Below are 57,671 nucleotides of genomic sequence, written 5' to 3'. Positions count from 1 at the left end.
CGGTCAGCTCTTCCCGGTCGAGGAGGAACAGCGGCGAGGCGCCACGGACCGCCTCCGCGACCGGGTGGGACGCGTCCAGGCCGATCCCCGACCACGCCTGGGCAAGGAGCGCAGGGTAACCGAGCAGCGACCGGAAACGCAGGCAGTTGTCGACCTCGTCGACCAGGGCGATCCCCCGCCCGTTCGCCCCCAGTACCTGCCGGCCGGCGTCGAGCACCACGACGGCGACCTCGTCAACGCTTACAGCGCGTGACAATGCCGCCGTGACCAGGCGAACCTGCTCGTCCTGTTCATCCTGCTCGTCCTGTCCGGTCCGTCCATCCCGTCCGGTCCGTCCATCCCGTCCGGTCCGTCCGTCCCGTCCGTCCGCGCCGGACGTTGTGCCAGCTGTGCCGGAGCTGTCGGCCGCCGGCGTGCCGTGCCGCCGCGGCGGCCCGGACCTCGGTCACGTCATGGCTGACGCCGATCCACTCCAGCGGATAATTACCCTCAGTAATAGGAACGATCCGCATGACGAGCACCCGCTCCGTCCCGTCCGCGGTGTCGAGCCGGAACTCGGCGTCGAAGACGGCGCGCTGCTCGACAGCCCTGCGCCAGGCGTCGGCGACCCGGTCCCGGTCCTCGGCGTGCACACCGTCGAGCCAGCCCGCCCCGGCGATCTCCGGGAAGCTCTGGCCGGTGGCGGCCCGCCAGCGCGGCATGTCCACGTCCAGGGCGCCGCGGGCGCCGGCGTGGAACACGTCCGTGTCCCCGGCCCGCGCGAGCGCCCGGTACCGGGCCTCGCCGCGGGCCAGCTGGTGCCGGGTGTCGCCGATCCTGGTGACGTCGGTGGCGACGAGCGCCGCGCCCAGCGGCACGCCATGGGCGTCCGTGGCCGGGAACCAGCTCATCGTCCAGATCCGCGGCGGCTGGGCGGCGGTGGCGGCGCTGACCTCGAAGGTGGCCACCGGCTCGCCGGTGGTGAGCACCCGCCGCAGCAGGCGGTCCATCTCGTGGCCGATGTCGCCGAGCAGCTCCGGCATGGTGCGGCCGATGTGCTCGCCGGGCGCCCGCCCGTTCAGCCTGGCCAGGACGTCGTTGACCCGCAGGTAGCGGCCCTGGGTGTCGTAGAAGGCGAAGCCGGCCGGCGCCTGGGTGAACAGCGCCTCGAGCAGGGTGATGACCGGTTCCACCGCGGCGGGCGGCCGCGGCGGGCTCCCGCCCGGGCCGGCCTCGGCGGGCTCCCGCCCGGCGGTGCCCCTGCCGTCGTCGTCCCCGGCCACCTCGGCGTCCTCGGCTCTCTGCGCGTCCGGGTGGCCGGCGCCGTTCGTCCGGTGGGCCCTGTGAGCCTCGCTCCAGCCGGCCTGGTCACCCGCCGGCCCGCTCCGCGGCTGTCCGGAAAGCTCCCCGAGGAACGGCGTCGTCATGGGAGACGATTGTGGCCGGTGTGGCACCGTTGTGCCCAAAACCTTCGACGGCCCGGGACACACCCTGAGCCTGGAAGACACCTCATGCGCCCGATCGTGCCGGGCCGGGCAGGCCGTGCGCTGTCCATCGACCGACAGGGGTGGCGCGCATCGCATGTGCGACGTCGCATGCCCGGCGGCGTCCCGCCCGTCCTCTCCCGGCCGCTGCCGGCCCTGGGCCGCCCGGCCGGGCAGCACCCGCCCATGCCCCTGACAGTAGCCGGCCCGGCCCGGCCATATCGGGCCCAACGGATTCCCCGGGAACATGGGCCGCATTATCGACATCCTTTGTCGTTCCATTGTGATGAATGCCCGGGGCCAAACGCCCAGGATCATGCCGGGCCCTGTCGCCGGGGATTCGTTAGGGTCTGGGTCCGTGGCTGCTGGACACGGCAACGAACACGGACCCGCACCGGAGACCGGAGCGGACACCGGCATCGAGGGACAACTGTTGTGGACGCCGTCCGCGCGGCGGGTCCGCGCCGCCGGGGTCACCGCCTACCTCGAGTGGCTGGCCGCCGAACGGGGCCGACGGCTGACCGACGCCACCGCCCTGTGGCAGTGGTCGGTGGACGATCTCGACGGCTTCTGGGACTCGGTCTGGGACTTCTGCGCGGTCGAGGGCGAACGCGGGGACGGGCCCGCGCTCGCCGACGCGCGGATGCCGGGTGCCCGATGGTTCCCGACCGCCCGGGTGAACTACGCCGAGAACGCCCTGACCCGCCACGGGCCGGCGCCGGCGGTGATCGCCGTACGCGAGGACGCCACCACGGCCGTGGTGTCCTGGGACGAGCTGCGCCGCGAGGTCGCGGCGGCCGCCGCGGGCCTGCGCCGGCTGGGGGTCGGGCCGGGCGACCGGGTCTGCGCCGTGCTACCGAACTGCATACACGCGGTGGTCGCCATGCTCGCCACCACCGCGATCGGGGCGGTCTGGTCGTCCTGCTCCCCCGACTTCGGGCCCACCGGCCTCGCGGACCGTTTCGCCCAGGTGCGCCCGACCGTGCTCATCGGCGTCGACGGCTACACCCACGGCGGCAGGTCGTTCGACACGCTCGGCGTGCTGGCCAAGGCGGCCGAGCGGCTGCCCGGCCTGCGCGCCACCGTCGTCGTCGCCTACCTGGCCACGGACGCCCTCGACCGGGCCCGCGCCACCGGCCTGCCGGGCCTGCTGGCCTGGGAGGACCTGCTCGCCGGGTGCGACGACGCCGTCCCGGCCTTCCACCGTCTCCCGTTCGACGCGCCGCTGTGGATCCTGTACTCCTCCGGCTCGACCGGAAAACCCAAACCGATCGTGCACGGTCACGGCGGCATCCTGCTCGAACATCTCAAGACGCTGGTGCTCCACCTCGACATCGGGCCGGACGACCGCTTCCTGTGGGTGACGAGCACCGGCTGGATGATGTGGAACCTGCTCGTCTCCGGCCTGCTCGCCGGCGCGGCCGTGGTGCTCTTCGACGGGAGTCCGAAATTCCCCGGCCCCGGCACCCTCTGGCGGCTGGCCGAGGCCACCGGAGTCACCTGTTTCGGGACGAGCCCCGGTTTCCTGACCGACTGCGCGCGCTCCGGCACGGTCCCCCGTGAGATCGCCGACCTCTCGGCGCTGCGCACCGTGGGATCCACCGGCGCGCCGCTGCCCGCGCGGACGTACGCCTGGGTGTACGAGTCCGTCGGCGACGACCTGATGCTGTCCTCCATCAGCGGTGGGACGGAGGTGTGCACCGCGTTCGTGCTCGGCCTGCCGACGCTGCCGGTGCGCGCCGGGGAGATCCCCATGCGTGGGCTCGGCTGCGCGGTGACCACCTTCGACGAGCAGGGCAAGGAGGTCGTCGACGAGGTCGGCGAGCTGGTGGTCACCGCCCCCATGCCGTCCATGCCGGTCGCCCTGTGGGGGGACGAGGACGGCTCGCTGCTGCGGGCAACCTACTTCTCGGCCTACGAGGACGTGTGGCGGCACGGGGACTGGGCGAGCATCACCGCCAGCGGGGCGGTGTCCATCCACGGCCGGTCCGACGCCACGCTGAACCGCGCGGGCGTCCGGATCGGTACCGCCGAGCTGTACCAGGTGGTGGAGAGCATCCCCGGCGTGACCGAAAGTATCGTCATCGACACCTCGACCGCCGGCCGGCGTGGGGAGCTCGTCCTCTACGTCTGCCTGGCCGGCGGCGTGGTGTTCGACGACGCGTTCACCGGGACGCTGCGCGCCACGATCCGCCGTGAGCTCAGCCCCCGTCACGTGCCCGACCGCGTCGAGGAGATCGCCGAGGTCCCGCGCACCCAGAACGGCAAGAAACTGGAGGTGCCGGTCAGACGGCTGCTGCTGGGCGAGCCGCTGGAGCGCGCGGTCAGCCTCGGCGCCGTCGCCAACCCTCAGGCGCTGCTGCCGTTCATGCCGCCGACGACCCGCTGACCGGTCCGCTGACCGGTCCTACGACGTGACGATCCCCTGCCCGGTCAACTACCCGGGCAGGGGATCGTCACGTCGTACGCGTTCTACGCGGAAACCAGCCGTACGCGGGGCAACTAGTCGAGGAACTCCCGCAGCCTGCTCGCGACCGCCGGCTTGCGCAGTTCGCGCAGGGTGTCCCGCTCGATCTGGCGGATCCGTTCCCGGGTCAGCCCCAGCCGGTTGCCCACCTCGGCGAGGGTGTGCTGCTTGCCGTCGGCGAGGCCGAACCGCAGCCGCATCACCTCACGCTCACGCGGGGTGAGCCCGCTCAACACGCCTTCGATCTCATCCTGCATGGCGCCGTAGGATGCGGCGTCCGCGGGCGAGGTGGCGTCGGCATCCTCGATGAAGTCACCGAGGACGGAGTCGCCGTCGTCGCCGACCGCGGTCTCCAGGCTGACCGTGTCCTGCGCGTACCGCCGCAGTTCGACGACCTGCTCGATCGGCATGTCGAGCTCGAGCGCCAGCTCCTCGTCGGTCGGTTCCCGGCCGAGCGTGGAGACGAGCTGCCGCTGCAGCCGAGTGATCTTGTTGATCTGCTCGACCACGTGTACCGGGATCCGGATGGTCCTGGCCTGGTCGGCCAGGGCTCGGCCGATGGCCTGCCGGATCCACCAGGTGGCGTAGGTGGAGAACTTGTAGCCCTTGGCGTAGTCGAACTTCTCGACCGCGCGGATCAGGCCGAGGTTGCCCTCCTGGACCAGGTCGAGCAGGGTCATGCCCCGGCCGCTGTACTTCTTGGCGACCGAGACGACCAGGCGCAGGTTCGCCGAGACCAGCTGCTGCTTGGCGGCGTGCCCGTCGCGGACCAGGGTCTGCAGGTCCCGGCGCAGCTCCGGAGCCAGGTCGGGGTCGGTGTCGAGCTTGTGCTCGGCGAACAGCCCGGCCTCGACCCGCTTCGACAGCTCGACCTCCTGCGCGGCGTTGAGCAGCGGCACCTTGCCGATCTCACGCAGGTACATACGGACGAGGTCGGCGGTCCCGGCGTGCTCGGACGTCGCGCGCGTGGCCGCAGCCCCGCCCGGCGCCTCCTCTTCTTCCTCGTCGAGAACCTCGACCCCGAGTGTGGTCAGCCGGGCGACCAGGACAGGCAGCAGTTCAAGACCGAGATCGGCGGTCTCCAGTGCCTCACGGAGCTCGGCACGGCTGAGTTCGCCGGACTCACGTCCACGCGCGACGAGCTCGGCGACCTGAGTGACGTCGAGTTCGTCGGTATCATCGGGCACGGCAGCCAAGCTGCGGCTGGGCGTCGTGCGGGCAGGAGTGGATGACCGACGAGTCCGTCGCGTGCTCACGGCACGCGTACGCGGCTCATCGGAGCGCTCATGAAGTTCGAGGGCAGGCAGCGTCATCAGTAGCAGATCCGAAGGTCGGTGCGGGTGACGGGTCTTGGTGCTTGCACGTATGGGCAACGCCTGGGGACGTCTCTCCCATTCCGCGTTCAGACACAACCGGACGTAAGCGATCGCCGGGTCTACGAAGCAGTGTAGACCCTCACCCTCGGGACGCCGCACCCGCTGTCGCGAAGACTACTCCGCGGATCGGCCAGTGTGTCACGAATAACTAATTATCTCTTCAGTTCTCCACGTCCGCGCTGTCGAGAACGAGACTAGCCCCAATTTTCCACCAACATGACCACAACAATGTGGACAGACCGTAACAATCGTCACTGAGAGTACGTGAGATCACGAAGGTGCCACGAGGTTCCGGCGCTACCGGCCACCGGCCCCGGTACCCTCACACGATGTCATCGCCGGCCCTGTCGTCCGAGGTGCTCGCCGAACTCCGAACGTCCGCGATCGAGGTACTGCGGGACAACGATCTGGGCGAGGCGACCCGGCCCTCCCCGACGCTCTACCCCCACCAGTGGCTGTGGGACAGCTGCTTCATCGCCATCGGGCTACGGCACGTCGACCCCGGACGGGCCAGCCGGGAAATCCTCGCGCTGCTGCAGGGCCAGTGGCTCAACGGGATGATCCCGCACGTCATCTTCTCCGGCTCCGGCAGCTACCACGCCGGGCCCGACCGGTGGCGCTCCGACCTCGTCGACGCCGGCCCGCGGCACGTGCAGACCACCGGCGTCACCCAGCCGCCGATGATCGCCGAAGCTGTCGTCCGCGTCGGCGAGGTGTTCGACCCGGCCCGGCGCCGCGAGTTCTACCGGGCGGTCTATCCGGGCCTGCTGCGCTACCACTGCTGGCTGTACCGCGAACGCGACCCCGACGACACCGGGCTGGTCACTCTGGTCCACTCGTGGGAGTCGGGGATGGACAACACCCCCGCCTGGATGGAGCTCACCCGCAGGGCGGCTCCCATCCCCCTGAAGCTCATCCGCCGGCTCAACGGGGATGGCGCGCTCGACGCCCTGCGCCGGGACAACAAGGAGGTTCCGTCCGACCAGCGGCTGTCCGCCACCGACCTGTTCACCCTTTACCACCTGGTCGGGGAGCTACGCGACGCCCGTTACGACTTCAGCCGGATTCGTGCGTCCCGCGTCCCGCTGGTACAGGATGTCGCCTTCAACGCGATTCTCGCCCGCGCGAACGACCACCTGCGCGACATCGCCGCCGACATCGGCGAACAGCTGCCCGCGCAGCTGCTGCGCTCGGCCCGCCGGACCAGGGCGGCGCTGCCCGCCCTGTTCGCCGACGGCATGTACTGGAGCCGGGACGCGCGTTCCGGCCGGCTGATCCGAAGGCCCACGATCGCCGGCTTCCTCGCCCTGTACGCCGGTGTCGTGCCCCCCGCCGGCGTCGAGGATCTTGTCAGCCGGATGACCGCACCGCGGTTCTGGCCGGCCCACGGCATCGCCAGCACCCCCACCGACGATCCCGACTTCCAGCCCCGCTGCTACTGGCAGGGCCCGGTCTGGGTGAACATGAACTGGCTGCTCGCCGACGGGCTCGACCGCGCCGGCCGCGGCGAGCTCGCCGACCGGCTGCGCGCCGACACGATCTCGATGATCGCCGGTTCCGAGGGCCTGTACGAGTACTACTCACCGTTCGACGGCACCGGAGTGGGCAGCAACCACTTCTCGTGGACGGCAGCCCTGCTCCTGGACCTGCTCGACGGCCGGAAACCGGCCCACCGCCTGCCGTCCGCCCGCACGGGCGCGGACGGGGAGCACCTGACCCGGCACGGCGGCTGACCAGCCGCCGCGCCGGGTCCACCGGCTCCCGCGATACTGGCGGAAGGCACATATTCGTGATCTGCGGTATTCCCGCGGCAGTCAAGATCGATTCGGTGCGAGGCGGCGCTGTGGCGTGGGCTACGACGACGAGGCCGCAGGCTGTTCGCCGGGTGAGGGCGGGACCGTGAGGCGGGCGATGGTGACGGTGTGGCCGGCCGGGCTGGTCTGGGTCGTCAGCGGGCCGTCGGCGGCGGACTCCGGCCGCGGGCGCTGGTCGAATATGACGATGTAGCCCGAGGCCAGGCTGAGGTGGTTGAGGTAGCCGTCGAGCTGGGTCATCGCTTCCTTGACCGGGTCGGCGTAGCCGGGGCGGTGGGTCTTCACCTCGAAAGCCTCGTGCTGTTCGGCACTGGTGCCATCGGGGGCGGTGTAGCGCCAGGTCATATGGATGTCGGCCCAGCCGCCGCCGGCGGCGAACTCCCGGAAGACGTCACCGTCGCCGTTCACAGCCCGGTCGAGCCAGCTCAGGAAGATGGCGTGCGGGATGGCCTCCCGGTAGGGCCTCTTCACCCTGAGCATTGGCTCGTTGTTCCGCCAATAGCGGGCGAGCGTGGTCAGCATGTCCGGCACGTCGAAACGGCCGTCGGGGCGGACGAAGTCCCGCGGTGCTGGAAGCGCCCCCGGTCACGCACGACGATCTCGGCCAGCGCGCGGGCGATGACCTCATCGTAGATCGGGTTGGCGATCCGCAGGCCGCCGTCGGGCGTCTCGGCGACCAGGCCGAGGTCGCGTGCATAGGACCGGTCGTCCGAGCAGGTCAGGTCGGCCGGCTCGTCGGTGCTAGCGAGAACGGGCTCGAGAACCCGGCGTACCGCCGGCTCCTGGAGCCGGCGGACGAGTGAGTCGAGGTGACTTGGCCGGGCCTGGATGATCCGTTCCCGGGCAGCGTTGACGTGTTCCACCGAGACCGGCTCTGTGACCGGGACCTTCATCCGGTCGACGATCTCGGCCGCCAGCGCGTTGACCAGCCAGGGCTGGCCCGTGGTCAGCCGGTGCACCTGCTCCACGGCCTCATCGGTGAACACCCGATCGGTCTCTGCCGTGTGCTGACTGTAAAGATCGTGGATCTCGTCCAGCGTGAAGTCACCGAGTCGCAGCGACTCGACGATGACGTTGAACGGGCTCGGCCCCCCGGACAGTTCTGGGCTGCCGCCGGCGGCGACCTTGTAGTGGCGAACGTCCCGCAGCCCGCACAGCGCGACCGAGGCCGGGAACGCACTCGGACGGTATTCAAAGCCGGTGCGCAGCTGGGAGAGCACCCTGACCAGGGTCGCCCCCTCCAGCGAGTCGATCTCGTCCACGCACCGGCCTCCGCTGCCTACCGACCACAACCCGATCAACGCAACTCTACGGACAGCGCTCGGCGTGGTCCTGCGACGGCTCGACAGCCGAAGGCTATCTAGATCAGGCGAAATACCGCATCCCGCCGCGATACCGCCCGGTCTCAGCTGCAGCCGCTGGTGGAGCCGCACTGCTCGCACACGTAGCAGCTGCCTGCGGGACGCATGGTGACCCCGCAGGTGAAGCACAGCGGCGCGTCCACCACGTTCTGCGCCGACAGCGCCTCGCCCGGTGGGACGCTGCGCGGCAGTTCGCCCCGCACCTCCCGGGCCGACAGGCCCACCGGGTGGGTGTGACCGGTCTCGGCGGGCACCGTCGGCACCGCCGCGGCACCGGCCGCCGCCGCCTCGTTCGCCGCGGGCCCGGCCGTCGCGGAGCCGGTCGCCTCGGCCGGCCCGGCGTCGGCTGTCTCCACCGTGTCCGTTTCCACCGCGTCCGGCTGGCCGGCCCCGCCGTGCTGGCCGGTGAGCTGGCGGGCCCGCTCCCGCGCGCTGAGGACGCCGAGCTCCGCGCGGGTCTGCTCGGGGAGGTAGTCCAGGGCCAGGCGACGGAAGAGGTAGTCCATCACCGACTGGGCGATCCGCACGTCCGGGTCGTCGGTCATGCCGGCCGGCTCGAAGCGCATGTTGATGAACTTGCGGACGTAGGTCTCCAACGGGACGCCGTGCTGGAGCGCGATCGAGACCGCGATGGCGAACGCGTCCATCACGCCGGAGAGGGTCGAGCCCTGCTTCGACATCTTGATGAAGACCTCGCCGAGCCCGTCGTCGGGATACGACCCGGCGGTCAGATACCCCTCGGCACCGCCCACGGTGAAGGAGACGGTCTGCGACTGGCGGATCTTCGGCAGCCGGCGCCGGACCGGACGGTGCTCCCCGGGCTGTGCGGCGGCGGGCTGTGCGGCCGGCTGCTCGCCCGCGCCCCCGGTCACGGACCGCTTCGCGCCGCGCAGGTCCGACAGCGGCTGGCCGACCTTGCAGTTGTCCCGGTAGATCGCCAGCGCCTTCAGACCGAGCCGCCACCCCTCCAGGTAGATCTGCTCGACGTCCTCGACCGTGGCCGACGTGGGCATGTTGACGGTCTTGGAGATGGCGCCGGACAGGAACGGCTGGACCGCCGCCATCATCCGGATGTGGCCCATCGGGCTGATGGCCCGCTCCCCGATCGCGCAGTCGAAGACCTCGTAGTGCTCGCGGCGCAGGCCGGGGGCGTCGATGACGTGACCGTGCTCGGCGATGTACTCGACGATCGCCTCGACGGTCTCCTCGGCGTAGCCGAGAGCGCGCAGCGCGGCGGGAACCGTCTGGTTGACGATCCGCATGCTGGAGCCGCCGACCATCTTCTTCATCTTCACCAGCGCGAGGTCGGGCTCGATGCCGGTGGTGTCGCAGTCCATCGCCAAGCCGATCGTGCCGGTCGGGGCGAGCAGGCTGACCTGCGCGTTGCGCCAGCCGTGCTTCTCCCCGACGCCCTGGGCGCGCTCCCACTCGCGGGCGGCGACGGCGAGCACCCGGGCGTCGTCGACCCCGACCGTGCGGACGGCGTCCGTGGCGGCGGCGTGCTTGCGGATCACCCGGCGGTGGGCGTCGGTGTTGCGGGCGAAGCCGTCGTAGGCCCCGAGCGCCGCCGCGAGCTCCGCCGAGCGGCGGTAGGCCGTCGCGGTCATCAGCGACGTGACGGCCGCGCCCATGGCCCGGCCGCCCTCGGAGTCGTACGCGCGGCCGGTGGCCATCAGCAGCGCGCCGAGGTTGGCGTAGCCGATGCCGAGCTGGCGGAACATCCGGGTCACCCGCGTGATCTCCGGAGTCGGGAAGTCCGCGAAGCAGATCGAGATGTCCATCGCCGTGATGATCAGCTCGACGGCCGCCACGAACGCGTCGGCGTCGAAGCTGAGGTCCTTGCGCAGGAACTTCATCAGGTTCAGCGACGCCAGGTTGCAGCTGGAGTTGTCCAGGTGCACGTATTCGCTGCACGGGTTGCTGGCGCTGATCCGGCCGGACTCCGGGCAGGTGTGCCAGTCGTTGATCGTGTCGTCGTACTGGATCCCGGGATCCGCGCAGTCCCAGGCCGCCTGGGCGATGGAGCGGAACAGCGACCGGGCCCGGAGGGTCTCGATCGTGCGCCCGTCGAGCCTGGCCCGCAGGTCGAAGCCGGCGTCGTCGACGACGGCCCGCATGAACTCGTCCGTCACCCGCACGGAGTTGTTGGCGTTCTGGTACTGCACCGAGACGATGTCACGGCCGCCGAGATCCATGTCGAAGCCGGCGTCCCGCAACGCACGGATCTTGCTCTCCTCGCGGGACTTGGTCTCGACGAAGTCGACGATGTCCGGATGGTCGACGTCGAGCACGACCATCTTCGCGGCCCGCCTGGTCGCGCCGCCCGACTTGATCGTGCCGGCCGAGGCGTCGGCCCCGCGCATGAAGCTCACCGGGCCCGAAGCGGTGCCGCCGGAGGACAGCAGCTCCTTCGACGATCGGATACGCGACAGGTTCAGCCCGGCGCCCGACCCGCCCTTGAAGATCAGCCCCTCCTCCCGGTACCAGTTGAGGATCGACTCCATCGTGTCGTCGACCGAGAGGATGAAGCAGGCCGAGACCTGCTGCGGCGCGGGGGTGCCGACGTTGAACCACACCGGGCTGTTGAAGCTGAACACCTGGTGCAGCAGCATCCAGGTCAGTTCGTGCTCGAAGATCTCGGCGTCCGCCGGCGAGGCGAAGTACCCGTGCTCGGTGCCGGCCGCGCCGTAGGCGCGCACGACCCGGTCGATGAGCTGGCGCAGGGACCACTCGCGGGCGGAGCTGCCGAGCGCGCCGCGGAAGTACTTGCTCGTGACGATGTTCGTGGCGTTCACCGACCAGAAGTCGGGGAACTCCACCCCGCGCTGCTCGAAGTTGACCGAGCCGTCGCGCCAGTTGGTCATGACGACGTCCCGCAGCTCCCAGGTGACCTCGTCATAGGGGTGGACGCCCGGCGAGGTGTTGACGCGTCGCACCTGCAGGCCAGCGGCCCTGGGGGCGGCCTTGGTGCCGGCCCTGGGGGCGGCCTTGGTCGCTTTCGTGCCACGGTTGTCGGTCATGGCGCTCCTCGTCTGGCGTCGGTCGGATGGTGTTTCTCACCAGCTGTCTGTCGCGTCGGGGTGCGTGGCTACGACGGCGCCCGGTCGGCCCGCCCGCGCAGGTCGGTGATCGCCGTCTCGAAGTCCGCCAGCGAGTCGAAGGAGAGGTACACCGAGGCGAACCGCAGGTAGGCGACCTCGTCGAGCTCCCGCAGCGGCCCGAGGATCGCCCGGCCGATCTCGTCCGAGGCGACCTCGGCGGCCCCCGAGGCACGCAGCGTGTCCTCGACCAGCTGGGCGAGCCGGGCCAGCGCGTCCGCCTGGACCGGCCGCCCCTGGCATGCCCGCCGCACGCCGGCGATCACCTTCCCGCGGCTGAACGGCTCGGTGACACCGCTGCGCTTGATGACTCGCAGTGACGCCTCTTCGATCGTCGTGAAACGACGGCCGCAGGACGGGCACGACCGACGGCGACGGATCGCGGCGCCCTCCTCGGCCTCCCGGCTGTCGACAACCTTGCTGTCAGGGTGCCGACAGAACGGACACCGCACGCACAACCTCCAAGATCTTGTCGACTTACAGCCACGTAACTACAAGATGTTGTGGTCAACACTAGGACCGGACACCACGAGCTGGCAAGCTGGCCCACCCGCGGAACCTCATGACACATGCATCACAGAAGACCCTTCATGCGGACCTGTCATGACAGGCCCGTCATGGCAGGCCCGTCACGGCAGACGGAGCATCTGACCGGGGACGAGATCGGTCGTCTCCAGCCGGTTGAGGCCGGCCAGCCGGGCCACGACCACCCGGGTGTCACCGTCGGGAGCCAGCGCGCGCGCGATGCCCCACAGCGTCTCCCCGGAACGCACCACGTGGACGCGCACCGGCCGGTCGTCCCCGGTCGGCGCGGCCGACGACGTCACCCGGGCCACGGACAGCACCAGGCAGGACACCAGCATGACCAGGACAATCAGGACAACCCGGCCCCGCCCGGTCAGCCGCAGCGGAGGCTCAGCCGACGCCCGCATCGTCCACCTCCCCAACTTCCACCAGCACATACCACTTCCAACAACATGATCAAAGAACATCCGTTCGATCGAACGTCTGATCGAGTTTGTACCGCACGGTCCCGACGGAATCGTCGTGACACGCTCGAACAGACGTTTGAGATATCCGGCCGCGGCGGTTACGGTCGTAGCGATCAGATTCAGGTCAGATCCAGGTCGTGGCCGCCAGCTCCGGTTCACGGCAGAACGTCGGATATGCCGGGAGCGCAAGTCTGCCATGACCGACAACGAAGGAGTACGGCAGGGATGACCACCGACGACAACCGCACCCGCCGCGGCCGGCCACCCCGCGGCTCCGTGCGCGACCTGCCGGACGGGCCGGCGGACGCCACGGGCCTGACCCCCCGCCAGCGCAGGGTGCTTGAGGTGATCCGCGACGCCGTCGAGCGCCGAGGCTACCCGCCGAGCGTGCGGGAAATCGGCGATGCGGTGGGGCTCACGAGCACGTCCAGCGTCGCGCACCAGCTCAAGACGCTGGAGGAGAAGGGCTTCCTGCGCCGCGACCCGCACCGCCCGCGGGCCATGGAGGTCCTCTCCGCGCAGGCACCGGTACGCCCCGTGCCACGCCAGGCGCCCGCCGTTGGTACGCTCGCGGCAGGCTCGTCGGCGGCTGGCCCCGCACAGGCGGCCTATGTGCCGGTCCTCGGCCGCATCGCCGCGGGTGGGCCGATCCTCGCCGAGCAGGCGGTCGAGGAGGTCTTCCCGCTCCCCCGCGAGATCGTGGGGGAGGGCACCCTGTTCACCCTGCGGGTCGTCGGGGACTCCATGGTCAACGCCGCGATCTGCGACGGCGACTGGGTGGTCGTCCGCCAGCAGCCGGTCGCGGACAGCGGCGAGATCGTCGCCGCGATGATCGACGGCGAGGCGACGGTCAAGACGCTGCGCCGTCGTGACGGCCACGTCTGGCTCGAGCCGCAGAATCCGGCCTATGCTGACATTCCGGGTGACAGTGCGACGATCCTCGGCCGGATCGTCGCGGTTCTTCGCCGGGTCTGATCCTCCCGGGAGTGAGCATGGGCACAGGTGTCGACCGGCACCGCGCCGGCCGGGTCGTGGCTGTCGTCGGGCCGACAGCGGCCGGCAAGAGCGACCTGGCGATCGCGCTGGCCACCGAGCTGGGCGGTGAGATCGTCAACGCCGACTCCATGCAGCTCTACTGCGGGATGGACATCGGCACCGCCAAGGTGCCGCCGGCGGAACGCGGTGGTGTCCCCCATCACCTGCTCGATGTCTGGGAGGTCACCCGCGCCGCCGACGTAGCGTCCTACCAGGCGCTGGCCCGGCAGGCCGTCGACGGCCTGCTGGCCGCCGGCCGCACGCCGGTGCTCGTGGGCGGCTCCGGGCTCTACGTCCGGGCCGTCCTCGACGACCTCGCCTTCCCCGGCACCGACCCGGCCGTACGGGGACGGCTGGAGCGGGAGCTGTCCGAGCGGGGCCCGGCCGCGCTGCACGCCGATCTCGCCGCGCGGGCGCCGGCGGCGGCGGCGGCCATCCTGCCTGGCAACGGCCGGCGTATCGTGCGCGCGCTGGAGGTGGTGGAGCTCACCGGCGGCTTCACCGCCTCCCTGCCGGAGCACCGCTCGGTCTACGACGTGGTCCAGTTCGGCATCGACCACCCGCAGCTCGACGAGAGGATCGCCGGCCGGGTGGCCGGTATGTGGGCCGCCGGCATGATCGAGGAGGTCCGCGCCCTCGTCGACATGGGCCTGCGGGACGGCCCCACCGCGTCCCGGGCGCTGGGCTACGCCCAGGTTCTCGCCTGGCTCGACGGCGCGCTCGATTCGGCCGAGTCGGCCCGGCTCGCGACAATCGCCGCGACGCGCCGACTTGCACGCAGACAAAGGTCGTGGTTTCGGCGCGATCCTCGCATAATTTGGCTGGACCGTCCCGACGTCGAACAGGTGGCGGGCATGGTCGACTCGGCCTGAACGTGCGACGACTCCGTGGCTCGTTCTTCCCGCCGGCTGGAGACACCCGTCGTCTGGAGACATGTGTGACCGCGATCGAGTTGAACCTCGTCCCGGCCCTGTGTGCCGCGTTCGACGACGGGTCGTTACAACTGCACTACCAGCCCGAGGTCGACCTGCGCACCGGGTCGGTCCCCGGGATGGAGGCGTTCCTGCGCTGGCACCATCCCGACCGGGGGCTGATGAACCCGTCGCAGTTCATGCCGGCCGCCGCGGCCGCGGGCCTGTCCGACCAGGTCGGCCGCTGGGTGTTACGCACCGCCGTGGCCGAGGCCCGGACATGGCACGAAATGGCCGCGGGAACCGCGATCCGCCCGCCCCGGCTGTGGGTCAACGTGACCGCCGACCAGCTGACCCGGCCCGGTTTCGCGATCGAGGTGGAACAGCTCCTGCACGGCCGTGCGCTGCCGCCGGGAGCGCTCGGGCTGGAGTTCACCGAACAGACCCTCGGCCTCGCGCGCGTCGGGGTGCCCCGGCTGCTGGCCCGGCTGCGCTCGTTCGGGCCGGCCATCGGCGTCGACGGCTTCGGCACCTGGTACGCGTCGCTGTCCACCCTCGACGTCCTGCCGCTGGACATGGTGAAGATCGATGGCCGCTTCCTGCACGCGATGCAGCGGGACCTGGAGGGCGAGGCTGTCCTGGCCTCGATCATCACACTGGCCCACCGGCGGCGGCTGGTCGTGACCGCCGAGGGCGTCGACAGCGCGGTCACGGCGTCCCGGCTGGCGGCGATGCACTGTGACCGGGGAGCCGGCCGCCTGTTCTGCCCGCCCGTCCCCACCGACGACGCCCGGATGATCGCCCTGGGCCGCGGCCGGCCGAACCGGCGCCACGGGCGCTCCCGGCCGGCCAGCGGCACGGGACGCGCCGGGCGCGCCGCGCCCGACCGCGGTGACCGGGCCACCGGCACCGCCAGCATGGCCGCCGTCATCTGACCGGGAACCACCGTCGTCCGGTCGAGAAAATTCGGTCGCGGCCCCGGAACGGACGTGGGAGCCTGCGATAAAGGAGGCAGCGACATGACGTTTCCCGCCCTCTTCGACGCCTCCGGCGAGGCGCTCGACCTCGCCGACCGTCTGGCACTGCGCCGGGTACCAGGCCTGGCAACCGAGCTCGACGACGTCACCGAGGTCGAGTACCGCCAGCTCCGGCTGGAGCGGGTGGTCCTCATCGGGGTGTGGACCTCGGGCACGGCCGCCGAGGCGGAGACCTCCATGGCCGAGCTCGCCGCCCTGGCGGCCACGGCCGGCTCGGTCATCCTGGACGCGCTCGTCCAGCGTCGGGACACTCCCGACTCGGCGACGTACGTCGGCTCCGGCAAGGCGCGTGAGCTGCGCGACGTCGTCACCGCCACCGGCGCCGACACCGTCGTCTGCGACGGTGAGCTGACCCCCGGCCAGCTGCGCCAGCTGGAGGACGTCGTCAAGGTCAAGGTCATCGACCGGACCGCGCTGATCCTCGACATCTTCGCCCAGCACGCCACCTCCCGGGAGGGCAAGGCCCAGGTCGAGCTCGCGCAGCTGCAGTACATGCTGCCGCGGCTGCGTGGCTGGGGTGAGTCGATGTCCCGCGCCGGTGGTGGCATCGGCACCCGCGGCCCCGGCGAGACGAAGATCGAGACGGACCGGCGGCGGCTGCGCACGCGCATGGCCAGGCTCCGCCGGGAGCTCGCCGGGATGAAGACGGTCCGGACGACCAAACGCTCGGCGCGGCAGCGCAGCGGCATCCCCGCGGTCGCGATCACCGGCTACACCAACGCCGGCAAGTCCTCGCTGCTCAACCGGCTGACCGGCGCCGGGGTGCTGGTCGAGGACGCCCTGTTCGCCACGCTGGACCCGGCCGTGCGGCGGGCCACGCTGCCCGACGGCCGGACGTTCACCCTCGCCGACACCGTCGGCTTCGTCCGCCACCTGCCGCACCAGATCGTGGAGGCGTTCCGCTCCACCCTGGAGGAGGTCGCCGACGCCGACCTGCTGCTGCACGTCGTCGACGGCTCGCATCCCGACCCGATGTCACAGATCTCCGCGGTCCGCACCGTGATCAACGACATCGACGCCGGGGACGTCCCCGAGCTGCTGGTCGTGAACAAGATCGACGCCGCCGGCCCGGACGTGCTCGCCCGGGTGCGCCGCGCCGTCCCCGGCGCGCTCCTCGTCTCGGCGCGCACCGGGGAGGGGCTGGCCGCCCTGGTGGCGGAGCTGACCGAGCGCGTCCCCCACCCCGACGTCGAGGTGTGCGTGCTGCTGCCGTTCACCCGCGGTGACCTGGTCTCCCGGGTGTACGCCCGCGGGGAGGTCCTCGGCCTCGAGCACACGGCGACCGGCACGGTCCTGCGGGCCCGGGTACCGGCCGAGCTCGCCTCCCAGCTCACCAGCTTCTTCCTCGAACCGGCCTGAGGCTGGCCTGAGGCTGGCGGGCCTACGCGGCCCGCTGGCCCACGCCGTTGCGCCAGAACTCGACCAGCAGCGCGGCGGTGACCTCCGGGTTCTCGGTCGCCGGCGAATGCGCCGCCCCGGCGATCACCTCGTAGCGGGCGTCCAGGCGTGCCGCCATCTCCGCCTGCAGACGCGGCGGCCAGGCGTCGTCGGCGGCCCCGTGGGCGACCAGCACGGGTACGTCGTCCTGGCTGACGGCGTCAGCGAGCTCACCGACCCGGTCGGGTTCGCTCAGCAGCTGCTCCCCCATCACCCGCAGGCCGACGTTGCTGCTGGCGAAGAACCGGCGCTCCAGGAACTCCAGGCCACCGGGCGGGTACACGGCGGTGTCCGCGGCCCGCATGGCGGCCCATACCGCGTCCCGGCCGCTGCGCTTGTACACCACCCGCATGGCCTGCAGCGCGATCCGCCGAGGGCCGACGATCCCGGCCGGGCCGGAGCTGAGCAGCACGAGGCTTGCCACGCACGACGGGCGGGCGATGACCGCGGTCCGCGCGACCAGCCCCCCGAAGGAATGGCCGAGCAGGTGCACCGGGCGACCGATCTCGTCGGCCACCCGGCCGACGTGTCCGGCCAGCGCGTCGACCGTGCAGTCCCGCTCCGGGTCGGCCGCGGGTGACTCGTACTGGCCGTGCTGGTCGACCGCGACCACGTCGAACCCGGCCCGCGCGAGCCGCGGAATGATCGGCAGGAAGTCCTCCTTGCTCCCGGTGTAACCGGGCAGCAGGACGACCGGCGGGTCGACGGGCGATCCGGCTCGTAGGACCGCGAGGCTCGCGCAGGTCGAGTGCTGTACCCCGGATGGCAGTTCCGTCGACCTCGAGATCATTACCCAGGACTCCCCTGCTCCCACACGGCGACCACGTACCCCACACCGTAAGGGGCGGCGACATACTCAGCACGAGACGTCCATGACCACGTGCGCGTGTCGCTCATGGTGATGCCCGGATCGTGCGCTGTGGCGGTGACGGTAGCACCGGCAAGCCGCGCGCCGGCGAGTACCTGCCACGACGCGCGGCCCGCCGCCAGCAGCTCCCGCGAGAGAGCCGGGTCCAGGCGCAGCAGCGCGGCCGCGTCGCCGGCGGCGAGCGCCGCCGCCACCGCGGCGTCGTGGCCGTCCGCGCGGCTGTCGAACCCGCCGGGCGCGCCGGCCGTCCGCCGTGCGCTGCCGTCGCCCATCACCAGCAGGGCGACCCGCCGCGCCGAGCCGGCGAGCTCGGCGCCGATCCGGGCGGCGTCCGCCGCGCTGGTCGTCGCGCTCACGCCGAAGCCGGTGACCGCGCCCTCCCACCGGGCCTGCCCGAGCAGCCAGGCCCCGACCGTCAGCGACAGCGGCAGCGCCGGGGCCGCCTCCGGCGTGGGAGAGGCCGCCGCGGGAGGATCCGGGACGCGTCCCAGCGTGACCGACAGCGGCACTCCGTAACCGGCCATGCTTCCGGACTCGCCTGCGGCGTACGGCCCGGTCCGTGGCGCGTCACCCACGACGACGACCACGTCCGGGCCGCCGGCCACAAGCCGGCGCACGGCCTGGACCGCCGGCTCACGCACCGCGACGGCCTCACCGGCGGCGAGCTCGGGGACGAGCAACGGTGGATGCGGGCAGAGCACCGCCGCCGTCAGCGTCACCGCCGCAGCGCGGGCATGCCGAGCAGCGTGGGCGCGCCCGCGGCGGCCGCGGCGGCCGGCCGTTCCCGCTCGGCCTCCCACAGGTCACCGGCCCTGGTCCGCCGGTGGGCGAGCAGCGGGCCGTCCGCGACGAGGTGATGGGGCGCGCCCCGCGTGACCGCCGTCCGCACCACGTCACCGGGACGGATCAGGGTGGCCGACGGCGCGCCCAGATGGACCAGCCGGCCGTCCCGGGCGCGACCGGAACGCCGCCCGGTGGCGGCGTCCTTGCGCCCCTCCCCCTCGACGACGAGGACCTCCACCGGCTGGCCGACGAGCGCGCGGTTGCCCACCCAGGAGACCTCGTCCTGGACCGCCACGAGCCGTTCGTAGCGGTCCCGCACGACGGCCGGGTCGACCTGGCCGTCCATGGTGGCGGCCGGGGTGCCCGCCCGCGGGGAGTACTGGAAGGTGAAGGCCCCGGCGAACCGCGCCTGGCGCACCACGTGCAGGGTGTCGGCGAAGTCGGCCTCCGTCTCGCCCGGGAAGCCCACGATGATGTCGGTGGTGATGGCGGCGTGCGGCATCGCGGCCCGGACCCGCTCGAGGATTCCCAGGAAGCGCTCCTGGCGGTAGGAGCGGCGCATCCGCCGCAGCACCGCGTCCGACCCCGACTGCAGCGGCATGTGCAGCTGCGGGCAGACGTTCGGGGCCGTCGCCATCGCCTCGATCACGTCGTCGGTGAAGTCCCGTGGATGCGGTGAGGTGAACCGGACCCGCTCCAGCCCCTCGATCGTCCCGCAGGCGTGCAGCAGCTTCGCGAACGCCCCGGGATCGCCCAGCGACCGGCCGTAGGAGTTCACGTTCTGGCCGAGCAGGGTGATCTCGATGACGCCGTCGGCGACCAGCGCCTCGACCTCGGCCAGGACGTCGCCCGGACGCCGGTCGGTCTCCCTGCCCCGCAGGCTCGGCACGATGCAGAAGGTGCAGGTGTTGTCACAGCCGACGCTGATGCTCACCCACGCCGAGTGGTGCGTCGAGCGGCGGGAGGGCAGCGCGCTGGGGAAGACCTCCAGCGCCTCGACGATCTCGACCTCGGCCGCCGCGTTGTGCCGTGCGCGCTCGAGCAGCACGGGCAGCCGGTGCAGGTTGTGGGTGCCGAAGACGACATCCACCCAGGGCGCCCGCTCGGTGATCGTCGCACGGTCCTTCTGCGCGAGACAGCCGCCGACCGCGATCTGCATGCCCGGATGCTGCTTCTTCGCCGGGTACATCTGGCCAAGATTGCCGTAGAGCCGGTTGTCGGCGTTCTCGCGGACGGCACAGGTGTTGAACACCACCACGTCCGGCGTGGCATCCGTGGCCGCGGGCACGTAGCCGGCGGCATCCAGCATGCCGGCGATCCGCTCGGAGTCATGGACGTTCATCTGACATCCGAATGTCCGGACCTGGTAACTGCGGGGACTCACACAGCCAGCCTACGGCGCGGGCGCAACAGACACTTTCCACCACCTCTGACAGGCGGCCCCTATCGGGCGGTCTCGACGGCGCGGGTCTCGCGGACCACCGTGACCCGGATCTGACCCGGGTAGGTCAGCTCGTCCTCGATCTGCTTGGCGACGTCACGGGCGAGTATGTGCGCGGCGATGTCGTCCACCTGCTCCGGGACGACCATCACCCGGACCTCGCGGCCGGCCTGCATCGCGAAGACCTTCTCCACCCCCGGGCGTTCCCCGGCGATCTGCTCGATGCGCTCGAGCCGTTTGACGTAGGACTCCAGGCTCTCCCGGCGGGCCCCCGGCCGTCCGCCGGAGATCTGGTCGGCGGCCTGGGTGAGCACCGCCTCGACCGAACGCGGCTCGACCTCGTTGTGGTGCGCCTCGATGGCGTGGACGATCTCCTCGTCCTCGCCGTAGCGGCGGGCGATCTCGGCGCCGATGAGGGCATGGCTGCCCTCCACCTCGTGGGTCAGCGCCTTGCCGAGGTCGTGGAGCAGGGTGCCCCGTTTGGCCAGCGCCGGCGGCAGCCGCAGCTCGGCGGCCATGATCCCCGCCAGGTGCGCGGACTCGATCAGGTGTGCCAGGACGTTCTGGCCGTAGCTGGTCCGGTACCGCAGCCGCCCGAGGATGGCGATCAGCTCGGGGTGCATCTCCGCGATACCGGTCTGCATGAGCGCGTCCTCACCGGCGCGCACACAGCGCGTCTCGACCTCGCGCCTGGCCCGGTCGTGCTCCTCCTCGATGCGGTGCGGGTGAATCCGCCCGTCTCCGACCAGGGCCTCCAGCGTGATCTTGGCGATTTCGCGGCGTACCGGATCGAAGCAGCTGAGCAGTACCGCCTCGGGCGTGTCGTCGATGATGACGTTCACGCCGGTGACCGACTCGAACGACCGGATGTTGCGCCCCTCACGGCCGATGATGCGGCCCTTCATCTCGTCGCTGGGCAGGTGCAGGACGGAGACGACCGACTCCGTGGTCGTCTCCAGGGCGACCCGCTGAATGGCCAGCGTAACGATCTTCCTGGCCCGTTCCTCACCCTGCTCCCGGGCCTGTGCCTCGATGTCACGGACCAGTACGGCCGCGTCCCGCCGGGCGTCGGCCTCGACGACCTTGACGATTTCGGCCCGCGCCTGGGCGGCGGTGAGCCGGGCCGCCTCCTCCAGCGTCCGGCGGCGTTCCTCCTCCAGGTCGACGACCTCCGCGCGCCGCCTGGCGAGTTCGGCCTCCCGGGCTGCCAGGTCGTGGTCCCTGGCCTCGATGTGACGGGCCTGTTCATCCATGGCGGCGGCGCGGGCCTCCAGCCGCTGCTCGCGCTGGGCGAGACGGGCGTCCCGCTCGTGCAGCTCCGCCCGCAGCGCCCGCACCTCCTCCTCGGCCTGCGTCCGGAAGGTCTCCGCAGACTTCCGGCCGGCCTCGCGCGCCTTCGCCTCGACAAGGGAGCCACGCAGCGCCAGCTCCGCATCGGCCCGCTCCCGCAGCGCCCGGGCGTTCTCCTCCGCGCGGCGGAGCAGGTCCGCGGCCTCCCGCTCCGTCTGCTCCCGCAGGCCGGCGGCCTGCCTGATGATCTCAGCGGCTTCGCCGGGCTCGGCCGTCGCCACCTCGGCGTCAGCGCCTCCCGAACGCAGGACGCGCAGGAGGAGCAGCGTGATTACTCCCAGACCCAGGAGCACGCAGACGGCAAGCACGACGAGGAGAACGCTCATCGGTCCTCCTCCCTCAGCCGGGATCGACCCGCGATCAGCGGGCCGGAACGGCGAGGGACTCACGAAACGGGCTGTTCCGGAACTCGTGAAGGCGTGTTGCCACCGACAAACGCCTGAGCCCACGCGGATGCGGCGGCGTCCGCAGACGTCGCGATCCGGGCCAGCCGCCCTCGTGTGAAGTTGTTTCGCACTATCGGAACCGCGTCACCGCGGGAGCCCTCTCACCTTTGCTGAGAGTAGGTCTGCGACTCATGGACGGTCAAGAAAAGCTAGTCAAGCGAACCATCCGCGACCTCCTCGGTGACCACTCGCACAACAAGATCGGACGGGTAGCCACGACGGCCGAGCAACGCGGCCAGACGCCGGGTGCGCACCTGGGCCGGCAGCCCTGCCATCGCCGGCATACGACGTCGCACCAGCTCCCGCGCGGCGGCCTCCTCGTCGTGGGTGTCCAGGTTGTCCTGGTCGGCGAGCGCCGCGGCGATGACCTCCACGTCGACCCCCCGACGGCGCAGCTCGTGCACGAGCCCGTGACGCCCCAGGCCGCGGTTCACCCGCGCGGAGGAGATCAACGCGGTGGCGAACGCCCTGTCGTCGACAAGACCCACCTCGGCCAGGCGGGCCAGCACCGCCCGCGCGGTATCGGGATCCACCCCACGCCGCGCCAGGGTGGCAGCCAGTTCCGCGTGGCTTCGCGGCCGGGCCTCAAGCTGACGCAGACAGATCTCCCGCGCTCTGGCGACCGGGTCCGCGGCCTCTTTCACAGGTCCGCGGCCTGTTTCACAGGTCGGCTGGCGGCGGGGACGCCGGATCCACGTCGAGCGTCGGCACCAGGCCGAGCTTTTCCTTGATTCGCTTCTCGATCTCGTCGGCGATGTCGGGGTTGTCCCGCATGAAGGAACGAGCGTTCTCCTTGCCCTGGCCCAGCTGGTCGCCGTCGTAGGTGTACCAGGCTCCCGACTTGCGGATGATGCCGTGCTCGACCCCCATATCGATCAACGAGCCCTCCCTGCTGATGCCGCCGCCGTAGACGATGTCGAACTCCGCCGTGCGGAACGGGGGGGCCATCTTGTTCTTCACGACCTTCACCCGAGTACGGTTACCCACGGCATCCGCCCCATCCTTCAGGGTCTCGATGCGGCGGACGTCCAGCCGCACGGACGGCGTAGAACTTCAGCGCCTTGCCGCCCGTGGTCGTCTCGGGCGAACCGAACATGACGCCGACCTTCTCGCGGAGCTGGTTGATGAAGATGGCGGTGGTCCCCGAATGCGACAGCGCACCGGTGAGCTTGCGCAGCGCCTGGGACATCAGCCTGGCCTGCAGACCGACGTGGCTGTCACCCATCTCACCCTCGATCTCGGCCCGGGGCACGAGGGCCGCCACCGAGTCGATGACGATGATGTCGATCGCGCCGGACCGGATGAGCATGTCCGCGATCTCCAACGCCTGCTCACCGGTGTCGGGCTGGGAGACCAGCAGCGCGTCGGTGTTGACCCCGAGCTTGGCCGCGTAGTCGGGGTCGAGCGCGTGCTCGGCGTCGATGAAGGCCGCGATCCCGCCGGCGGCCTGGGCGTTGGCGACCGCGTGCAGCGCGACGGTCGTCTTCCCGGACGACTCCGGACCGTAGATCTCCACGACGCGGCCACGCGGCAGCCCACCGATGCCGAGTGCCACGTCCAGGGCGATGGAACCGGTCGGGATGACCTGGACCGGTGGGCGGGTGTCGTCACCGAGCCGCATCACCGAGCCCTTGCCGAACTGCTTGTCGATCTGTGCGAGGGCGTTCTCCAACGCCTTCTCGCGGTCGAGTCCTGCCATCGGGGTCACTCCAGGCTGAGGTCGTCGATTCTTGGCCACGATGGCGACGGTAGGGGGCGGGTCCGACAATTTCGAGCGCCGGGCCGCGCCTGTGGACAACTGGACGGTCGAAGCAGCCACGATCAACAGCCTTTCTCACCCCACCGGGGCACCTCGCTACTCGACATCCACAGTAGGCGAACATGCGTTCGATGGCATCATCGACACGCCGTCGACACGCTGAGGCTCCCGGGATGGAGCCTCAGCGTTCGCGCGCGGGCACCCCGAACTCCTCGCACACCGCCCGCCAGACGTCCTTGGCGTCGTCACCGCGGGCGAGGGCCGCCTCGACCGTGGCCCCGCCGAGCCCGGCGACAACATGGTCGCGGGCAACCGACTCCGCGTACCCGGAGCCGAACTGCTTGTTCATTCGCGCCCAGAACTCGGTCAGCCGCACGGGTGCAAGTCTGCCCTTCCCGACAGACGGACTCGTGACAGGCAGACTCGAAGGCATGCCCGCGCCGTCCCCTCTCACGCTGTTCTCGGCCCCCACCCGGGCCTGGTTCACCGGCGTGTTCCCCGCGCCCACCCCCGCGCAGGCCGGCGCGTGGGAGGCGATCAGCCGCGGGGACGACGTGCTGGTCGTCGCCCCGACCGGCTCGGGCAAGACGCTCGCCGCCTTCCTGTGGTCGCTGGACCGCATCGCCCGCACCGGCCCTCCGGCCGACGCCTCCCGGCGCTGCCGGGTGCTCTACGTCAGCCCGCTCAAGGCGCTGGCCGTGGACGTCGAACGCAACCTGCGGGCCCCGCTGGCCGGGATCCGGGCCACCGCGGCGCGCCTGGGCCGGCCCGAGCCCGACGTGCGGGTGGGCATCCGCTCCGGTGACACCCGCCGCCGAGCGGCGGGCGTTCGGGCGGCTGCCCCCGGACGTGCTCATCACCACGCCCGAGTCGCTGTTCCTGATCCTGACCAGCCAGGCGCGCGAGGCGCTGCGCGGGGTCGAGACGGTCATCGTGGACGAGGTGCACGCCGTGGCCGGTACCAAGCGCGGCGCCCATCTCGCCCTGAGCCTGGAACGCCTCGACGCGCTGCTGGACACCCCCGCCCAGCGGGTGGGCCTGTCGGCGACGGTGCGCCCGGCCGAGGAGGCCGCGCGCTTCCTCGGGGGCGCCCGCGCGGTCACGGTGGTCCGCCCGTCCACGGACAAGACCCTGCGGATCGACGTGGTCGTGCCGGTGCCGGACATGACCCAGCTCACCGGCCCCAGCACCGACACGCGGCCGGCGGCGTCGATCTGGCCGGCCGTGGAGGAGCGGATCCTCGACCTCGTCCTCGCGCACCGCTCGACCATCGTGTTCGCCAACTCCCGCCGGCTGGCCGAACGGCTGTGCGCCCAGCTGAACACCCTCGCCACAGCGGAGGTGGCCCGGGCGCATCACGGCAGCGTCAGCCGGCAGCAGCGGGCGCTCATCGAGGACGATCTCAAGGCCGGCCGGCTGCCCGCGGTCGTGGCCACCTCCAGCCTGGAGCTCGGCATCGACATGGGCGCCGTCGACCTCGTCGTCCAGGTCGAGTCACCACCGAGCGTGGCCGCCGGCATGCAGCGGGTGGGACGGGCCGGGCACCAGGTCGGGGCCGCCAGCCGCGGAGTGATCATACCCAAGCACCGCGGTGACCTGCTGTCGTGCGCCGTCGTCGCCGAACGGATGCGCGACGGCGGGATCGAGCAGCTGCGCTATCCGCGCAACCCGCTGGACGTGCTCGCCCAGCAGATCGTGGCGATGGCCGCGATGGACCCCTGGCAGGTCGACGACGTCGCCGCGCTGGTACGCCGGGCGGCCTCGTTCGCGACGCTGCCGCCGTCCGCCCTGGATGCGGTCCTGGACATGCTCGCGGGCCGCTACCCCAGCGACGACTTCGCCGAGCTGCGTCCCCGCCTGGTCTGGGACCGGGCCACCGGCACCCTCACCGGCCGGCCCGGCAGCGGGCGGCTGGCGGTCACCAGCGGCGGCAGCATCCCCGACCGCGGCCTGTTCGGGGTCTTCCTGGTGGGTGAGAAGGCCAGCCGGGTCGGCGAGCTGGACGAGGAGATGGTCTACGAGTCCCGGGCCGGCGACGTCGTTCTGCTCGGGTCGTCGAGCTGGCGGATCGAGGAGATCACCCCCGACCGGGTGCTGGTGGCCCCGGCGCCGGGCCGGCCGGGCAAGCTGCCGTTCTGGCACGGCGACACGCTCGGGCGTCCCGCCGAACTCGGCCGCGAGATCGGCGCCTTCACCCGCGAGCTGGCCCGCCTCGACACCGGGCCGGCGCGCGAGCGCCTGCGGGCGGCCGGGTTCGACGGGTGGGCCACCGACAACCTGCTCGCCTACCTCGCCGACCAGCGGGCGGCCACCGGGCATCTGCCGGACGACCGGACGATCGTCGTCGAACGCTTCCGGGACGAGCTCGGCGACTGGCGGCTGGCGGTCCACTCGCCCGTCGGCGCCCCGGTGACTGCGCCGTGGGCGCTGGCCATCGCCGCCCGGCTGCGCGACCGCTACGGCGTCGAGGTGCAGATCATGCACTGCGACGACGGTGTCGTCGCGCGGATCCCGGACGCCGGCCTCGCCCCCACCGCCGACGTGGCCGTGTTCGACCCCGACGAGATCGACGCGCTCGTGCGGGCCGAGGTCGGTACCAGCGCGCTGTTCGCGGGCCGGTTCCGGGAGTGCGCGGGCCGGTCGCTGCTGCTGCCGCGGCGCACCCCCGGCCGCCGGACGCCGCTGTGGCAGCAACGGCAGCGCAGCGCCCACCTGTTGGAGGTGGCAGCCCGCTTCGACGACTTCCCCGTGGTGCTGGAGACCATGCGGGAGTGTCTGCAGGACGTCTTCGACGTCCCCGCCCTGACCGGGCTGATGCGTCAGGTCGCGGCCCGCACGCTGCGTGTCGTCGAGGTGGAGACCGCGGCACCCTCGCCGTTCGCCCGCTCGATGCTGTTCGGCTACGTCGCGGCGTTCATGTACGACGGGGACACCCCGCTGGCCGAACGCCGGGCCCAGCTGCTCGCGCTGGACAGCTCCCTGCTCACCCAGCTGCTCGGCCAGGCCGACCTGCGGGAGCTGATCGACGCGGCCGTGCTCGCCCAGGTGGAGGCCGAGCTGCAGCGCCTGGCACCCGGCCGGCGGGCACGTGACGTCGAGGACGTCGCCGACCTGCTGCGCGTGGTCGGCGACCTCAGCACGCCGGAGGCGCTGGCCCGCGGCGCGGCCCCGGCCCACCTCGCCGAGCTCGCCGACACCCACCGCGCGCTGCGGGTACGCATCGCCGGCGAGGAACGCTGGGTGGCCGTCGAGGACGCCGGCCGGCTGCGCGACGCCGTCGGCATCCCGGTGCCGGCCGGGGTGCCGACGGCCTTCACCGAAACGGTCCGCGACCCGCTCGGCGATCTGCTCGCCCGCTACGCGCGCACACACGGCCCGTTCGACGCCGAGGCGGCCGCCGACCGGTTCGGGCTGGGGGTGGCGGTGGTGACCGCCGGTCTGGAGCGGATGCTCGCCACCGGCCGGCTCGTCCGCGGCGAGCTGCGCCCGGGAGACACCGGAGAGCAGTGGTGTGACAACACGGTGTTACGGATACTGCGCCGACGCAGCCTCGCCGCCTCCCGCCGCGACGTCGAACCCGCCCCGACGGCGGCCCTCGGCCGCTTCCTGCCCGCCTGGCAGGGGATTTCACACGGCCGGGACGGCGCGCACGGCGGCAGCCACGGCGTCGACGCGGTGCTGCGGGCCATCGAGCAGCTGCAGGGCGCGCTGATGCCGGCCAGCGCCTGGGAGCAGCTCATCCTGCCCGCCCGGGTGGCGGACTACCAGCCGGGGATGCTCGACGAGCTGTGCGTGTCCGGTGAGGTGCTGTGGGCCGGCGCGGGCGGGCTGCCCGGCAACGACGGCTGGCTGGCCCTGGTCCTCGCCGACAGCGCCCCCCTGCTGCTGCCACCACCCGCCCCGGACGCGGCGGGCACCCCGCTGCACGCCGCCGTGCTCGAGGCCCTCGACGCGGGGGCCGCTCTGTTCTTCCGGACCCTCTCCGACCGGGTCACCAGCCTCGACGACGCCGCGCTCGCGGCCGCGCTGTGGGATCTGGTGTGGGCGGGCCTGGTCACCAACGACAGCCTCGCCCCGCTGCGGGCCTCGCTGGCCGCCCGCCGCGGCAGCCATCCGACCGCCCGGCGCAGCCCACGGTTACGCCCGGTCCGCTATTCCCGCCCGGCTGTCCCCCGCCCGCGCATGCCGTCACGGACCGGCCCGCCGACGGTGGCCGGCCGCTGGTCGCTGCTGCCCGAGCGGGATCCCGACCTGACCCTGCGCGCCCACGCGCAGGCCGGGACGCTGCTCGACCGGTACGGGATCGTCACCCGCGGCGCGGTCACGGCCGAGGGGCTCCCGGGCGGTTTCGCCGGGGTGTACCGCGTCCTGTCCGCCTTCGAGGACAACGGGCAGTGCAGACGTGGCTACTTCGTGGAATCCCTCGGCGCGGCCCAGTTCGCCGTCCCCGGCGCGGTCGACCGGCTGCGGGCGACGCCGGCGACGTCCGGCGCGACCGTGCTCGCCGCGACCGACCCGGCGAACCCCTACGGCGCCGCCCTGCCCTGGCCGGCCAGCTCTTCGGGACACCGGCCGGGACGCACGCCGGGCGCGCTCGTCGTGCTCGTCGACGGCGAACTGGCGCTGTACGTCGAACGCGGCGGCCGGACGCTGCTGACCTGGACCGACGGCCCCGGACGGGTACAGCCGGCGGTCGACGCCCTCGCGCTCGCCGTGCGGGACGGCTGGCTGGGGCAGCTGTCCGTGGAGAAGGCCGACGGCCAGGCCGTGCTCACCAGCGAGCTGCGCGCCAGCGAACTCGGGCAGGCCCTGGAACGCGCCGGCTTCCACCCCACGCCCCGCGGCCTGCGGCTACGGGCCTGAAGCCTGCGGCTACGGGCCTGAACCATCCCGCATGAGTTCGCGCAGGCCGTCGGCGAAGCCGCGCAGGGCTGCGGTCCCTCGCTCGAGCTCGCCGCCGCGCCCCATCCCCGGCATCCCCGGCCCCGCCGGCGACAGCGCCGACGGTGTCGAGGCGAGCAGGTCACTGGCCGCGGCCAGCATCTCGTCGAGAGCGTTCGCGGCGGTCGTCATCGCGCTCACCAGGCCCATGATCATGCTGGTGATCTCCGCGCGGCGGTCCGGGTCGACGACCGCGCGCGCCGCCGACTCGGCGGCCAGCACCCGGGCGGCCTGGCCGCGCAGACCGTCGACCACCTGGGCGGCCGACACCATCGCCGCGCGGACCGCCTCGGCGGCGGCCCCGGGCGGCAGCGCCCGCAGCATCGCGGCGAGCGCGAGCATCGCCGCCTCGCCGCGCTGCAGGGGCTCCGCGGCGGCCGAGCCCCGCAGCCGCAGCCGCGAAGGCAGCGGCGCCGTCGGCAGCGGCAGCGCCGCCGGCAGCGCCGGGGCCGCCCGCGCCTGACGCCAGGACAGCCCGGCCCGCACGAGCGCGCCGGCGCCCACGACCAGCCAGGCCCACGTCCCGTCCAGCACCGCGGCGGCCGGGGTGAGGACCGCGACCCCGGACCACACCCGCGCGGACGTGGCGGCCCGGCGGCGCAGCCGGGCCTGGGTGCGGACCAGCCGCTGCTCGCCGCGCAGCAGGTTCCGGCGTTCGATGTCGGCACGCAGCCACTCCGGCAGGCGGCTGCTCGGCCCCGTCCCGTGTGCCGGCAGCACCGTCAGCCGTCCGGCTGATCGGCCGGTCCCTTGTCCAGGGACGGCGGTGATCCCTTGTTCAGGGACAGCGTGCCGTCGGATCCGCCCGCCGCCGGCCCGGCCGACAGGGCCGTGCGGATCTCGGTGAGACGGTTGGACGCCTTCGCGTCCAACGACGCCCGGCGAATCTCCAGCATCCGCGACTCCACCCCCTGCGAGGACAGCTCGTGGTGTCCCAGGGCGACCGCGTAGCGTTGCTCGACCTTGTCCCGGACCTGCCCCAGCGTCGGGGTGTCACCCGGCGGGGTGAGCCGGGACATGCCGTCGAGCGCCTTGCTCATCTGCTCCTGCATGGCGGCGTGCTCGATCTGGGTCAGCAGCCGGGCCCGCTCGGCGAGCTGCCCCTCCAGCCGCAGCGTGTTGTCCTCCACCGCGCGGCGGGCCTGCTCGGCGGAGAGCACGGCCTGCTGGTGCAGGGACTTGAGGTCGTCGAGGGAGCCCTCCGCGGCGACGAGCTGGCCGGCGAACGCCTGCGCGGTCTGCTCGTAGCGGGCGGCCGCGTCCACCTCGCCCTTCGCGCTGGCCGCGTCCGCGAGCAGGATGGCCTGGCGCGCGGAGGCGGCCAGGCTCTCGACCTCCTCGATCTGGCGCGCCATCCGCATCTCCAGCTGCCGCTGGTTGCCGACGACCGCGGCGGCCTGCTGTACGAGCGCCTGGTGCTGCCGCTGCGCCTCGGTGATCGCCTGGTCGATCTGGACCCGGGGGTCAGCCTTCTCGTCCAGCTTCCGGTTCGCCGACGCGGACAGATAGCGGTAGAACTTGCGGACGACGTTCGCCATACCCCCGATCGTCGCACGCCAAGCCGGACATCGGTGCCCCCCGGCCTACGAAAACGGCAGTCGGCTAGGCGGCACGGTCGACCACGGCGGTGGTCGCGCCGCCGCGGGACTGCATGGCGGCCATCGGCGGCATCCCCGCCATCGGGGCGCCCACCCGGGCCGGGCCGCCAGCCGCGAGCTCGGCGAGCTCCAGGTCGTCGCTCACCTCACGCAGCAGGTCGGCGAGCCGGACGCCGAGCGCGTCGCAGATCGACGCCAGCAGCTCGGAGCTCGCCTCCTTCTGCCCTCGCTCGACCTCGGAGAGGTATCCGAGCGAGACCCTCGCGTTGGAGGACACCTCACGCAGGGTCCGGTGCTGATCCTGGCGGCGGCGGCGCAATGCCTCGCCGAGCATGCGTCGGAGCAGGACCATCGTGCCTCCTCCTTCGTCCTCGGGCTGGGCCTTACCGTATACCTGCTGTCCACCGTGATGGCTGGCCGTTGATACGACTGTAACCATGTAAGCAACACGCGTCCGGCGGTTCATCCCAGTCAACAGGTATGAACAGTCAGGGTACGCCGAAGAACGTCCAACGCCTGGACGACCGCATAGACACGGTTCGTACGACGGTCGCCGGGGAGGCGTAGGGACCTCGTCAGCGTGCCGAAGGCACCAACCATACCTATGTGCAGGGTCCCGACGGGCTTGCCCTCCTGCTCGTCGGGGCCGGCCACCCCGGTCACCGCCAGCCCGGTGCTCGCCCCCAGCAGGTCCCGCACGCCCGCGGCCATCGCCGCCGCCGCCTCCGGGGACACCGCGCCGGACGTCGCCAGCACCTCCGGGCCGACCCCGAGCACGTCCCGCTTGGCCTCGGTGGCGTAGGAGACCACCCCGCCGCGCAGCACCGCGCTGGCACCGGCGACATCGGTGAGCCGGCCGGCGAGCAGCCCGCCGGTCATCGACTCGGCGACGGCGAGCGTCTCACCGCGCTCGGCGAGCAGCCGCAGGACGGTCCCCTCCAGGGTGTCGTCGTCGACGCCGTAGAGCGCGGTCCCGAGCGCGTCGCGGGCCGCCTTCTCCACCGGCTCGATGAGCCGGTACGCCTCGGCCCGGTCTGCGGCGCGGGCGCTGACCCGCACCCGGGTCTGCCCGCCGCTGGCCAGAAAGGCGATTGTCGGGTTCCCGACCGGGGCGAGCCGCTCGACCTCACCGGCCAGCGCCTGGGCCACCGCCGACTCCCAGATCCCGGCGGTGCGCAGGACCCGGTGCACCACGACCGCCGGCTCCCCGGCCCGGCGCAGCAGATCCGGCAGGACCGACCCGGTGAACATGGCGTACATCTCGCTGGGGACGCCAGGCAGGGCGTACACCACGCCGCCGGCTGTCTCCAGCCGGACGCCGGGGGCGGTGCCGACCTCGTTCGGCAGCGGTTCGGCTCCCTCGGGGAGATCTGCCTGCCGGTAGTTCATCTCCGGCGCCCCTCGGTCCGTACCGCTCGGCACATCCCGCCTCAGCGCCTGGAACCGACGCCGTAAGGCCGCCTCCAGGAAGGCGTCCCGGCGCAGGGCCACACCAGCCGCCAGGGCGATCCCCTCCCTGGTCAGGTCGTCCTGGGTCGGCCCGAGCCCGCCGGTGAGGATGACCGCGTCCGCGCGGCCCAGCGCCGCCCGGATCCCGGCCGCGATCACGTCGACGTTGTCGCCCACCACCGTTGACATCGTCAGCCGTACGCCCACGTCGGCGAGCTGCCGCCCGAGCCACGCCGCGTTGCCGTTGACGATGTCCCCGAACAGCAGTTCGTCGCCCACAGCCAGTAGTTCAGCCCGCATCGTTCTCCTCGGAGATCGCGGGGACCGGCCGCGTCGCCTGCCGTCGCAGGGCCAGCGCCCGTCCCACGTAGTCAAGACCGGTGACCACCGCCACCAGCACCCCGGCGGCGAGAACGACCGCCCGCGCGGAGGCGGCGATCCCCTCCAGGGGAAGCACGTAGAGACCGATCGCGCAGTTGAGCAGCAGGGTCTTCAGCTTGCCCCCGCGGCTGGGCGCCATCACCCCGTAGCGGATCATCCGTAACCGCAGCAGGGTGACCCCGGCCTCCCGGACCACGACGACCACCGTCACCAGCCACGGCAGCTCACCGAGCAGCGACAGGGACAGCAGCGCGGCACCGGTGAGCGCCTTGTCCGCGATCGGGTCGAGGATGATCCCGAAATCCGTGACGATCCCGCGGCTGCGGGCGATGTATCCGTCGACCTGGTCGGTGACCGCCGCGAGCGCGTAGACGGCGAACGCCGCCACCCGCCAGCCGGAACCGTCCTGCCCGCCGGCGAACATGAGCACCACGAACACCGGGACGAGCGCGACCCGCCCGACGGTGAGCGCGTTGGCGAGGTTCAGCCGGCTGACAGCGGCACCAGCCCCGCTCATCCCACGGAGTCGACAACGTCGAGGAGCTCGGCGACCAGGTCCACCCCTTCGGCCGCGACCACCTTCGCGCTCACCAGATCACCCACCCGTACCCGCGCGGCCTCGGCCGGTGGCAGGCGGACCGTGCACGCCCCGTCGACCTCGGGCTGCTGGTGCGCGGCCCGTCCGTGCGCCAGCCCACCGGCGGCCTCCTCCACCAGGACCTCGACGACCGAGGAGAGCCGCCGCTGCGCGCGGGCGGCGGTCAGCTGCTCGACCAGGTCGGTCACGCGCGCCTGGCGCCGGCGTACCGTGGCCGGCGTGACCTTGCCGGGCAGGCCGGCCGCCTCGGTACCGTCCTCGTCGGAGTATCCGAAGACCCCGACGGCGTCGAGGTCGGCGTCGGTGAGGAAGCGCTCCAGCAGCGCGACGTCCGCCCGGGTCTCGCCCGGGAAGCCGACGATCACGTTCGAGCGGGCGCCGACGTCCGGGGCCAGCGCGCGGGCCCGCGCCAGCAGATCGAGGAAGGCGTCCGCGCCACCGAAACGGCGCATCCGCCGCAGCACCGACGGACTGGCGTGCTGGAACGACAGATCGAGGTAGGGGGCGACGCCGGGGGTCGTCAGCACCGTCTCCAGCAGGGACGGGCGTACCTCGGCGGGCTGCAGGTACACCGCTCTGACCCGGACCACACCGGTGATCGCGGCCAGCTGGGGCAGCAGCTTCTCCAGCGCCCGCAGGTCCCCGAGGTCCTTGCCGTAGGAGGTCGAGTTCTCGCTGACCAGGACGAGTTCCCGCACGCCCTGGCCGGCGAGCCACTCGGCCTCGGCGAGGACGTCCTGCGGCGGCCGGGAGACGTGTGCCCCGCGGAACGTGGGGATCGCGCAGAACGCACAGCGCCGGTCACAGCCACTGGAGATCTTCAACGACGCGACAGGCCCACCGAGCAGGCGCTGGCGCAGGACCGGCGGGCCGGACGCGGGCCCGGACCGCTCCGCCTGCCCTGCCTGCTGCCCTGCCTGCTGCCCTGCCTGGCGGTCGACCGGTGTGATCGGCAGCAGGGCCCGCCGGTCACGCGGAGTGTGCGCCGCGGGCTTCTCGCCGCGCAGCACCGCGTCCAGGTGGCTGCCGAGCGCCGGGTAGGCGTCGAAGCCGAGGACGGCGTCGGCCTCCGGCAGGCTCTCGGCGAGCTGCCGGCCGTACCGCTCGGCCAGGCAGCCGACCGCGACCACGGCCTTCGGGCCCCCGGCGGCGTCGCGCAGGTCGGCGGCGGCGAGCAACGTGTCGATCGAGTCCTTCTTGGCGACGTCGACGAAACCGCAGGTGTTGACCACCACGGCGTCGGCACTGGCCGGATCGTCGACCACGGCCCAGCCGTCCCCCCCGAGCCGCGCCGCGAGCTCCTCGGAGTCCACGTCGTTGCGGGCACAGCCCAATGTGATCAGCGCGACACGGCGAACAGGACGATCGGGCACGACGTCAGGCTACCGGGATGCCGGGTTACCAATGGCACAGTCTCCCGACGCACCCAGTCCCACACGTACGGTGAGAACCTGGCCGGGGCTGCCCCCCACTCCCAGATCCCGGCCGTTGCAGAAGACCGCCACCGACCCGGCGTTACCGATTCTGATCTCCACGGAACGGGCCGCCTTCACCAGCCGGCTGTCGCCGGGCTGCAGGAGCTGCTGCAGCAGGACCCGCTGGGCCTCGTCCCGCATCTCCAGCCAGCTCGGCTCGTCCCGCACCGCCACCTCGACGTTCACCCCGCTCGGCGCGGGCGTCGCGGACCGCACGGGCCCGGCGGGCGCACCGGTCGCGCCGGCTCCCGGCGTCACCGGCGGGACCGTGGCGGCAGCCCGGACACCGGTGGGGTCACGCAGCGCACCGCCGGAGCCGTTCGGGACGAGGACGGCGAGAGCCGCCAGGACACAGACCGCCACCAACGCGACGATCACCGCGGGCGCCCAGGGAAATCCCCGACGGGCCCCCGCCCCCTGCGGGATCAACGGGTCGACCGGCCGCGCCGGGAGCGGCTGCGGCCCGGTCAGCCGGCCGTGACGCCGGTCGAACTCGGCGATCAGCGGTACGGGATCGATCCCCAGAGTGCGGGCGATGCTGCGAATATGGCCACGCGCATACACCGAACCACCACAGCTGGTGAAATCGTCACCCTCTATCTGCTCAATCAGTGCGGTGCGCACACGGGTCCGCTCGCTGACATCCAAGATCGACAGACCCTGTCTGACGCGGGCGGCTGCGAGCACCGCGCCCACGCCCTCAGGGGACTGCATAGTCACCCTCCGCCCGGTCGGATCGGCAGTACTGGCGAGTCTACGGTGGTTGGCCAGTCGCCGAAAGCACACTCCGATGATCGCCGCCGACGTCACTAGCCATTGCGTAGAGTCACCAGAAGTCCTTCAAGTTCGTCCGGCATGACCAACACGTCCCGAGCCTTCGACCCCTCGCTCGGACCGACGATGCCCCGGCTTTCCATCAGGTCCATCAGCCGGCCGGCCTTGGCGAACCCGACCCGCAGCTTGCGCTGGAGCATCGAGGTCGACCCGAACTGGGTCGACACCACCAGCTCGACCGCCTGTACGAACAGCTGCAGGTCGTCCCCGATGTCCTCGTCGATCTCCTTCTTGGGCTCGGTGGCACCGTCGAACACATCCGCCCGGAACGCCGGAGCCGCCTGTTCCCTGGTATGCGCGACGATCGCGGCGATCTCCTCCTCGGAGACGAACGCCCCCTGGATCCGCGCCGGCTTCCCCGCCCCCATCGGCAGGAACAACGCGTCCCCGAGACCGACCAGCTTCTCCGCCCCCGCCTGGTCCAGGATCACCCGGCTGTCCGCCAGCGACGACGTCGCGAACGCCAGCCGCGACGGCACATTCGCCTTGATCAGACCGGTCACCACGTCCACCGACGGCCGCTGTGTGGCCAGCACCAGGTGAATCCCCACCGCCCGCGCCATCGCCGTGATCCGCGAGATCGAGTCCTCGACGTCCCGTGGCGCCACCATCATCAGGTCCGCCAGCTCGTCCACGATCGCCAGGATGTACGGATACGGCGTGTACACTCGCTCCGACCCCGGCGGCGCCACGATCTGACCGGCCCGCACCTTGCGGTTGAAGTCGTCGACATGGCGCACCCCGCAGGCGGCCAGGTCCTCGTAGCGGTTCTCCATCTCCTTGACCACCCACTCCAACGCGTCCGCGGCCTTCTTCGGACTCGTGATGATCGGCGTGATCAGATGGGGAATCCCCTGGTAGCTCGTCAGCTCCACCCGCTTGGGGTCCACCAGCACCAGCCGCACCTGGTCCGGTGTGGCCCGCGCCAGCACACTCGTGATCAGCGTGTTGATACAGGTCGACTTGCCCGCCCCGGTCGCCCCGGCGATCAGGATGTGCGGCATCTTCGCGAGGTTCGCCACCACATAGCCGCCCTCGATGTCCTTGCCCAGGCCGACCAGCAGCGGATGCGGGTTCCCGGTCGCCTCCTCGCTGCGCAGCACGTCCCCGAGCGAGACCAGCTCCCGGTCGCTGTTCGGGATCTCGATCCCGACCGCGCTCTTCCCCGGGATCGGGCTGATGATCCGCACATCCGGGCTCTTCACCGCATACGCGATGTTCTTGGTGAGCTGGATGATCCGCTCGACCTTCACCGCCGCGCCCAGCTCGATCTCGTACCGGGTCACCGTCGGCCCCCGGGTGAAACCCGTCACTTTGGCATCCACCCGGAACTGCGCGAAGACGTCCGTCAACGAACCGATCACTGTGTCCGTCGCGGCCGACCGCACCTTCGGCGGCGTACCCTGCTGCAACAGGGTCGGTGACGGCAGAACGTAGTCACTGTCCGCTGTCCCACTCAGTCCGGGAGCGACGAAGTGCTCCACCTCGGACGGCGGCTCGGGCCTTGGCCCGCGGCCACGCGTCTTCGCGGCCCGCCGTTCGCCAGCCCGGGGAGCCGGCGCCGGCTCGTCCGCCACCGGCGGCTCGGCATCTCCGAGCGCGTCGATATCGAACACGTCCGGATCCGGTAGCGACCGGGAGCCAGGGGCACCGAGCAGGTCCTCCACCAGCGACCCGCGGAACTGGTCCCGCGCCGGGCTGCCGGCGACCGGCTCGTTCCGGCGGCCTCCACGGCTGCCCACCGGCCGATGATCGTGATCGTCCCCGTGCTGGTGGTAACCGGCCACGAGCCTGTCCCGCAGATCGCGCAGCCGGTCGGGGATCACGCGGATCGGGGTCCTGGTGATCACGAGTATGCCGAACACGCTCACCAGGAGCAGCAGGGGTGCCGCCAGGTACGCGGTGACGGCGCTGGACAGCGGTGAGCTGACCAGGAACCCGGCCAGCCCCCCCGCCCGCTCGATCGCGGCGGTACCGGCACCGAAGTCGGGCACCCCGTGCGCGACGTGCACCAGCCCCAGCACACCCGCTGCGAACGCGGCCCAGCCGATCAGCACCCGGCCACGGCTGTCCGGATCACTCGGGCTGCGGATCAGCCGCCAGGTCGCGCCGAGGCCGAACAGCGGAAGCGCCAGCGCCCCCGCGCCGACCAGGAAGCGCAGCAGGCCGGCGACGACACCGCCCACCGGCCCGCCGGCATGGAACCAGACCGCGGCCATGGTGAGCGCGGTCGCGCCGAGCGCGGCAAGCCCCGCCCCGTCCCGCCGGTGCGCCTCGTCGATACGCAGGTCACGGGCACCCCGACCGATCCGGCGGCCCATCTCGCCCAGCAGCGTGGCCGCAATCCCCCAGGCCCGGACCAACAGCCGGATCGCGGCAAGGGCGGCGACCACGGTAAAAGGGGGGCGTGACCTGCCCGTACCGGTTCTTCCCGTATCGGTTCTTCCCGCACTGGCCTTCGCGGGGACGGCCTTCGGCCGGGGCCTGTTCGCTGCCGGCTTCCCGCTCGACGCCTTGCCCCCGGCCGGTGGACGCCGCGCAGGCGCCGAGCCGGAGGGAGACCTCCCGCCCTGGGCACGCGTCCGCGTACCACTCGCCCGTGTGGCCACTCGAGGACGGTACCGGTCTCCGGCCGCGACATCCGGCAACCCCGACCTTCCGGGCGCGTCGCCTCAGAGCATGCTGCCTCAGACCTCGACCACCACCGGCACGATCATTGGCCGACGCCGGTAGGTGTCGCTCACCCAGCGTCCGACCGTGCGGCGGACCAGCTGCTGCAGCGCGGCGACGTCCACCATGCCAGAGCGCATCGACTCGGCCAACGCCTCGGACACCAGGCCGCGTACCTGCTCGAACGTCTCGCGGACGTCGGAGAACCCCCGGGCCGACAGCTCGGGGCCGCCCACGACCTTCCCCGACGCGGCGTCGACCACGACCGTGATCGTGATGAAGCCCTCATCACCCAGGATGCGACGGTCCTTCAGACTCGACTCGCCGACGTCACCGACGGCGAGCCCGTCGACATAGACGTAGCCGCACGGGACGACACCGGTGATGTTCGCCTGCCCGTCGACCAGGTCAACGACCATGCCGTCGTCGGCGAGCACGATCCTGTCCGCGGGCACACCGGTCGCCTCGGCGAGCGCGCCGTGCGCCCGCAGATGGCGCCACTCGCCGTGTACCGGCATGACATTGGACGGACGGGTGGCGTTGAGGACGTAGAGGAGCTCGCCGGCCGGTGCGTGCCCGGAGGTGTGCACCTTGGCCACACCCTTGTGGACGACCTTCGCTCCCCAGCGGGTCAGCCCGTTGATCACCCGATGGACCGCGGTCTCGTTGCCCGGGATCAGGCTGGAGGCGAGCACGACCGTGTCGCCGGCCTCGATCCGGATCGCGTGGTCACGGTTGGCCATCCGGGACAGGGCCGACAACGGCTCGCCCTGGGAACCGGTTGAGACCAGGCAGACGTTGCGGTCGGGCAGCGAGGCGACGTCCCGCATGTCGACCATGAGGCCCGGCGCGACCCGCAGCAGGCCCAGGTCGCGGGCCACCCCCATGTTGCGCACCATCGAGCGTCCCACGAAGCACACCGAGCGACCATGCGCCTCCGCCGCGTCAAGGATCTGCTGTACCCGGTGTACATGGCTGGCGAAGCACGCGACGATGATCCTCTTGTTCGCATCCCGGAACACGCCGTCGAGGACAGGAGCGATCTCCCGTTCCGAGGTCACGAAGCCGGGCACCTCGGCGTTGGTGGAGTCGGACAGCAGCAGGTCGACGCCCTCCTGGCCGAGCCGGGCGAAGCCGCCCAGGTCGGTCAGCCTGCCGTCGAGGGGAAGCTGGTCCATCTTGAAGTCGCCGGTGTGCAGCACCAGACCGGCCGGTGTGCGGATCGCGACGGCCAGGGCGTCCGGGATGGAATGGTTGACCGCGAAGAACTCGCAACCGAACGGGCCGAAACTGTGGACCTGCCCCTCCCGTACCTCGACCGTGACCGGCGTGATGCGGTGCTCGGCGAGCTTGGCCACGGTCAGCGCGAGCGTCAGCCGGGAGCCGACCAGCGGGATGTCGGCACGTTCGCGCAGCAGGTAGGGGACGGCGCCGATGTGGTCCTCGTGGGCGTGGGTGAGCACGACCGCCTCGATGGCGTCCAGCCTGTCCCGGATGGCGGTGAAGTCGGGGAGGATGAGGTCGACGCCGGGCTGGTCGCTCTCGGGGAAGAGCACTCCGCAGTCGACGACGAGCAGCCGGCCGTCGAACTCGAACACGGTCATGTTGCGGCCGATCTCGCCGAGGCCCCCGAGCGCGACGATACGCAGCCCGTCCGGCGGAAGCGGTGGCGGTGTTCTCAGCCCGGGGTGGGGATGGCTCACGCGGAACCCGCCGTTGCAGCCGTAGCAGCCGTAACAGCCGTAGCGGTGGCCACGTCCGCGGACAGGTCGATCCCGGCCGCGGCCAGGTCGGCCCGGAGTTGCTCGCGCTCCTGCCCGGTGGCGTCCACCAGCGGCGGCCGGACTCCCCCAGCGGGCAGCCCGGCCATGTGAAGAGCAGCTTTTGTCATGATCACACCTTGGTTCCTGAACATGCCCTCGTACGCCGGAAGCAGACTCAGGTGCAGTGAACGGGCACGAATGGCGTCACCTGCGTCGAAAGCATCGATCATCGAACGAATCCGGGCGGTGGCGACGTGCCCGACGACGCTTACGACCCCCACGGCCCCCACCGCCAGGAGTGGGAGGTTGAGAATGTCCGTACCGGAGTAGTACGCAAGTTCTGTTCGAGCAAGGACCCACGATGACGCACCAAGATCGTCCTTGGCGTCCTTGACAGCCACGATCCGTGGATGGTCGGCCAAGCGTACCAGCGTATCCGTTGCCACCGGGACACCGGTACGGCCAGGTATATCATAGATCATGACGGGTAGCCCAGTAGCGTCCGCGACGGTACGGAAGTGCTCCGCAAGCCCGCTCTGCGGAGGCTTGCTGTAGTAAGGGCTGACCACCAGCAGCCCGTGCGCGCCGGCCTTCTGTGCCGCCACGGCCAGTTCCACCGTGTGCCGAGTGTCGTTGGTGCCCACACCGGCAATCACCTTCGCCCGGGTGCCGACAGCCTCCACCACCGCCCTGAGCAGCTCTTCTTTTTCCGCGTCCGAGGTGGTCGGCGATTCCCCTGTCGTCCCGTTGACGACCAGGCCATCGTTGCCGACGTCCACCAGATACTCCGCGAGTGCCGCGGCACCTTTAAGATCAAGTTCACCGTCCACGGTGAACGGAGTGATCATTGCTGTAATCATGCGACCGAAGGGCGCTCGGGACAACACTGACATGCCGGTCACCTTAGTTCTCATGGTGCCTTGTCGGACAATACCCGACACGGCACGTGACGGCACCTCGGACGCACAACCTCGGACGCACATGAGTCCGTCACACATGAGACGGCCGGAATGCCGACGACGGCCAGGAAGCTTCGACGATAGCCGCTACCCAGCGCGACCGGCATCCCGGCGGCAGCACCCCGACGGCGCCCCCGGCCCGGGTTTCTTCGGCATGGCGATCAGTCTACTCCGTTGACGGGCGCAGCAGCCCTGGGCACAGCAGCGTCCACTGCGCCCACCGGCCGTGTTCCATCGCCGTCCCGGCCGTGTTCCGCGGAACACAGCCCTCCCTCCAGAAAGATCGACTTTCTGCCGAAGGCTCCCCAGCAGCCCACCCGAGCAACAGCCTGCCGCCAGAAAAGCAGCAGATCGGTGCACGTATCGTCACTATCAGCAAGCACCACCTACGACCACCAGGCCTCTGCAACCGACGCAGCCGTGTTCCGCGGGGCACGAGTCCAGCCTCCGACCCGCGCCTCACGCCTCACGAGCCTTCGCCTCTCACGACCCCTCTCAGGCTTCCCGTCACGACCTTTTATGCCGTCACGACCCTCTTGCGCAACAGGCGACGCAGGCCTAATATCGAACTTATGTTCGATATCGACGTGGAGCATGCCCCTCTCCACCAGCTTGAGGCGGAAATCTGCGCCTGGGCCGGGCGGATCTCAGCCGCGATGTGCGCCTGGCTGCTGGCGCTGGCCGCGTTCGACCGCCGCGAGGGCTGGGCAGGGGTGGGGATCCGCTCCTGTGCGCACTGGCTGTCGTGGAAGTGCGGGATCAGCCTGCGTACCGGCTATGAGCACCTCCGTGTCGGGCATGCTCTCGAACAGCTCCCCGCGCTGCGCGACGCCTTCGCGGGCGGCCGGCTGTCCTATGCCAAGGCCCGCGCCATCAGCCGGGTCGCCGACGTCGACAGCGAGGCCGAATGGGTCCGCCAGGCCGAACATGCCACGGCCAGTCAGCTTGACCGGCTCGTCGCCGCGTACGGCCGTCTGCGTGGCCGCGACGGGCTGGGAAGGGCGGTCGACCGACACGCCCGCCGGTCCTGTTCGTGGCGGTGGGACGACGACGGCAGCCTGATCGTCCACGCGCGGCTGACCCCCGAGGACGGCGCCCTGTTCATCAAGGCCCTTGACGCGGCTCACGCCGGCCACACATCTGACATGCCTCGCGACCAGGCCGCGAATGCCGACGCCCTCACCACGGTCGCCGGCGGTTTCCTCGCCAGCAGGGCACCTACGCTGGCCGACCCCGCCCGCTACACCGTGAACGTCCACGTCGACGCGAACCTGCTCACCGACGGCGTCCCTCCACACGACAGTGGCCGCCCGCACCAGCCCCGCAGTGACGTCGAACCCGGTGTCGCGGTGCACCCGGAAACCGTTCGCCGGCTCGCCTGCGACGCGGGTGTCACCATCCCGGACGCCGGGCGCCGGCGCCGCACCGTCCCACAGGCCCTACGTCGTCTCCTGGAGGCCCGTGACCAGGGCACCTGCCGCTACCCCGGCTGCGACCACACCCGCTGGCTGCACGCCCACCACGCCGTCCACTGGGCCGACGGCGGCAGAACGGATCTCGACAACCTCGTTCTGCTCTGCTCGTTCCATCACCATGCCGTCCACGAGGCGGGGCTCATCCTCGCCATCGGCGAGGATCACAGCGTCACCGTACGGCGTCCCGACGGTACCGTGATTCCCCATCAGCCTCCCCTCAGCACAGGCGACGAGCCGCTACGCCATCTGCGGGACGCGACCGCGTCCGTCGCCCACGACGCCATCACCGGACGGTGGGCCGGGGAACCGCTGCACCTTCAGGAGTCGGTCACCGCTCTCCTCAACGCGGGAGCTGTCCGGCAAGGCACGCGCGGACGCCTCGGGCGATCTCCAGCTCCTCGCGGGCCTCGACAACGAGTGTCCGGACCGGCGAGCCGGCAGCAGTGATGTCATGATCACCAGAGGTATGGGCGGCGTTACGGTCCGGGTCGACAGCCACACCGAGGAAGCCCAGCCCGTCCGCGGCGCCGGCTCGTACCGCGGCGGAGCGCTCCCCCACCCCGCCGGTGAAGACCAGCGTGTCCAGGCCGCCGAGAGCCGCCGCCATCGCGGCGATCTGCGCACGCAGGCGGTGGAGGTAGACCGCCAGCGCCAGGGAGGAGGCGGCCTCGCCGGTGACGGCCTGGTCGACGACCGTACGCATGTCCGGGGTGCCGGCCAGGGCGGCCAGGCCCGACCGGTGGAACAACGCCTCGGTGAGCTCGTCGGCGGACAGGCCGGCCGACGTCTGCAGCCACAACAGCAGACCCGGATCGATCGTGCCGGAGCGGGTCGACATGACCAGCCCCTCCAAGGGGGTGAACCCCATGGTGGTGTCGATGCCGACGCCGTCGCGGACGGCCGCCAGCGACGCGCCCGACCCAAGATGGCAGGTCACCACCCGGCTCCCGCCGGTCAGTACCGCCGCCCGGCGGGACGCGTACGCGTGGGACAGCCCGTGGAAGCCGTAGCGGCGCACGCCGAGACGGTCCCGCCAGTCGGCCGGGACCGCGTAGGTGGTCGCGGCCGGTGGCATCCGGGCGTGGAAGGAGGTGTCGAAGCAGGCGACCTGGGTGATGCCGGGCGCCGCGGTCCGTATCTCGGCCAGTGCGGCGAGCGCCGCCGGCTGGTGCAGCGGGGCCAGTACGGCGAGCGAGTGTAGCTCCTTGGCCACCCGGTCGGTGACGACCACCGGGCCGGTGAACACTGTCCCGCCGTGCACGATTCGGTGCCCGACCGCGCCGAACTCGCCGCGGCGGGCCAGGTCCGTGATCGTCGCGGTGACCTCGTCCGGGTCCGGTCGGCCTTCCCGCGCGCGAAGGTCGACCGCGGCCAGCAGAGCGTCCCCCGGCCCGAGGAGGCGCAGTTTCAGGCTGGACGAACCGGCGTTGACCACGAGGATGTTCACGCCGCTGATGTGCACAGCGCTGGGCCGTCTAGTAGGGCCAGGTCCAGTTGGAGATCTCGGGCATGTCCGTGCCGAAGTCGCGGGTGTACGCGCGGGCCGCGATCCGGGCGTCCACCATGTCCTGCCGAACGTGTGCGGCGCGCGCGCCCAGTGACGGGACCCGGTCGATCACGTCGATCACCAGGTGGAACCGGTCGAGGTTGTTCATCATCACCATGTCGAACGGTGTGGTGGTCGTGCCCTCCTCGATGTAGCCGCGGACATGGATGTTGATGTGGTTGGTACGCCGGTAGGTCAGCCGGTGGATCAGCCATGGGTAGCCGTGGTAGGCGAAGATCACTGGCCGGTCAGCGGTGAACAGCGCGTCGAACCGGGCGTCGGAGATCCCGTGTGGATGTTCGCTGTCGGGCTGGAGGCACATCAGATCGACGATGTTGACGACACGTACCTTCAGGTCGGGGAAGTGACGTCGCAGGATGTCGACCGCGGCCAGGGTCTCCAGGGTCGGGATGTCGCCGGCGCATGCCATGACCACGTCGGGCATGCCGTCGACGGATCCGTGATCGCCGGCTTTGTGGTCGCCGGCTTTGTGGTCGTTGCTGGCCCAGTCCCAGATGCCGATGCCCCGGGCGCAGTGGGCGATCGCCGCGTCCATCGGCAGGTAGTTCAGCGCTGGCTGCTTGCCGGCCACGATGACGTTGATGTAATGCCGGCTGCGCAGACAGTGGTCGGCGACGGACAGCAGTGTGTTCGCGTCCGGCGGGAGGTAGACCCGGATTATCTCCGCCTTCTTGTTGACCACGTGGTCGATGAAGCCCGGGTCCTGGTGGGAGAAGCCGTTGTGGTCCTGCCGCCAGACGTGGCTGGTGAGCAGGTAGTTCAGCGACGCGATCGGGCGCCGCCACGGGATGTGGCGGGTCGTCTTCAGCCACTTCGCGTGCTGGTTCACCATCGAGTCGACGATGTGGATGAACGCCTCGTAGCAGGAGAAGAGCCCGTGCCGGCCGGTGAGGAGGTATCCCTCCAGCCAGCCCTGGCACAGATGCTCCGAGAGCACCTCCATGACCCGGCCGTCCGGCGCCAGGTCGTCGTCACCGTCGACGATCTGCGCGTTCCAGGCCCGGGACGTCGTCTGGAACAGCGCGCCGAGACGGTTGGAGGCGGTCTCGTCCGGGCCCATGACCCGGAACGTCGTCGGGTTCGCCGTCATCACGTCCCGCAGGAAGCCGCCGAGGACCCTTGTCGCCTCGCTGAACGTCGTGGCCGGGCTGGTGACCTCCACGGCGTAGTCGCGGAAGTCGGGCAGGGCCAGGTCGCGCAGCAGTTCCCCGCCGTTGGCGTGCGGGTTCGCGCTCATCCGCCGGTTGCCCGACGGCGCGAGGCCGGCGAGTTCGGCGACCAGGCGGCCGTCGGCGTCGAAGAGCTCCTCGGGCCGGTAGCCGCGCAGCCACCGTTCCAGCTCCGCCAGGTGCTCCGGACTGTCGTGGATCTGCGCGACCGGCACCTGGTGGGACCGCCACGTGCCCTCGACCTGCGCGCCGTCGACGACGGCCGGGCCGGTCCAGCCCTTCGGGGTGCGAAGGACGATCATGGGCCACAGCGGGCGGGACGGGTCGCCGTGCGCCCGTGCCTGCCGCTGAATCCGGGCGATCTCGGCGACGACGGTGTCGAGGACGGCGGCGAAGCGCTGGTGGACCTGCTCGGGATCGTCCCCGGTGACGTGGAACGGCTGGTAGCCGTAGCCGCGCATCAGATGGTCGAGCTCGGCCTGGGGGATGCGCGCGAGCACGGCCGGTTGGGCGATCTTGTAGCCGTTCAGGTGGAGGATCGGCAGTACCGCGCCGTCACGGACCGGGTCGAGGAACTTGTTCGAGTGCCAGCTCGCCGCCAGCGGGCCGGTCTCGGCCTCCCCGTCCCCGACGACCGCGCAGACCAGCAGGTCAGGGTTGTCGAACGCGGCGCCGAAGGCATGGGTGAGGGCGTAGCCGAGCTCCCCGCCCTCGTGGATCGAGCCGGGGGTCTCCGGCGCCACATGGCTGGGGATGCCACCGGGGAAGGAGAACTGGCGGAACAGCCGGCGCAGCCCGGCGGCGTCCCGGGTGATGGAGGGGCAGACCTCGGAGTACGTGCCTTCCAGGTAGGCGTTCGCGACGATGCCGGGGCCGCCGTGGCCCGGGCCGATGACGTAGATCGCGTTGAGGTCGTTCGTCCTGATCACGCGGTTCATGTGGGCGTAGATCAGGTTGAGCCCCGGTGTGGTGCCCCAGTGGCCGAGCAGGCGGGGCTTGACATGCTCGGCCCGCAGGGGCTCCCGCAGCAGGGGGTTGTCGAGCAGGTAGATCTGGCCGACCGACAGATAGTTCGCCGCGCGCCAGTAGGCGTGGATGCGCCGCAGCTCGTCCGGTGACAGCGGCCCCGGTGACAGCGGCCCTGCGGCGGCGGTGAGAAGGCTGTTGGTCATGCATCCACCTCAGTCGGCGAGCGGGCTCGACGCAACCTCGGTCCCGTCGTCCAGGGCGGTCACCTGGAAGTCGCCGAAGACATTCGGCGCGAGTCGCTGGAGCTCACGCAGCACCGCCACCGCCAGGGCGCGGATCTCGACGTCGGCCGCCTCGCTCGCCCGCATCGCGACGAAGTGACGCCAGGCCCGGTAGTTCCCGGTCACCACGATCCGGGTCTCGGTGGCGTTGGGCAGCACCGACCGGGCGGCCTGCCGGGCGAGCTTGCGCCGGGAGGTCGGTGCCGCCACGTCGGCGAACCGCTTCTCCAGCCCCTCGAGGAGCCTGCCGTAGGCCTCCAGGGAGGCGGCGGCGGCCTCGGTGAACAGCTCGTGCAGCCGTGGGTCCTCGGCGATGACGTCGGGCTCGATCACGGCGGCGTCCCGCTCCGGTACGTAACGCTGGGAAAGCTGGCTGTAGGAGAAGTGCCGGTGGCGGACCAGCTCGTGGGTCAGGCTCCGGGAGACCCCGGTGATGTACACGCTCACCGTCGCGTGCTCGAGCACGGACAGGTGCCCGACGTCGAGGATGTGGCGCAGGTAGCCGGCGTTCGTGGCCGTGGCGGGGTTCGGTTTCGACCAGCTCTGGTAACAGGCCCGGCCGGCGAACTCCGCGAGCGCCTGGCCACCGTCGGCATCGGTGGACCAGTCGACGTCGTCCGGTGGGGTGAACTGCGTCTGAGCGATGATCTGGACGCGCATGCCCATACCGTAACCTGCGGCCAACTGGCCCCGGACCGGACCTATGGCGACCTACGGCGGCCTAGATTCTGGGCGGCGCCGGGCCGTGGTAGACCAGGATCGACGGTCATCCCCCCGTCAACCCCCGGCCGCCCACAGGCGGGCCGACGGCGGGCAGACGCTGGCGACCAGCAGCCGCCCGCCGTCGCGCACGCATCCGAACACCGCCAGGTGCAGCGGCCGTTCGGCCGGCACCGGGAGGCCGCCGTCCACGTCGTATCTGGCGTTGGTGACCTTACGGCGATGCGCGGCCGGGTCGTCCGCCGTGCCGGCCGGCGCGTCGGAGCGCCAGACGACCATCATCTCGGTGCAGCCCGGCGGCCAGGTCCAGCGCAGCAGGTCACCGGCGAGGTGCAGACCGGTCGCGGGCTCGAGGCGGTCCGCGGCGTTCAGGGCGACGGGCGCGGTCAGGACGGGAGCAGGGCCGGGCTGGTCCGCGCCGGACCGGGCGGGGGCGGACCACAGCCCGGAGCGGCCGGCGAGCACCTCGTAGACCGGGATCGGCGCGTCCGGGCCGACCCCGCCGTCCTCGATGCTGGTGACCTGGGTGACGCCGACCGCGCGGGAGGCGCCGTCCGGCCCGATCCGCAGCACGCGGTACCTGATCGTGCCTGCCGACGGCGACGGCTGCCAGGTGACCACCACGGCGCGGCCGGCACGCCGGGCCCGCACCCGCGCCGGTGGCGCCACCCCGGTGACGGCGAGGGCGTCGCGGGCGGCCTGATGGTCGGCGACGATCTCCAGTGCCTCCAGCAGCAGGCTCTCCCGCTGCGCGCCGTGGCTGCGGCCGGCGGCGGCGACCATCTCGTCGGCGCGCGCGAGCTGCTCGCGGACGGCCGCGGTCTCCTCGGCGACGCTGCGCCCGTCCCGGCCGGGCACGTCGGCGGCGTCGCGGGCGAGCTCGTCGAGCAGCCGGGCGGCGGTCCGCAGGTTGCGGCCGGCCAGCGCCGCCTCGACCTGCCGCCACCGCGACCCGGCCTCGCGGATGGCCTGCTCGACCTCGTCGGCGACGGCCCGGATCGCGGGCAGCAGCTCCCCGGCCCGCTCCCGGGCCTCGGCGACCTGCTCGTGGGCCTCGACCGGGCGGCCCGCCCGTAGCGCGGCCCGGGCCCTGGCCAGCGGTTCCAGCCACTGTGTGGCCCGGGACGGCTGAGCTGGCGGGGCCGGTCGGGCCGGCTGGGCCGGCCGGGGCAGCCGGGCCGGCTGAGCCCGGACGGGGGCGTCCGGCACGTCGACGCCGTGCTCGCGGGCGAGTTCGGCGAGCACGGCCTCGGCCCGGCCCCGGTCGAGGCCGTGCTCCTCGGCCTCGGTGAGGAAGCCCGTGTAGTGCCGTGGGGTGAGGGCGTCCTCGACCAGCACCGCCGCGGCCACCGCCGGGCGCAGCCGGGCGGTCACGTCGGCCGCCAGGGCGTCCAGGTACAGCGCCGGGTCGGCGTCGACGAGCAGGGCGGTGACCGCGGCCAGCAGGTCGTCCACGAGTGCGCGGCGGCGGTCCGGGCGGCGTTCGCGGTTGCGGGCGGCGAACTCGTCCCGGGCCTGGCGGATCTCGTCCCGGTCGGCCTCGGGAGGCAGGCCGAGCAGGGTGAGCAGGCTCGTCGGCGGGGTCTCCCCGGACAGCCGGCCGAGCTCGTCGAGGTCGGCGCGTACCTGCCGGAGCAGGTCGGGGTCGACGGCGGGACGGTCGGGACGCGCCGGCGTCCCGGCGGGCAGCACCTTGTACCGGCGCACCCGCAGGGCGAAGGCGTCGGCGTCGATGCCGCGCTCGGCGGCGAGCTGCCGCAGGCCGGGGAGCTTGTCCTCGGGCAGGCCGCCGAAGCGCTGCACCAGCCGGGCCACGGCGGCGTCGAGGTCGGCGAAGCGCTGCCCGTCCCGGTCGTCGCGCTCGCGGCGGACCCGCTCGGCGAGCAGGCCGCGGCGGCGCGCGTCGAGCAGCTCCGGGCCGGCCTGGTCGTGCGCGGCCAGCAGGGCGAGCACCAGGCCTCGGTACTTGGGATGGTCCCGGGACTTCTGCCAGAAGGCCCACACCGCCTCGACGCGGGCGGCGACGTCGGCGTCGGTGAGCCGGTCGGCCTCCGCCAGCGGGATGTCGTACAGCTCGAAGGGGTCGGACTGCCCGGCCCCACCGCGGGCCTGGACGACGGCAAGGACCCGCTTGCGGTAGTCGTTAGGCTGGAAATCCTCCACGCCCGCTCCTTCAGCCCTCCCGACGGCGCAGCCGGGCCACCGCGTCCCGTTCCCGGGCGACGTCGGCCTGGCTGAGTGCCGCGCTGGTCTCCACCCGCACGGTCAGGGGACGGTCGGCCAGCCCCTCGTGCAGCGCGGTCACCTCCAGGATGCCGTCGAAGCCCATCCGGAAGGTGATCTCGATGGGCGTCCCGGCCGGGAAGCCCGGGGGGATCCCGGTGATGTCCGCCTGTGCGATGATCTTAACGTCGTCGACCCGGGTCGACTCGGCACCGCCGCCCTGTTCCACCACATGAACCGTGACAACATCCTGATCGTCGCGGACGGTGCCGAAGCTGCGCCTGACCGCTATCGGCAGCCGGTCGTTGCGGTGGACGAGGAACACCGCGGAGCGTTCGCCGAAACGGTCGAGCGCGAGCACGCCGAACCCGCGGGAGACCACGTTGACCACCTGCACCTCGACGGTGCGGCGGACCCGCTCGGCGGTCAGCCCGAAGGCGTCCGCCAGGCGCCGGCAGGCGGCGGCGAGATCCTCGGGCGCGGCGGTGTCGGGCTGGGCGCCGTCGAGGATCTGCCCCCGGGACACCAGGTCGGCCAGCACCAGCCGCTCGATGGCCTTCTTCTCCCCGTAGAGGGCCGCGCCCTTGGCAACCGCGAGGTCGGGGTCGCGCAGCTCCACCGGCACGCCGAGCTCGGCGGCCAGCCGGCGGGCCACCGCCGGCATCCGGGACGAGCCGCCGACGAGCAGCACCCGGTCCAGCCGGGCGACCCCGCGGGCCCGGGCCGCGGCCAGGACGGAGCGGGCCAGTGTCACGGTCCGCTCCAGCAGGCCGGCGGTCAGCCGCTCCAGGTCGTCCCGGGAGAACGGCACCGTCAGCGCGTGCCCGTCGTGCTCCACCCGGACCGTTGTCCGCGTCCGGTCGCTGAGCTCGCGCTTAGCCTGTTCGGCCGCCAGCAGCAGCGCCTGGGCGGCCTCGGAGTCGTCGAGGGGGTCCTCGGCGCCGGGATGGGCGTCGAGGAACTGCCGGGACAGGTACAGCACGATCTTCTCGTCCCAGTCGGCCCCGCCGAGCTGGTGGTCGCCGTCGACCGCGACCACCGAGACCCGGCGGTCGGCGAGCTCGACGACGGTCACGTCGAAGGTGCCGCCGCCGAGGTCGTAGACGAGCGCGGCCTCCTCGTGCCCCTCCCGCCCGCTCCGGCCCGCGTCGGAGGCGCCGGAGGCGTCGGCGTTGAACCGGGCGAAACCATAGGACAGCGCGGCGGCGGTCGGCTCGTTGATGACGTCCACGACCGTGAGGCCGGCGTACTGCCCGGCGAGCACCGTCGCGCGGCGCTCCTCGTCACCGAAGTAGGCCGGGACGGTGATGACGACGTCGCGGACCGACTCGCCGGCGGCGAAGGCCACGTCGCCGACCAGCGCCCGCAGGATCAGGCTGCTGACCGCCGGTGCCGACCAGGCCCGCCCGGAGCTGACGAAACGCCAGTCACCGTCGCCCATCCGGCGTTTGACCAGCGCGCACACGTCGTCGGCACGGGCGCGGGCGAGACGGCGGGCGGGCTCACCGGTGACGTAGTCGTCCGGCCCGACGAACAGCACGACGCTCGGCAGCGTGGCGGCGCCGTCGGAGAGCGGGACCACCTCCGGCTCCCCCAACCGGTTCACCCGGGCAACACAGCTGTACGTGGTTCCGAGATCGATTCCGTAGACGACGCCCGCGCTCATGTCCGAAACGTATCGAGATCACGCGGCGGAATCGGCGCGTTCGAGAGCTATTGCGTAGCGCATCGCACGCCGTCCCCGACGGGTGTCCCCAGCGTCACCGTAAGCCGCCGCGAGCCGGTACCAGGCCCGCCAGTCCCGGGGGGCCGCCTCGGTCTCGGCCCGCCGGGTCTCGAAGAGCGCGTCGGCGGCGGCGCGGTCGATCCGGCCGGAGGGGCGTCGCGGCAGCTGCGTCGCGACGTCGGCGGATTCCGCTGACAACTGGCGGCCCAGCCGTTCGGCCGCCCGGCCGAACTGCAGCTCCCGGACGACGACGGCCACGCCCACCACGGGCAGCAGCAGGACGCCCACGCCCATCCCGCGCGCGGCCCAGCTGTCCTCGGTGAGCAGCTGGACGCCCCGCCAGCCGATCAGGGCGAGGTAGAACACCGCCGCGACGACCAGCACGACCACCACGTGACGGGCCTTCACCGCCGCGGCCCCAACGGTCCGGGCCTCACAGCTCGAGCAGGGCCTCGAGGCCCACGGTCAGGCCGGGCCGGTCGGGCGTGCGGCGCACGCCGAGCAGCACCCCCGGCATGAAGGAGGTCCGGTCCAACGAGTCGTGACGCAGGGTCAGCGTCTCGCCGGCGCCGCCGAAGAGCACCTCCTGGTGCGCGACGAGCCCGGACAGCCGGATGCTGTGGACGGGCACCCCGCCGACCCGCGCGCCGCGCGCCCCGGGCAGCGCGGACGAGGTGGCGTCCGGGCCGGCCGGGTCCAGCCCGGCCTTGGCCCGGGCCCGCGCGACCGCCTCCGCGGTGTGGGCGGCCGTCCCGCTGGGGGCGTCGAGCTTGCCCGGATGGTGCAGCTCGACGATCTCCACGGACTCGAAGAAGCGGGCTGCCTGGGCGGCAAAATGGATCATGAGCACCGCCGCGACCCCGAAGTTCGGGGCCACCAGCACCCCGACCCCGGGGGCGTCGGCGAGCCAGCCGCGCACGGTGGCCAGCCGCTGCGCGTCAAAGCCGGAGGTGCCCACGACGACGTGCAGGCCGGCGTCGACGCACCAGCGCAGGTTGTCCATGACGGCGTCGGGGCGGGTGAAGTCGACGACGATCTGGGCGGCGCGCAGGGCGTCGCGGTCGTCCCCGGCGTCGGCCGCGGCGACCAGGGAGAGATCGTCAGCGGCTTCGACGGCGGCGCGGACCGTCGAGCCCATCCGGCCGCGGGCGCCGAGCACACCGACCCGCAGGCGCTCGGGGGCGGCGGGAGCGGAGCTCATGCCGCGACCACCCGCGCGAAGTCGTGGCCGTCGAACGGGCCGATCACGCCCAGGGCGAGCGGACGGGTGAGCAGCTCGGCGGCGACGGCCCGGACGTCGTCGCGGGTGACCGCGTCCACCCGGGCAAGTATCTCGTCGACGGAGAGCAGCTCGCCGTGGACGAGCTCGCTCTTGCCGATCCGGCTCATCCGCGAACCGGTGTCCTCCAGGCCCAGCACCAGGGAGCCCCGGCTCTGGCCCTTGGCCCGGGCCAGCTCCTCGTCGGTGACGCCCGCCGTCGCCATCAGCTCGAGCTGCTCGCGGCAGAGGGCGAGCACGTCGTCGGCGCGCCGCGGCGCGCATCCCGCGTACACGCCGAACAGCCCGGCGTCGGCGAAGTGGGAGGCGAACGAGTAGACGGAGTAGGCCAGCCCGCGCTTCTCCCGGACCTCCTGGAACAGCCGGGAGCTCATCCCCCCGCCGAGGGCCGAGGACATGATTCCCAGGGCGAACCGGCGGTCGTCCTGGCGGGACATCCCGACGGTGCCGAGCACGACGTGCGCCTGCTCGGTGGGACGCCGGTGGACCACCACGCCCGCGGCGTCGGGGTAGGTGTAGGAACCGCCGCGCGCCGCCGCCGGGGCGCCCAGCCCGCCCAGCCGGTCGGCGAAGGCCGAGGTGACGAGCGCGAGCGTCCGCTCATGGTCGATGTTGCCGGCGACCGCGACCACCATGTCCGACAGGGTGTACCGGGAGCGGTAGTACTCGGCGATGGTGTCGCGCTCGAGGTTCTCGATGGACTCGGTCGTGCCCAGCACCGGGCGGCCCAGCTCGGTGTCGCCGAGCAGGGCCGCGGAGAACACGTCGTGCACGACGTCGCTCGGGTCGTCGTCGTGCATGGCGATCTCCTCGAGGATCACGCCGCGCTCGGCCTCGACGTCGTCGGCGGTGATCAGCGAATGGGAGATCATGTCGCTGAGCACCTCGACCGCGTCGGCGAGGTCGCTGTCGAGCACCCGCACGTAGTAGCAGGTGTACTCCTTGGTCGTGAAGGCGTTGAGCTCACCGCCGACCGCCTCGATCGCCGCGCTGATCGTGAGCGCGTCCCGGGAGGGAGTGCCCTTGAACAGCAGGTGCTCGAGGTAGTGGGAGCAGCCCGCCGTCAGTGGGCTCTCGTCGCGGGAGCCCACCCCGACCCAGATCCCGATCGCGACCGAGCGGACCCCGGGGACCTGCTCGGTGAGCACCCGCAGCCCACCGGGCAGCATCACCCGCCGGACCCCGCCGGACAGCAGCTCCTCGCCCGCCCTGATGACAGCCGTGTCGGTCACCGGCGGCGGTCAGGCCCCGACCGGGACGCCGTCGGCGTCCTCGACCACGGGGCTCAGGCTGATCTTCCCGCGGCTGTCGATGTCGGTGATCTCGACCTGGAGCTTCTGGCCGACCTGGACCACCTCTTCCACCTTCTCCACCCGCTTCCCTCCGGAGAGCTGCTTGAGCTTGCTGACGTGGAGGAGCCCGTCCTTGCCCGGGGTCAGCGAGACGAACGCGCCGAAGGTCGTGATCTTGACGATCGTGCCCAGGTAGCGTTCCCCGACCTCGGGGAGCTGCGGGTTGGCGATCGCGTTGATCGCCGAACGAGCGCTCTCGGCGGAGACGCCGTCCTGCGCGCCGATGTAGATGGTGCCGTCGTCCTCGACGGTGATCTCGGCCCCGCTGTCCGCCTGGATCTGATTGATCATCTTGCCCTTCGGGCCGATGACCTCACCGATCTTGTCTACCGGGATCTTGACGGAGATGACCCGTGGCGCGTGGGCGGACATCTCGTCCGGCCCGTCGATGGCCTCGGCCATGACGTCGAGGATCGCCAGCCGCGCGGCCCTGGCCTGCTGGAGCGCGCCGGCGAGGACGGTGGCGGGAATGCCGTCCAGCTTCGTGTCGAGCTGGAGGGCCGTGACGAACTCCCGCGTCCCGGCGACCTTGAAGTCCATGTCGCCGTAGGCGTCCTCGGCACCGAGGATGTCGGTGAGCGTGACGAACTGGTCACCCTCGCGGATGAGCCCCATCGCGATCCCGGCGACGGCGGCCTTGAGCGGGACACCGGCGTTCAGTAACGACAACGTGCTCGCGCAGACCGACCCCATACTGGTCGACCCGTTGGAGCCCAGCGCCTCGGAGACCTGCCGGATCGCGTACGGGAACTCCTCCCGGCTGGGCAGCACGGGCAGCAGCGCCCGCTCGGCCAGCGCGCCATGGCCGATCTCGCGCCGCTTCGGCGAGCCCACCCGGCCGGTCTCCCCGGTGGAGTACGGCGGGAAGTTGTAGTTGTGCATGTAGCGCTTGGTGCGGTCGGGGTTGAGCGTGTCGACCGTCTGCTCCATCCGCAGCATGGCCAGGGTGGTCACGCCGAGGATCTGGGTCTCGCCCCGCTCGAACAGCGCCGAGCCGTGCACCCGGGGGATGAAGTCGACCTCCGCCGCCAGCTCGCGGATCTCGGTGACCCCACGCCCGTCGATGCGGACGCCGTCGGCGACGATGCGCTGGCGCACCAGCTTCTTGGTCAGGGCGCGGTAGGCCGCGCCGATCTCCTTCTCCCGGCCCTCGAACTGGCCCACGACCTTCTCCGCGGCCAGCAGGCGGACCCGGTCGAGCTCGGTCTCCCGCTCCTGCTTGCCCGCGATGCGCAGCGCCGCGGCCAGCTCGTCACCGACCGCTATCGTGAGCGCTTCCAGCACGTCGTCGTGGTAGTCGATGAACAGCGGGAAGTCACGGGTGGGCTTGGCTGCCCGCTCGGCCAGTTCGCGCTGGGCCCGGCACAGCTCCCGGATGGCGGGCTTGGCCGCCTCCAGGCCCGCGGCCACGACGTCCTCGGTCGGGGCGGACGATCCCGCGGCGAGCAGCGGGATCGTCTGCACGGTGGCCTCCGCCTCGACCATCATGATCGCGACGTCGGAGCCGTCGTCGAGGACGCGGCCGGCCACAACCATGTCGAAGGTGGCCCGCTCCAGCTCCGCGTGGGTCGGGAAGGCGATCCAGGTCCCGTCCACATAGCCGACCCGGGTGGCCCCGACCGGGCCTGAGAACGGCAGCCCGGCCAGTGTCGTGGACGCGCTGGCGGCGTTGATCGCGACCACGTCGTAGAGCGTGTCCGGGTCGAGGGCGAGCACTGTCGCCACGATCTGGATCTCGTTGCGCAGGCCCTTGACGAACGACGGCCGCAACGGGCGGTCGATCAGGCGGCAGGTCAGGATCGCGTCCTCGCTGGGACGCCCCTCCCGCCGGAAGAACGAGCCGGGGATACGCCCGGCGGCGTACATCCGCTCCTCGACGTCCACCGTCAGCGGGAAGAAGTCGAGCTGCTCCTTGGGCTGCTTGCTGACCGTCGTCGCGGACAGCACCATCGTGTCGCCCAGGTAGGCGACGGCCGAGCCGGCCGCCTGGCGGGCCAGCCGGCCCGTCTCGAAACGGACGGTCCGCTGGCCGGCGGCACCGTTGTCGATGACTGCCTCGGCCGAGATCGTCTGGTCTTCTACTGGCACCATTCCTCCTCCACATCGGCCGGGTCCGTCTCGCCGAGGAGGCCGGCGCTCAGTCGAAGCCCCCGGGTCCACCGTACGACCGCCTCGTACGGCCCAGCACCCGGGCACCACCACCGAGGACCGACAGCTCGCACCGTCACGGACCCGGTCAGATCAATGGAAGCGACATCGCCTCACATACGACATCGCTTCCCCATCGCTATCCCCGCCTCCGCCGCTACCGCCGCAGCCCGAGCCGCTCGATCAGCGACCGGTACCGGCTGATGTCGGTGTTGGCGAGGTAGTTCAACAGCCGCCGCCGGCGCCCGACCAGCAGCAGCAGGCCCCGCCGGCTGTGATGGTCGTGCTTGTGCATCTTCAGGTGCTCGGTCAGGTCACTGATCCGCCGGGTGAGCATCGCCACCTGCACCTCGGGGGAGCCGGTGTCCCGCTCGACCGTGGCGTACTCGGACAGGATCTGCTGCTTGACGTCGCTCGCGAGCGGCATGCGAAACCTCTTTCGTCACCGGGCGGGATGCGCGCCCGGGGTCTTCCCCACCCGGGCTGACGGACACACCACGCTCGTCTGGTGTCGAAGCTTACCAACCCAGCGGGTACTGCCCGACCTGCGTCCGCCGGCGTCCCACGGCTACCGGTGCCCCGGGCCCGCTACCGCGATGATCTTGCGGGTGGCGGTCACGTCGGCGGCCATCTGGGTGACGAGGTCGCCCACGGAGTCGAAACGCAGGGTCGGGCGCAGCCGTTCGGTGAACTCGAACGCCAGCTGGGCGCCGTAGAGATCGCCGTCGAAGTCGAGCAGGTACGCCTCGACCCGGCGGTCGGCGCCATCGAACGTGGGGTTCGTCCCGATCGAGATCGCCGCCGGGTGACGCGCCGGATGACGCTCGGTGGCCCGCAGCACGTACCCGGCGTAGACGCCGTCCGCCGGCACCGCCGCGTACCGGGTGGTGCGCAGGTTCGCTGTCGGATATCCGATGGTCCGCCCGCGCGCGTCCCCGTGCACCACGGTCCCCTCGACCCGATGGTCACGGCCGAGCGCACGCGCCGCCGTCGCCACGTCACCCTCGGCGATACGAGCCCGAATGTGGGTGGAGGAGAGCACATGGTCGTCCTCGCGCACGAGCCGGACGCCCTCCACCGCGAAGCCCGCCGCCTCGCCGGCGCGGCGCAGGCTCTCCAGGTTCCCCTCCGCCCGGTGGCCGTAGGTGAAGTTATCGCCGACCACCACCACACTCGGCCGCAGCCGGGGCCGCAGCATGCCGTGGACGAAGTCCGCCGCCGGCATCAGGCTGAACTCGGGCGTGAACGACTGTACGCACACGGCGTCGGCACCCAGGCGGCCCAGCAGTTCGATCTTGAAATCAGGAGTGGTCAACAACGGTGGGTGACTGCCTGGACTGATGACCTCCGCCGGATGCGGGTCGAAGGTCAGCACCAGGACCGGCTCGCCGGCCTGACGCCCCCGCTCGACCGCACGGGTGATGATCTGCTGGTGGCCGCGGTGGACGCCGTCGAAAAAACCGATCGTCACGACACCGCCGGGCCAGTCGTCCGGCGTATTGCGCACCTCACGCCACCACTGCACGTTCAGAAGCCTATCGGGATCTCCGCGGGCCCAGGGGTGGAAGGCGGCGTGAAAACCACCAACGGCCGGCCGGCCCCCGCGGTGTCCTGGGCCAGGGCGAGCAGCTCACCAGCAGGGCCGAAGACACCATAGAGGCCGGGCACGCCGAACGGCGGCAGCCGGCGGCCATGAGATATCGCACCTGCCTCGTCGGCGTCGACCTGGCGGCGGGGGAACAGCGCGCCGACCGCGCCGGCCAGCGGACGCAGCGCGGCCGCCCCCCGCTCGGCGAGGGTGTCGAGCGTGACCGCCCCGGCAAGGCCGAACGAGCCCACCGACGTCCGCCGCAGGGCGGTGAGGTGGGCGCCGCAGCCCAGCGCCGCGCCCAGGTCGCGGGCCAGCGCCCGCACGTAGGTGCCGCTGGAGCAGGCCACGGCCACGTCGAGATCCGTCCCGCGGCGGGCGAGCAGGTCGAAGCGGCTCACCGTCACCCGGCGCGCCGCCAGGACGACGTCCTGCCCGGCGCGCACCCGGGCGTAGGCCCGCACCCCGTCGACCTTCACCGCGCTGACCGCGGACGGGACCTGGTCGATCTCACCGGTGAGCGCCGCCATGGCGGCGGCCAGGCGCGGCTGGTCGGCGGCCGCCGCCTGGGCGACGGCGTCGTCCGCGACGGCGAGCGCCTCCCCCTCGGCGTCGTCGGTGGTGGTCGACACGCCGAGCCGCACCGTCGCCTCGTAGACCTTGCCCGTCAGGGCGAGATGACCGAGCAGCCGGGTGCCCCGGCCGACCCCGAGCACCAGCACGCCGGTGGCCATCGGGTCGAGCGTGCCCGCGTGGCCGATCCGGCGGGTGCGCAGTATCCGGCGGGAGCGGGCGACCACGTCGTGCGAGGTCCAGCCCGCCGGCTTGTCGACCACGACCAGGCCTTCCACAGCCGGGCCTTCCACAG

The 57,671-nt window shown here is 72.0% G+C and carries 44 protein-coding genes and 2 pseudogenes (1 of these 46 running past the window's edge); 8 read left to right on the top strand and 38 right to left on the bottom strand.

Annotated features, from left to right (window positions below; translation table 11 throughout):
• The coding region annotated (locus tag AC5LUJ_RS02360) for a GAF domain-containing protein (protein WP_493464380.1) crosses the window boundary (this coding region is incomplete at its 3' end): on the bottom strand, positions 1-220 show 220 of its 685 nt. The annotated region extends 465 nt beyond the left edge of the window.
• 70 nt (positions 221-290) lie between these two features.
• Positions 291-1,406, bottom strand: coding sequence for a PAS domain-containing protein (locus tag AC5LUJ_RS02355; protein WP_493464379.1), 1,116 nt, complete (start codon positions 1,404-1,406; stop codon positions 291-293).
• Between the two features lie 415 nt (positions 1,407-1,821).
• Here AC5LUJ_RS02355 and AC5LUJ_RS02350 point away from each other — a divergent pair, with 415 nt between their 5' ends.
• Positions 1,822-3,852 carry an acetoacetate--CoA ligase gene (locus tag AC5LUJ_RS02350; RefSeq protein WP_250284696.1) on the top strand — a complete coding sequence of 677 codons (2,031 nt, stop codon included), beginning with the start codon at positions 1,822-1,824 and terminating at the stop codon, positions 3,850-3,852.
• 113 nt (positions 3,853-3,965) lie between these two features.
• On the opposite strand, the gene AC5LUJ_RS02345 is transcribed toward AC5LUJ_RS02350, so the two are convergent.
• Complete coding sequence (locus AC5LUJ_RS02345; RefSeq protein WP_250284693.1) at positions 3,966-5,243, bottom strand: RNA polymerase sigma factor; 1,278 nt, start codon at positions 5,241-5,243, stop codon at positions 3,966-3,968.
• A gap of 392 nt (positions 5,244-5,635) precedes the next feature.
• Between AC5LUJ_RS02345 and AC5LUJ_RS02340 the strand changes: the two genes are divergently transcribed.
• Positions 5,636-7,039: an amylo-alpha-1,6-glucosidase gene (locus AC5LUJ_RS02340; protein WP_250284691.1), complete on the top strand. Its 1,404-nt coding sequence runs from the start codon at positions 5,636-5,638 to the stop codon at positions 7,037-7,039.
• A gap of 120 nt (positions 7,040-7,159) precedes the next feature.
• On the opposite strand, the gene AC5LUJ_RS02335 is transcribed toward AC5LUJ_RS02340, so the two are convergent.
• From AC5LUJ_RS02335 to AC5LUJ_RS02315, 5 genes are all read right to left on the bottom strand, one after another.
• Entirely contained in the window at positions 7,160-7,642 is a 483-nt protein-coding gene (locus AC5LUJ_RS02335; protein WP_250284689.1) for a hypothetical protein, read from the bottom strand.
• Positions 7,636-8,382, bottom strand: coding sequence for a hypothetical protein (locus tag AC5LUJ_RS02330; RefSeq protein ID WP_250284687.1), 747 nt, complete (start codon positions 8,380-8,382; stop codon positions 7,636-7,638). The genes AC5LUJ_RS02335 and AC5LUJ_RS02330 overlap by 7 nt, the downstream gene beginning before the upstream one ends.
• A 143-nt stretch (positions 8,383-8,525) precedes the next feature.
• Positions 8,526-11,501: a vitamin B12-dependent ribonucleotide reductase gene (locus AC5LUJ_RS02325; RefSeq protein ID WP_250284685.1), complete on the bottom strand. Its 2,976-nt coding sequence runs from the start codon at positions 11,499-11,501 to the stop codon at positions 8,526-8,528.
• 68 nt (positions 11,502-11,569) lie between these two features.
• The gene (nrdR, locus tag AC5LUJ_RS02320; RefSeq protein WP_250284683.1) at positions 11,570-12,031 is read right to left on the bottom strand and encodes a transcriptional regulator NrdR; all 462 of its coding nucleotides are present in this window, start codon (positions 12,029-12,031) and stop codon (positions 11,570-11,572) included.
• A gap of 177 nt (positions 12,032-12,208) precedes the next feature.
• Positions 12,209-12,511: a LysM peptidoglycan-binding domain-containing protein gene (locus tag AC5LUJ_RS02315; RefSeq protein WP_250284681.1), complete on the bottom strand. Its 303-nt coding sequence runs from the start codon at positions 12,509-12,511 to the stop codon at positions 12,209-12,211.
• A 285-nt stretch (positions 12,512-12,796) separates the two neighbouring features.
• Here AC5LUJ_RS02315 and lexA point away from each other — a divergent pair, with 285 nt between their 5' ends.
• The 4 genes from lexA (at position 12,797) to hflX (ending at position 16,913) form a co-directional block, all read left to right on the top strand.
• Positions 12,797-13,546, top strand: coding sequence for a transcriptional repressor LexA (gene lexA, locus AC5LUJ_RS02310; RefSeq protein ID WP_250284680.1), 750 nt, complete (start codon positions 12,797-12,799; stop codon positions 13,544-13,546).
• Between the two features lie 17 nt (positions 13,547-13,563).
• On the top strand, positions 13,564-14,478 hold the full coding sequence (gene miaA, locus AC5LUJ_RS02305; RefSeq protein WP_250284678.1) for a tRNA (adenosine(37)-N6)-dimethylallyltransferase MiaA: 915 nt from the start codon (positions 13,564-13,566) through the stop codon (positions 14,476-14,478).
• A 65-nt stretch (positions 14,479-14,543) separates the two neighbouring features.
• The gene (locus tag AC5LUJ_RS02300; protein WP_250284676.1) at positions 14,544-15,452 is read left to right on the top strand and encodes an EAL domain-containing protein; all 909 of its coding nucleotides are present in this window, start codon (positions 14,544-14,546) and stop codon (positions 15,450-15,452) included.
• Positions 15,453-15,536: 84 nt separating this feature from the next.
• The gene (gene hflX / locus AC5LUJ_RS02295; protein ID WP_250284674.1) at positions 15,537-16,913 is read left to right on the top strand and encodes a GTPase HflX; all 1,377 of its coding nucleotides are present in this window, start codon (positions 15,537-15,539) and stop codon (positions 16,911-16,913) included.
• 22 nt (positions 16,914-16,935) lie between these two features.
• On the opposite strand, the gene AC5LUJ_RS02290 is transcribed toward hflX, so the two are convergent.
• The 8 genes and pseudogenes from AC5LUJ_RS02290 to AC5LUJ_RS02255 all read right to left on the bottom strand — a co-directional run bounded on the left by AC5LUJ_RS02290 (position 16,936) and on the right by AC5LUJ_RS02255 (position 24,014).
• Positions 16,936-17,781, bottom strand: a complete 846-nt coding sequence (locus AC5LUJ_RS02290) for an alpha/beta fold hydrolase (protein ID WP_250284672.1) — start codon at positions 17,779-17,781, stop codon at positions 16,936-16,938.
• Positions 17,781-18,578 (bottom strand): class III extradiol ring-cleavage dioxygenase family protein, encoded by a 798-nt coding sequence (locus tag AC5LUJ_RS02285; RefSeq protein ID WP_493464378.1) that lies wholly within the window; start codon positions 18,576-18,578, stop codon positions 17,781-17,783. Before AC5LUJ_RS02285 ends, AC5LUJ_RS02290 begins: the two co-directional genes overlap by 1 nt.
• On the bottom strand, positions 18,575-20,026 hold the full coding sequence (gene miaB / locus AC5LUJ_RS02280; RefSeq protein ID WP_445548754.1) for a tRNA (N6-isopentenyl adenosine(37)-C2)-methylthiotransferase MiaB: 1,452 nt from the start codon (positions 20,024-20,026) through the stop codon (positions 18,575-18,577). The genes AC5LUJ_RS02285 and miaB overlap by 4 nt, the downstream gene beginning before the upstream one ends.
• A 59-nt stretch (positions 20,027-20,085) precedes the next feature.
• Positions 20,086-21,759 carry a ribonuclease Y gene (rny, locus tag AC5LUJ_RS02275; RefSeq protein ID WP_250285858.1) on the bottom strand — a complete coding sequence of 558 codons (1,674 nt, stop codon included), beginning with the start codon at positions 21,757-21,759 and terminating at the stop codon, positions 20,086-20,088.
• Positions 21,760-22,028: 269 nt separating this feature from the next.
• On the bottom strand, positions 22,029-22,523 hold the full coding sequence (locus AC5LUJ_RS02270) for a regulatory protein RecX (RefSeq protein ID WP_250285859.1): 495 nt from the start codon (positions 22,521-22,523) through the stop codon (positions 22,029-22,031).
• A 16-nt stretch (positions 22,524-22,539) separates the two neighbouring features.
• Positions 22,540-22,827 carry a hypothetical protein gene (locus AC5LUJ_RS02265; RefSeq protein ID WP_493464382.1) on the bottom strand — a complete coding sequence of 96 codons (288 nt, stop codon included), beginning with the start codon at positions 22,825-22,827 and terminating at the stop codon, positions 22,540-22,542.
• Positions 22,828-23,578, bottom strand: a pseudogene (gene recA / locus AC5LUJ_RS02260) (recombinase RecA); the annotation flags it as partial.
• A 241-nt stretch (positions 23,579-23,819) separates the two neighbouring features.
• Complete coding sequence (locus tag AC5LUJ_RS02255) at positions 23,820-24,014, bottom strand: DUF3046 domain-containing protein (protein WP_250285861.1); 195 nt, start codon at positions 24,012-24,014, stop codon at positions 23,820-23,822.
• Positions 24,015-24,069: 55 nt separating this feature from the next.
• Here AC5LUJ_RS02255 and AC5LUJ_RS02250 point away from each other — a divergent pair.
• Positions 24,070-28,501, top strand: a pseudogene (locus tag AC5LUJ_RS02250) (Lhr family helicase).
• Positions 28,502-28,510: 9 nt separating this feature from the next.
• On the opposite strand, the gene pspM reads toward AC5LUJ_RS02250, so the two are convergent.
• From pspM to dapA, 10 genes are all read right to left on the bottom strand, one after another.
• Entirely contained in the window at positions 28,511-29,299 is a 789-nt protein-coding gene (gene pspM / locus AC5LUJ_RS02245) for a phage shock envelope stress response protein PspM (protein ID WP_493464377.1), read from the bottom strand.
• A 2-nt stretch (positions 29,300-29,301) separates the two neighbouring features.
• The gene (locus tag AC5LUJ_RS02240; RefSeq protein ID WP_250282278.1) at positions 29,302-30,117 is read right to left on the bottom strand and encodes a PspA/IM30 family protein; all 816 of its coding nucleotides are present in this window, start codon (positions 30,115-30,117) and stop codon (positions 29,302-29,304) included.
• Positions 30,118-30,181: 64 nt separating this feature from the next.
• Positions 30,182-30,529 carry a helix-turn-helix domain-containing protein gene (locus tag AC5LUJ_RS02235; RefSeq protein ID WP_250282276.1) on the bottom strand — a complete coding sequence of 116 codons (348 nt, stop codon included), beginning with the start codon at positions 30,527-30,529 and terminating at the stop codon, positions 30,182-30,184.
• Between the two features lie 119 nt (positions 30,530-30,648).
• On the bottom strand, positions 30,649-31,926 hold the full coding sequence (locus AC5LUJ_RS02230; RefSeq protein WP_250282274.1) for a competence/damage-inducible protein A: 1,278 nt from the start codon (positions 31,924-31,926) through the stop codon (positions 30,649-30,651).
• Positions 31,916-32,524 (bottom strand): CDP-alcohol phosphatidyltransferase family protein, encoded by a 609-nt coding sequence (locus AC5LUJ_RS02225; RefSeq protein ID WP_250282272.1) that lies wholly within the window; start codon positions 32,522-32,524, stop codon positions 31,916-31,918. The genes AC5LUJ_RS02230 and AC5LUJ_RS02225 overlap by 11 nt, the downstream gene beginning before the upstream one ends.
• Positions 32,521-33,978 carry a MiaB/RimO family radical SAM methylthiotransferase gene (locus tag AC5LUJ_RS02220; protein WP_250282270.1) on the bottom strand — a complete coding sequence of 486 codons (1,458 nt, stop codon included), beginning with the start codon at positions 33,976-33,978 and terminating at the stop codon, positions 32,521-32,523. Before AC5LUJ_RS02220 ends, AC5LUJ_RS02225 begins: the two co-directional genes overlap by 4 nt.
• Before the next feature lie 9 nt (positions 33,979-33,987).
• On the bottom strand, positions 33,988-34,794 hold the full coding sequence (locus AC5LUJ_RS02215; protein ID WP_250282268.1) for a helix-turn-helix domain-containing protein: 807 nt from the start codon (positions 34,792-34,794) through the stop codon (positions 33,988-33,990).
• A gap of 95 nt (positions 34,795-34,889) precedes the next feature.
• Complete coding sequence (locus AC5LUJ_RS02210) at positions 34,890-37,307, bottom strand: FtsK/SpoIIIE family DNA translocase (RefSeq protein WP_250282266.1); 2,418 nt, start codon at positions 37,305-37,307, stop codon at positions 34,890-34,892.
• 294 nt (positions 37,308-37,601) lie between these two features.
• Positions 37,602-39,287: a ribonuclease J gene (locus AC5LUJ_RS02205; protein ID WP_250282264.1), complete on the bottom strand. Its 1,686-nt coding sequence runs from the start codon at positions 39,285-39,287 to the stop codon at positions 37,602-37,604.
• Positions 39,284-40,240, bottom strand: coding sequence for a 4-hydroxy-tetrahydrodipicolinate synthase (dapA, locus tag AC5LUJ_RS02200; RefSeq protein ID WP_250292377.1), 957 nt, complete (start codon positions 40,238-40,240; stop codon positions 39,284-39,286). The genes AC5LUJ_RS02205 and dapA overlap by 4 nt, the downstream gene beginning before the upstream one ends.
• 638 nt (positions 40,241-40,878) lie before the next feature.
• Here dapA and AC5LUJ_RS02195 point away from each other — a divergent pair.
• Positions 40,879-42,228 (top strand): HNH endonuclease, encoded by a 1,350-nt coding sequence (locus tag AC5LUJ_RS02195; RefSeq protein WP_250282261.1) that lies wholly within the window; start codon positions 40,879-40,881, stop codon positions 42,226-42,228.
• On the opposite strand, the gene AC5LUJ_RS02190 is transcribed toward AC5LUJ_RS02195, so the two are convergent.
• The 12 genes from AC5LUJ_RS02190 to truB form a co-directional block, all read right to left on the bottom strand.
• A complete protein-coding gene (locus tag AC5LUJ_RS02190; protein WP_250292381.1) occupies positions 42,122-43,228 on the bottom strand; it encodes an acetate/propionate family kinase in 1,107 nt (368 codons plus the stop codon). The genes AC5LUJ_RS02195 and AC5LUJ_RS02190 overlap by 107 nt on opposite strands.
• A 28-nt stretch (positions 43,229-43,256) precedes the next feature.
• Positions 43,257-45,689 carry a phosphoketolase family protein gene (locus AC5LUJ_RS02185; protein WP_250282259.1) on the bottom strand — a complete coding sequence of 811 codons (2,433 nt, stop codon included), beginning with the start codon at positions 45,687-45,689 and terminating at the stop codon, positions 43,257-43,259.
• Positions 45,690-45,698: 9 nt separating this feature from the next.
• Positions 45,699-46,427 (bottom strand): FAD-dependent thymidylate synthase, encoded by a 729-nt coding sequence (gene thyX / locus AC5LUJ_RS02180; RefSeq protein WP_250282284.1) that lies wholly within the window; start codon positions 46,425-46,427, stop codon positions 45,699-45,701.
• Positions 46,428-46,544: 117 nt separating this feature from the next.
• On the bottom strand, positions 46,545-48,650 hold the full coding sequence (locus tag AC5LUJ_RS02175; RefSeq protein ID WP_250282258.1) for a hypothetical protein: 2,106 nt from the start codon (positions 48,648-48,650) through the stop codon (positions 46,545-46,547).
• A gap of 10 nt (positions 48,651-48,660) precedes the next feature.
• A complete protein-coding gene (locus AC5LUJ_RS02170; RefSeq protein WP_250282256.1) occupies positions 48,661-50,376 on the bottom strand; it encodes an Hsp70 family protein in 1,716 nt (571 codons plus the stop codon).
• Between the two features lie 18 nt (positions 50,377-50,394).
• Positions 50,395-50,844: a hypothetical protein gene (locus tag AC5LUJ_RS02165; protein WP_250282255.1), complete on the bottom strand. Its 450-nt coding sequence runs from the start codon at positions 50,842-50,844 to the stop codon at positions 50,395-50,397.
• A gap of 25 nt (positions 50,845-50,869) precedes the next feature.
• Positions 50,870-51,637, bottom strand: a complete 768-nt coding sequence (gene dapB / locus AC5LUJ_RS02160; RefSeq protein WP_250282253.1) for a 4-hydroxy-tetrahydrodipicolinate reductase — start codon at positions 51,635-51,637, stop codon at positions 50,870-50,872.
• Positions 51,634-52,947: a M16 family metallopeptidase gene (locus tag AC5LUJ_RS02155; RefSeq protein WP_250282251.1), complete on the bottom strand. Its 1,314-nt coding sequence runs from the start codon at positions 52,945-52,947 to the stop codon at positions 51,634-51,636. The genes dapB and AC5LUJ_RS02155 overlap by 4 nt, the downstream gene beginning before the upstream one ends.
• Positions 52,948-52,956: 9 nt before the next feature.
• Positions 52,957-55,158 carry a polyribonucleotide nucleotidyltransferase gene (locus tag AC5LUJ_RS02150; protein WP_250282249.1) on the bottom strand — a complete coding sequence of 734 codons (2,202 nt, stop codon included), beginning with the start codon at positions 55,156-55,158 and terminating at the stop codon, positions 52,957-52,959.
• 214 nt (positions 55,159-55,372) lie between these two features.
• A complete protein-coding gene (gene rpsO / locus AC5LUJ_RS02145; RefSeq protein ID WP_250282247.1) occupies positions 55,373-55,642 on the bottom strand; it encodes a 30S ribosomal protein S15 in 270 nt (89 codons plus the stop codon).
• A gap of 141 nt (positions 55,643-55,783) precedes the next feature.
• On the bottom strand, positions 55,784-56,740 hold the full coding sequence (locus AC5LUJ_RS02140; protein ID WP_250292386.1) for a bifunctional riboflavin kinase/FAD synthetase: 957 nt from the start codon (positions 56,738-56,740) through the stop codon (positions 55,784-55,786).
• Positions 56,741-56,742: 2 nt separating this feature from the next.
• Positions 56,743-57,669 (bottom strand): tRNA pseudouridine(55) synthase TruB, encoded by a 927-nt coding sequence (gene truB / locus AC5LUJ_RS02135; RefSeq protein WP_250282281.1) that lies wholly within the window; start codon positions 57,667-57,669, stop codon positions 56,743-56,745.
• Positions 57,670-57,671 lie beyond the last annotated feature (2 nt).

The organism is Protofrankia sp. CiP1_Cm_nod3, from assembly GCF_982290655.1.
Note: the sequence above shows the minus strand (reverse complement) of the source record. Positions and strands in the feature narration are given on the sequence as shown.

Bases quoted from the DNA above. Each gene is read 5' to 3' on its own strand.
- AC5LUJ_RS02340 (WP_250284691.1), top strand. From the start codon at position 5,636: ATGTCATCGCCGGCCCTGTCGTCCGAGGTGCTCGCCGAACTCCGAACG.
- AC5LUJ_RS02150 (WP_250282249.1), bottom strand. From the start codon at position 55,158: ATGGTGCCAGTAGAAGACCAGACGATCTCGGCCGAGGCAGTCATCGAC.
- rpsO (WP_250282247.1), bottom strand. From the start codon at position 55,642: ATGCCGCTCGCGAGCGACGTCAAGCAGCAGATCCTGTCCGAGTACGCC.
- lexA (WP_250284680.1), top strand. From the start codon at position 12,797: ATGACCACCGACGACAACCGCACCCGCCGCGGCCGGCCACCCCGCGGC.
- AC5LUJ_RS02335 (WP_250284689.1), bottom strand. From the start codon at position 7,642: ATGCTGACCACGCTCGCCCGCTATTGGCGGAACAACGAGCCAATGCTC.
- thyX (WP_250282284.1), bottom strand. From the start codon at position 46,427: ATGCGCGTCCAGATCATCGCTCAGACGCAGTTCACCCCACCGGACGAC.
- AC5LUJ_RS02315 (WP_250284681.1), bottom strand. From the start codon at position 12,511: ATGCGGGCGTCGGCTGAGCCTCCGCTGCGGCTGACCGGGCGGGGCCGG.
- AC5LUJ_RS02345 (WP_250284693.1), bottom strand. From the start codon at position 5,243: ATGACGCTGCCTGCCCTCGAACTTCATGAGCGCTCCGATGAGCCGCGT.
- rny (WP_250285858.1), bottom strand. From the start codon at position 21,759: ATGAGCGTTCTCCTCGTCGTGCTTGCCGTCTGCGTGCTCCTGGGTCTG.
- miaA (WP_250284678.1), top strand. From the start codon at position 13,564: ATGGGCACAGGTGTCGACCGGCACCGCGCCGGCCGGGTCGTGGCTGTC.
- AC5LUJ_RS02290 (WP_250284672.1), bottom strand. From the start codon at position 17,781: ATGATCTCGAGGTCGACGGAACTGCCATCCGGGGTACAGCACTCGACC.
- AC5LUJ_RS02225 (WP_250282272.1), bottom strand. From the start codon at position 32,524: ATGAGCGGGGCTGGTGCCGCTGTCAGCCGGCTGAACCTCGCCAACGCG.
- dapA (WP_250292377.1), bottom strand. From the start codon at position 40,240: ATGTCAGTGTTGTCCCGAGCGCCCTTCGGTCGCATGATTACAGCAATG.
- AC5LUJ_RS02230 (WP_250282274.1), bottom strand. From the start codon at position 31,926: ATGCGGGCTGAACTACTGGCTGTGGGCGACGAACTGCTGTTCGGGGAC.
- AC5LUJ_RS02240 (WP_250282278.1), bottom strand. From the start codon at position 30,117: ATGGCGAACGTCGTCCGCAAGTTCTACCGCTATCTGTCCGCGTCGGCG.
- AC5LUJ_RS02325 (WP_250284685.1), bottom strand. From the start codon at position 11,501: ATGACCGACAACCGTGGCACGAAAGCGACCAAGGCCGCCCCCAGGGCC.
- AC5LUJ_RS02170 (WP_250282256.1), bottom strand. From the start codon at position 50,376: ATGAGCGCGGGCGTCGTCTACGGAATCGATCTCGGAACCACGTACAGC.
- hflX (WP_250284674.1), top strand. From the start codon at position 15,537: ATGACGTTTCCCGCCCTCTTCGACGCCTCCGGCGAGGCGCTCGACCTC.
- AC5LUJ_RS02235 (WP_250282276.1), bottom strand. From the start codon at position 30,529: ATGGTCCTGCTCCGACGCATGCTCGGCGAGGCATTGCGCCGCCGCCGC.
- AC5LUJ_RS02195 (WP_250282261.1), top strand. From the start codon at position 40,879: ATGTTCGATATCGACGTGGAGCATGCCCCTCTCCACCAGCTTGAGGCG.
- AC5LUJ_RS02215 (WP_250282268.1), bottom strand. From the start codon at position 34,794: ATGCAGTCCCCTGAGGGCGTGGGCGCGGTGCTCGCAGCCGCCCGCGTC.
- dapB (WP_250282253.1), bottom strand. From the start codon at position 51,637: ATGAGCTCCGCTCCCGCCGCCCCCGAGCGCCTGCGGGTCGGTGTGCTC.
- AC5LUJ_RS02185 (WP_250282259.1), bottom strand. From the start codon at position 45,689: ATGACCAACAGCCTTCTCACCGCCGCCGCAGGGCCGCTGTCACCGGGG.
- AC5LUJ_RS02265 (WP_493464382.1), bottom strand. From the start codon at position 22,827: ATGGCCCCCCCGTTCCGCACGGCGGAGTTCGACATCGTCTACGGCGGC.
- AC5LUJ_RS02355 (WP_493464379.1), bottom strand. From the start codon at position 1,406: ATGACGACGCCGTTCCTCGGGGAGCTTTCCGGACAGCCGCGGAGCGGG.